This window comes from Citrobacter freundii complex sp. 2025EL-00176 (genome assembly GCF_053309355.1).
In genome coordinates this window covers 230,686-288,356 of record NZ_JBRYHT010000004.1, presented here as the reverse complement: position 1 = coordinate 288,356, position 57,671 = coordinate 230,686, and the positions used below count along the sequence as shown (strand labels likewise).

The following is a 57,671-nucleotide window of genomic DNA, read 5'->3' as shown; positions in this document are numbered from 1 at the left end:
ATCAGGGAAAGTAGGCAGTAAACACAATTCGGGCTACAGCGCGGCAAAATTTGGCGGCGTGGGTTTAACCCAATCGCTGGCGCTGGATCTGGCGGAATACGGTATTACCGTCCATTCGCTGATGCTCGGCAACCTGTTGAAATCACCGATGTTCCAGTCATTATTGCCGCAATATGCGACCAAGTTGGGCCTCAAGCCGGATGAAGTAGAGCAGTATTACATTGATAAGGTTCCGCTCAAGCGCGGCTGCGATTATCAGGACGTGCTGAACATGCTGCTGTTTTATGCCAGTTCGAAAGCGTCTTACTGCACCGGACAATCGATTAACGTCACCGGCGGTCAGGTGATGTTCTAAGAGATATGATTGCCCGGTGGCGCTGCGCGTACCGGGCCTACGAATATTATGTAGGCCGGATTGGGCGCAGCCGCCATCCGGCTAAATCAAAGGAGCGCATTATGGTTTCCGCACTGATTACCGTCGCCGCTATCGCCTGGTGCCTGCAACTGGCGCTCGGCGGCTGGCAGATATCCCGCTTTAACCAGGCGTTTGACAAACTCTGCCAGCGGGGCCGGGTTGGCGTGGGTCGTTCCGGCGGACGGTTTAAACCGCGCGTGGTCGTCGCCATCGCGCTTGATGAGCAACAGCGGGTTACCGATACGTTATTTATGAAAGGTCTTACCGTATTCGCCAGACCAGAAAAAATTGCCACGATAATGGGCAAACATCTTGATGATTTACAGCCTGATGTGATCTTTCCCCATGATCCACTATCGCAGAATGCACTATCATTGGCGCTTAAACTGAAACATGGATAATTTCGTTGTGAATGCTAATAGCTTGCGAAATTATCATTTTGCAACCTATACCCTAAATAATTCGAGTTGCAGGAAGGCGGCGACGCAGCGAATTCCCAGGAGCGTACATAAGTACGTGACTGGGGTGAGCGAGGAAAGCCAACGCACATGCAGCTTGAAGTATGACGGGTAAATATATAAGTCAGGGTAATCACGCCTATGAAACCTCGTCAGCGTCAGGCTGCCATACTGGAGCACCTGCAAAAGCAGGGAAAATGCTCGGTTGAAGAACTGGCCCACTACTTTGACACGACCGGCACAACCATTCGCAAAGATCTGGTCATTCTGGAAAATGCCGGAACCGTTATTCGTACCTATGGCGGCGTAGTGTTGAACAAAGACGAATCCGACCCGCCCATCGATCACAAAACCCTAATTAACACGCATAAAAAAGAGCAGATCGCCGAAGCCGCCGTCCGTTATATCCATGATGGTGATTCCATCATTCTGGATGCGGGCAGCACCGTATTGCAGATGGTGCCGATGCTTACCCGCTTTAGCAACATCACCGTCATGACCAACAGTCTGCACATTGTTAATGCTCTTTCTGAGCTGGACAACGAGCAAACCATCCTGATGCCAGGCGGGACCTTTCGCAAAAAATCTGCGTCATTTCACGGTCAGTTGGCAGAAAACGCCTTTGAGCAGTTCAGCTTTGATAAACTCTTCATGGGTACCGACGGCATTGACCTCAATGCCGGCGTGACCACCTTTAATGAGGTGTTTAGCGTCAGTAAAGCGATGTGCAATGCCGCTCGCGAAGTGATTCTGATGGCCGACTCCTCAAAATTTGGGCGTAAAAGCCCTAACGTTGTGTGCAGTCTGGAAAGCGTCGACAAGCTGATAACCGATGCGGGTATCGACCCTGCATTTCGTCAGGCGCTGGAAGCAAAAGGGATTGAAGTAATCATAACCGGAGAAACCAATGAGTGATGCACTACTGAACGCGGGCCGTCAGACGTTAATGCTGGAACTACAGGAAGCCAGCCGACTGCCAGAGCGACTGGGCGATGATTTTGTCCGCGCCGCCAATACGATCATCCACTGTGAAGGCAAAGTCATTGTCTCCGGGATTGGCAAATCAGGCCATATTGGTAAAAAAATTGCTGCGACCCTCGCCAGTACCGGCACCCCAGCCTTTTTTGTGCATCCCGCTGAAGCCCTGCACGGCGACTTAGGGATGATTGAAAGCCGCGATGTGATGCTGTTTATCTCTTACTCCGGCGGCGCGAAAGAGCTGGATCTCATCATTCCGCGCCTGGAAGACAAATCCGTCGCCCTGCTGGCAATGACCGGAAAACCGACCTCGCCGCTGGGTCTGGCGGCCAAAGCCGTGCTGGATATTTCTGTTGAACGTGAAGCCTGCCCGATGCGCCTGGCGCCGACCTCCAGCACCGTGAACACGCTGATGATGGGCGACGCGCTGGCAATCACCGTGATGCAGGCGCGCGGCTTTAACGAAGAAGATTTTGCCCGCTCGCATCCGGCCGGTGCGCTGGGCGCTCGTCTGTTAAATAAAGTGCATCACCTGATGCGTCGTGACGATGCTATTCCGCAGGTGAAGCTCACCACCAGCGTTATGGACGCGATGCTGGAACTCAGCCGCACGGGCCTTGGTCTGGTGGCAGTTTGTGACGACGCATCGCTGGTGAAAGGCGTCTTTACCGACGGCGACCTGCGCCGCTGGCTGGTTAGCGGCGGCGCGCTCACCACGCAGGTTAGCGAAGCTATGACCCATAATGGTATTACGCTACAGGCGCAGAGCCGCGCGATTGACGCCAAAGAGATCCTGATGAAGCGCAAAATCACTGCCGCACCGGTGGTAGATGAAAACGGTAAACTCACCGGCGCTATCAACCTGCAGGATTTCTATCAGGCCGGTATCATCTAATCCTTCAACCCCAGGCGTTTCGCCAGCCGGTGCAGGTTGGCGACGTCTGTTTCCAGCGCCCGCGCACTTGCCGCCCAATTGTGATTATTTTGCGCCAATGCCCGGCGGATCATCTCCCGCTGAAATGTCTCCGTGGCCTCACGCAAATTGTGATGTTGCGGGATCTCTGCCACGACGTCCGGCTGCGGTACAGGGCTTTCATCCTGCAAAGCAAAATGCTGCGCCTCCAGTACCACTTCATCCCCGGCTCTGGTTGCCCTTGCCAGAACGACTGCCCGGTGAATGGCATGCTCCAGTTCACGCACGTTTCCAGGCCAGCCGTAGTTCAGCAGATGGTTACGCGCACCCGGGCTTAACACTACGCGGGAAAGTCCCAGCCGCAGCCGACATTGCTCGCAAAAATAGCCCGCCAGCAGTACCACATCTTCACCGCGCTCACGCAGGGGCGGCACCGAAAGCGGAAAAACGCTCAGACGATGGAACAGGTCGGCGCGGAAATTCCCGGCCAGCACCTCTTCTCGTAAATCACGATTGGTCGCCGCCAGTACGCGCACGTCAACGCGCAGGCTGCGATCGTCCCCCACACGCTGAATATCGCCATACTGCAATACGCGCAGCAGCTTGGCCTGCAGCGCCAGCGATAGCTCACCAATCTCGTCGAGAAACAGCGTGCCGTTATCCGCCATTTCAAACTTACCGCTACGATTACTGATAGCCCCGGTAAAAGCCCCTTTTACGTGACCAAAAAGTTCGCTTTCCGCCACGCTTTCGGGCAACGCCGCGCAGTTGAGATACACCAGCGGATTTACCGCACGCGGCGAACCTTCATGAATCGCTTTGGCTACCAGCTCCTTCCCGGTCCCGGTTTCGCCGCTGATTAATACGTTGAGATCGGACCCGGCAACAATCTCAATCTCTTTTTTCAACTGCATCATATTGGGCGACAGACCAATCATCTGCGTTTCCGTCACCTGCTCGAAGGCCGTCGACGAACCCGGCAGCATATTCTGGCTTTCCAGTTGTTCAATCAGCAACGCATTACTCAGCGCCCCCGCCGCCAGGGCAGAGATCAGCCTAAGCTCTTCATCGCTGAAGACATCGAACTGATCGGGCTCCATACCATCCAGCGTTAACGCGCCAATCAGGTTTTGTCCGGCAAACAGCGGCAACCCGATGCAGGCATGCACCTTCAGGCTCTCCTGACCCGGGATTAACCCGTCATAAGGATCGGGCAGATCGCTGTCGGCAGGAAAACGTACCACGTCCCCGGCGCGGGCAATCGCCTCCAGCCGCGGATGTCCCTCCAGCGTGAAACGGCGGCCCAACACATCCTGCGCCAGGCCATCGATAGCCAGCGGGATAAACTGTCGTGACTCGTAGCGCAGCAGTGCCGATGCGTCGCACTCCAGCACCTGGCGCAAAGTCGTGATCAGCCGCTGAAAACGGTCCTGATGTCCGATACCGCTTTGTAATTCGATGGCGATACCCGCCAGCACATCTACTGAAAAGCTCATGGCAACCTCATTGTCATTTTGACAATTAATATTGTCATATTGACAATGAAATAAACAGTCATTTTGACTACCACCTTATAGGCAATAAATAATAAACCATTAAAAATCAAATGATTAAAAAGTTGGCACACAACCTGCAATAAGCAAAACATCTTTTTTAGAAAAACGCTGAATTAATTGAGGTTGCTATGTCTATTCTGGTTAAAAATAACATTCATTGGGTTGGCCAACGTGACTGGGAAGTGCGCGATTTCCACGGCACTGAATACAAAACGCTGCGCGGCAGCAGCTACAACAGCTATCTCATCCGTGAAGAAAAAAACGTGCTGATCGATACAGTAGACCACAAGTTTAGCCGTGAATTCGTACAGAACCTGCGCAGCGAAATCGACCTCGCGGATATCGACTACATCATCATTAACCACGCGGAAGAAGACCACGCTGGGGCGCTGACCGAACTGATGTCCTGTATCCCGGACACGCCAATCTACTGCACCGCTAACGCGATTGATTCCATCACCGGCCACCACCATCATCCGGAGTGGAACTTCAACGTGGTGAAAACCGGTGATTCTCTGGACATCGGCAACGGCAAACAGCTGATCTTTGTTGAAACGCCGATGCTACACTGGCCTGACAGCATGATGACCTACATGACCGGCGATGCGGTACTGTTCAGTAACGACGCCTTCGGCCAGCACTACTGCGACGAACGCCTGTTCAACGACGAAGTTGACCAGACCGAACTGTTCGAACAATGCCAACGCTACTATGCCAACATCCTGACCCCGTTCAGCCGTCTGGTCACGCCGAAAATCACTGAAATCCTCGGCTTCAATCTGCCGGTCGATATGATTGCCACCTCCCACGGCGTGGTATGGCGCGAAAACCCAACGCAGATCGTTGAGCTGTACCTGAAATGGGCGGCCGATTATCAGGAAGACCGCATCACCATCTTCTACGACACCATGTCCAACAACACCCGCATGATGGCGGACGCCATTGCTCAGGGCATCAACGAAGTTGACCCGAACGTGGCGGTGAAAATCTTTAACGTCGCCCGTAGCGACAAAAACGAAGTCCTGACCAACGTCTTCCGCTCTAAAGGCGTGCTGGTCGGTACCTCCACCATGAACAACGTGATGATGCCGAAAATCGCCGGACTGGTGGAAGAGATGACCGGCCTGCGTTTTCGTAACAAACGCGCCAGCGCCTTTGGTTCTCACGGCTGGAGCGGCGGCGCAGTAGACCGCCTGTCCACCCGCTTACAGGATGCGGGTTTTGAGATGTCGCTGAGCCTGAAGGCGAAATGGCGTCCGGATCTGGATGCGCTGGAACTGTGTCGTCAGCATGGTCGTGAAATTGCACGTCAGTGGGCGCTTGCTCCGCTGCCGGAAACGGTGGTGAAAGCGGCAACCAAAGAAGAAGAGTGCGCCTGTGCCGCTGCGGCTGCCGCTGACCTTGGCCCAAGCATGCAGTGCAGCGTGTGTCAGTGGATTTACGATCCAGCAAAAGGTGAACCGTTGCAGGATGTCGCGCCAGGTACCCCATGGAGCGACGTGCCGGATAACTTCCTGTGCCCGGAATGTTCATTAGGTAAAGACGTCTTCGACGTACTGGCAACGGAGGCAAAATGAGCCACGGAATTGTCATTATTGGTTCGGGCTTCGCCGCCCGCCAGTTAGTCAAAAATATCCGTAAGCAGGATGCAACTGTTCCGTTGACCCTGATTGCCGCTGACAGCATGGATGAGTACAACAAGCCCGATCTCAGCCACGTTATCAGTCAGGCACAGCGTGCAGACGACCTCACCCGCCAGTCGGCGGGGGAGTTTGCCGAACAGTTTAACTTGCGCCTGTTCCCCTACACCTGGGTGACCGACATCGATGCCGATACCCACATCGTGAAAAGTCAGGACCAACAGTGGCAGTACGACAAGCTGGTGCTGGCGACGGGGGCTTCAGCCTTTGTGCCTCCTGTTACCGGGCGTGAGTTAATGCTCACATTGAACAGCCAACAAGAATACCGCGCCTGTGAAACCCAACTGCGTGATGCCCAGCGGGTACTCATTGTCGGCGGTGGTTTGATTGGCAGTGAGCTGGCGATGGATTTCTGCCGTGCCGGTAAAGCGGTAACGCTTATCGACAACGCCGCCAGCATTCTGGCCTCGCTGATGCCACCGGAAGTCAGCAGTCGCTTACAGCATCGTCTGACCGATATGGGTGTGCATCTGCTACTGAAATCGCAGCTTCAGGGTCTGGAAAAAACTGAATCGGGTATTCGCGCCACGCTCGATCGCAGCCGCAGCGTAGAAGTCGATACGGTGATCGCCGCCACCGGTCTGCGCGCGGAAACAGCGCTGGCGCGTCGCGCCGGATTGAACATCAATCGTGGCGTCTGCGTCGACAGCTATCTGCAAACCAGCCACCCGGACATTTATGCGCTCGGCGACTGTGCGGAAATTAATGGTCAGGTCCTGCCGTTCCTGCAGCCGATTCAACTGAGCGCCATGTATCTGGCGAAAAACCTGCTCGGCGGCAATGCTCCGCTGAAGCTGCCTGCCATGCTGGTAAAAGTTAAAACGCCGGAACTGCCATTGCATCTGGCGGGGGAAACCCAGCGTCGCGATCTGAACTGGCATATTGCTGCTGAAGCGCAAGGTATGGTGGCCAGAGGAATGAACGACGAAGGCCAGCTATGTGCGTTTGTCGTCAGTGAAGACCGTATGAAAGAGGCCTTTACGCTGCTGAAAACGTTGCCCATGTAAGTTTGTGATGCCGGATGGCGGCGCTCCGCGCCTTATCCGGCCTACGAGCAAGCATCTATTTGTAGGCCGGATAAGGCGCAGCCGCCATCCGGCATCTTACCCTTCCGCTTACGCCCGCGCCGCGGCAATCACGCCCTGCCCCAGCGATAATCCCCCGTCGCCCGCCGGTAAACGCTGCGGGAACAGTAAGGTAAAATCAGCCAGATAAAATGCCAGCCGCGATGACAACAAACGGTTATGCATCACGCCGCCGCTGAAAACTAACGTCTTAACGCCACGCGCGTCGGCCTGCTCACGCATCAGCGTGGCAAACCCACACGCCAGCGCATCATGAAACGCCCACGCTCTTGCTGCAGGCGCGCCCTGCCAGTTCAGCCATTGCTGCCAAAAAACAGCCAGGTCAAGTTCATTACCTTGCAAGGGGATTGTTACCGGATGCTCAATGCCTTCACATTGCGATGCCAGCGCCTCCAGCGCGCAGGCGGCCTCGCCTTCATAGCTCAGCGAAGTCGGTGCGCACTGGAGCGCGGCGGCAACGGCATCAAAAAGCCGTCCGCACGATGACGCCAGCGGCGCATTGATCCCCCGCTCAATGGCGCGTGCCAGCACGCCCCAGTTTTGCTGTTGCAGCGCCGATGTTTCCGGGAATCGCTGCCAGTCAGGGACAAAACGCAGACACTGCGCGAGCAGGTTACGCCACGGCTGTTTTGCCGCCAGATCGCCGCCCGCCAGCGCGACCGCGGGTAAGCCGCCGAGGTGTTCGCATTCACGATAGTTGACCCGCAAACACTCTCCGCCCCACAGCGCGCCGTTTTCCCCCATACCGATACCGTCTACCGTCAGAGCAATCACGTCGCCACCGTCCAGCGGCCAGCCGTGCTCGGCCATACACGCAGCGGCATGCGCATGGTGGTGCAGCACCGTTTCGGTCGGCAGATTCATCTCACTGGCCCACTGGCTGGAAACATAGCCGGGGTGCGCGTCATGCACGATACGCTGTGGCGTAAAGTCATAAATATTCTGGATCAGGCGCAGCGCATCACGCCACTGCTGCTGAATGCCGTCATCGCTGAGATCGCCCAAATGCTGGCTGATAACCGCCTGTTCGCCACGCACCAGGCAGAAGGTATTTTTTAGATCCGCACCTAAACACAGCATCGGCGGCACGTCACGAAAACCCGGCGGCAACGCGACCGCATCCGGCACGTAACCTCGCGAGCGACGCAGCATTTCCCCGCTTTCACGCACCACGGAGTCATCCATGCGCTGCACAATTTCACGGTTATGCAGCAGGAAACCGTCGGCAATCTCGCGTAAATCTTCCAGCGCCTGCGCGTTGGTAATCGCTGGCGGTCTGCCGCTGAGGTTGCCGGAGGTCATTACCAGCGGGCAATTCATCTCTTGTAACAGGAGATGCTGCAACGGATTCGCTGGCAGCATGACGCCAACTTCCGTTAACCCTGGCGCAATTCCCTCGCTCAATGCCGTTACACAGTGTTTTTGCACCAGCACGATTGGCGCGGCAGGGGTGGTTAACAAACGACGTGCGGCTTCAGGCAGTCCGTCGTCAGCAGGCAACATCACCGCCAACGGTTTAGCCGGTCGATGTTTACGCAAGCGGAGCAGCGCCACTGCGTCATCATTTCGCGCATCGCAGACCAGATGAAAACCGCCAATACCTTTCACAGCGACAATGCCGCCCGCTTTTAGCAACGCCACCGCCGCCTGCAGCGCCTCTTCTTTTTCCGCTCGCTCACCCGCGCTTAGCCACTCAAGATGTGGGCCACATTGCGGGCAGGCAACAGGTTGGGCGTGAAAGCGACGGTCATAGGGATCGCGATACTCTGTATCGCATTGCGCACAGAGAGGGAAGGACGCCATCACGGTAAACGGACGGTCGTAGGGCATGGCGCGGATAATCGTAAAACGCGGGCCACAATGAGTACAGTTGATAAAGGGGTAGCGATAGCGACGTTCGCCGGGGGTGTTCATTTCAACAAGGCATTCGGGGCAGGTCGCGGCGTCCGGGACAATTTGCGTATTCATCGTACCGCCAGCACTTTGGCGAATCGAGAAATCGGCAGGCTGCTGCGTCCAGGCGAATGGTTCGCTCTCAATGCTATCAATGCGCGCCAGCGGCGGGCAATGTTGATTCAACTGAGCAATAAACTCCGCCGGATCTTCCTGCAAACGCACCACCACACCGTCCCCGTCGTTGCACACGTCGCCATGCAGTTGCAGGCGCTGCGCCAGTTGCCAGACGAAGGGGCGAAACCCGACGCCCTGTACCTTGCCGCGAATACGCAGCTGTACGCCGGAGTGGTTGTTGATTGTCATTATGTCCTTCCCGCAGTCATCTATCCCGGTTTGCCGGATGGCGCTACGCTTATCAGGCCTACGTGGATGCGAACAGTAGGCCGGATAAGGCGAAGCCGTCATCCGGCATAAGTACTACCGTATTTTACGCGGATTTTTAGCGATCAGAACAGCAAAGATGCGGTGGAGTCCAGCGCCGCGCGACGGCGTTTTTCAGCGCTCAGCTGCTCAAGCTTATTGCGATCCACATAAATCAGCGCGTGAGTCGGGCAGACTTCCATACAGGCAGGACCCGCTTCACGGTGGTGGCACAGGTCGCACTTGTTGGCTTCGGCTTTTTCTGCACGAACGTTCAGGCCCGCGCCGCTGTTACGCACAACCGGACGCACAACAACTTCCATTGCACCATAAGGACACGCCACCACGCAGGTTTTACAGCCAATGCAGCGTTCCTGCATCACGTGGACAAAGCCTTTATCACGGCTGATCGCACCGTTCGGACAGACGTTAGCGCACGGCGCGTCTTCACACTGGCGGCACAGCGTCGCCGTGGAGACGTTAACGCCTTTGATGACGTGAATGCGGGGTAAAAAGGTTTCAGGGGTCAGCGATGCGCAGTCCTGGTTATCCTGATGGGATACCACGCAGGCCACTTCACAGGTACGGCAACCAATGCATTTATTGGCGTCTGCAATGATGAAACGGTTCATCAATTTCTCCAGCAATGACAGATTATCTGCCGAAGCATTCACGAATCGTGCCAAATTTTAATATACTGTTATTAAAGGTTTTTTATTTTAATGGATGCGAGAATGGTATGTCATCGTCACTAGTGACGATGACAAATGACAGCCGTCAGCGCGAAACGAACGGCGCAACAGAGTCGCGCTGAATGAGTTCCCCGGTGAAGATTTTTGGCGGTGTAAATGCCCCGTCACCCAGCATAAATATCAGGCGGCCAATCGTTTCCTGGATCATTTCCGTCACCGGAATTTTGACGCTGGAAAGCGCCGGAATAGTGTATGGCGCGAGGGCGATATCATCGAAGCCAATCACCGACACTTGTGCAGGCACGCGGACACCCTGCTCATGCAACTGCTTCATCGCACCTATCGCCATATCGTCATTGCTGGCTACCAGTGCGGTAAAATTGACCTTGCGTGAAAACAGCGTATCAACCCCCGCCGCACCGCAGGCCGGCGTCCACCTTCCATTGACAATCAAATCGTTATTCACTGGGATGCCATGCGCAGCCAGCGCGTCTTTATAGCCTGAGAGTCGTTCCACGCCGGTGGGTGAATCCATCGAGCCGGTAATAAAACCAATCTCCTGGTGCCCGGCGGCAATCAACTGCGCAACGGCGTTAAAGCTGGTTTGTTTTTGATCGCACCAGACGCTGTGGCTACTGTTTTTACGCAGCCGTCGATTAAGCACCATAATCGGCTGGGTGTGAGCATCAATGATCTCGTCTATTTCATCCACGCTGAGAAAACGCGGATAGATCATAATCGCGTCACAGCGCAGGTCGAGTAAGTACTGGATCGCCTGGCGCTCTTCCTCTGCGCTGTGCTTACCATCAGCCAGCAACAACTGCCGCCCCTTATCCTCCGCCATCCGCGCGGTGTGAAACAGCAGCTCGCTGAAATAGACACCATGATAAAGGGTATTGGTCACCACCAGACCCAGCGTCTGCGTGGTCTTCGCTGCCAGGCTGCGCGCCAGTAAATTAGGGCGGTAACCACTCTCTTCAATGGCCTGAAACACGCGGTCTTTAGTCTCCTGGCTAACGTAACCATTCCCGGAAAGCACCCGGGAAACCGTCGCTTTCGACACGCCGGCCCGCTTCGCTACCTCCAGCATCGTGGTCATAGTACTCATCCCTTTTCTCTTAATGTGACGCAGTGTACTGCACCGTTTCGCCGCTGTCCTTGCTGCTAAAACACAGCGCCTGATATCTGGTGATCATCATCACAATTATAAAAACAATGAAAATTAAATCTTGTTCAAAGCACATAAATTAAACATGATTTTGTGGAACCGGTTTCCTATCTGAGTTTCATCAACTCAGAAACGCGACCAACGCAAACGGATAAAACATAACGTACCCTACTGATAAAACAGGATTAAATCCGATGTCCAAGAATTATGCAGCGCTGGCGCGCTCCGTTGTGACGGCTCTGGGAGGCGTCGACAACATCACAGCAGTGACTCACTGCATGACCCGTTTGCGTTTCGTTATCAAAGATGATGCGCAGGTCGATAGCGCAACGCTGAAAACGCTCCCTGGCGTGCTGGGCGTAGTACGTAACGATAATCAGTGTCAGGTGATCATCGGTAACACCGTTTCGCAGGCGTATCGTGAAGTTGTCAGCCTGCTACCTGCCAACATGCAGCCTGCTGAGCCGCAAACCAAACCCCGGCTGACGCTGAAACGGATTGGCGCGGGGATCCTCGATGCGCTGATCGGCACGATGTCACCGCTGATCCCGGCAATTATCGGTGGATCAATGCTCAAGCTGCTGGCAATGGTTCTGGAAATGACCGGCGTACTGGTGAAAGGATCGTCCACACTCACCATTTTGACCGTTATCGGCGACGGCGCATTCTTCTTCCTGCCGCTGATGGTCGCCGCTTCGGCAGCCATTAAATTCAAAACCAACATGTCACTGGCCATCGCCATTGCGGGTGTGCTGGTCCATCCCAGCTTTATCGATCTGATGGCAAAAGCCGCGCAGGGTGAACATGTTGAGTTCGCACTGATCCCGGTGACGGCGGTCAAATATACCTACACGGTGATCCCGGCACTGGTCATGACCTGGTGTCTGTCATACATCGAACGTTGGGTGGATCGTATCACGCCGGCCGTGACCAAAAACTTCCTCAAACCGATGCTGATCGTGCTGATCGCCGCCCCGCTCGCGATCGTTTTAATCGGCCCGATAGGTATCTGGATCGGTAGCGCAATTTCAGCGCTGGTCTATACCATTCACGGCTATCTCGGCTGGCTGTCTGTCGCCATTATGGGCGCATTGTGGCCGCTGTTGGTGATGACGGGTATGCACCGCGTATTTACACCCACCATCATCCAGACCATTGCCGAAACCGGTAAAGAAGGCATGGTGATGCCCTCTGAAATCGGCGCCAATCTGTCGCTGGGCGGTTCATCGCTGGCGGTGGCATGGAAAACCAAAAACCCGGAACTGCGTCAGACGGCCTTAGCGGCCGCCGCGTCAGCCATCATGGCCGGTATTTCCGAACCCGCACTGTACGGCGTGGCGATCCGTCTGAAACGCCCACTGATTGCGAGCTTAATCAGCGGCTTTATCTGCGGCGCCGTGGCCGGCATGGCAGGACTGGCGAGCCACTCCATGGCGGCCCCTGGCCTGTTCACCAGCGTCCAGTTTTTCGATCCGGCTAATCCAATGACCATTGTCTGGGTGTTTGGCGTGATGGCGCTGGCGGTCGTGCTTTCCTTTGTATTAACACTGATTCTCGGCTTTGAAGATATTCCTGTCGAAGATGCTGCCGCGCAGGCCAGAAAAAATCAGGCCGCACAACCGGGCAATATCAATGGAGCCAGCATTTGACTGGCATGAACTGAGGTTAACTATGTCTGTTTTTCCGCAAGGATTTTTATGGGGCGGCGCACTGGCCGCCAACCAGTCTGAAGGGGCATACCGGGAAGGCGGCAAAGGGCTGACCACCGTCGATATGATCCCCCATGGCGAACACCGGATGCCCGTTAAACTGGGTCAGGAGAAGCGCTTTACGCTTCAGGATGATGAATTTTATCCCAGCCATCAGGCGATCGACTTTTATCATCGCTATAAAGAAGATATCGCGCTGATGGCGGAAATGGGGTTTACGGTTTTTCGCACCTCAATAGCCTGGAGTCGTCTCTACCCTAATGGCGACGAACTGGTGCCTAATGAAGAAGGTCTCGCTTTTTACCGGGCCGTTTTTGCCGAGTGTAAAAAATACGCTATTGAGCCGTTAGTCACGCTATGTCACTTCGATGTGCCAATGCACCTGGTTACCGAGTACGGCTCCTGGCGCAACCGCAAAATGGTGGAGTTCTTTACCCGTTACGCCCGTACCTGCTTTGAGGCCTTTGACGGTCTGGTGAAGTACTGGCTAACGTTCAACGAAATCAACATCATGCTGCACAGCCCTTTTTCGGGGGCCGGGCTGGTGTTTGAAGAGGGTGAAAATCAGGATCAGGTGAAATATCAGTCCGCCCACCACGAACTGATTGCCAGTGCCCTGGCGACGAAAATCGCCCATGAAATTAATCCGCAAAACCAGGTCGGCTGCATGCTGGCGGGCGGTAATTTCTATCCTTATTCCTGTAAACCAGAAGATGTGTGGACCGCGCTGGAAAAAGACCGCGAAAACCTGTTCTTTATTGATGTGCAGGCGCGCGGGGCTTATCCCGCCTACTCCGCCCGTGTGTTTCGCGAAAAGGGCGTGGTGATAGACAAAGCCGCGGAAGATGACGACATCCTGAAGAACACCGTCGATTTCGTCTCGTTTAGCTATTACGCCTCGCGCTGCGCCTCCGCTGACATGAACACCGGCAACACCAGCGCAGCCAACGTAGTGAAATCACTGCGTAATCCGTACATTGCCGCCAGCGAATGGGGCTGGGGTATCGATCCGCTTGGCCTGCGCATCACCATGAATATGATGTATGACCGTTATCAGAAGCCGCTGTTTCTGGTGGAAAACGGGCTGGGGGCGAAAGATGAAATGGATGCCAACGGCGAGATCAATGACGACTATCGCATTCGCTATTTACGCGAACACATCCGCGCCATGGCTGACGCCATTGAGGATGGTGTGCCGCTGATGGGGTACACCACCTGGGGTTGTATCGATCTGGTTTCCGCCTCAACCGGCGAGATGAGCAAGCGTTACGGTTTTGTGTATGTGGACCGGGACGATGCGGGCCAAGGCACGCTGGCGCGTACCCGCAAAAAATCATTCTGGTGGTACAAAAAAGTGATCGCCAGTAACGGGGGCGATCTGGCGTAATCCCGCAGCCGGAGGGGTCTGTAATCCTCCGGCAGATCACGTATTTTCATTTCATGAATTGCATTCCAAATGTGGAATCTTCCTTCCAGTTTCCGGTTTGCCCTTGTGCATTTTTACTGGCATTTTATTCAGTAGTTTTTACTTTTATCCGTTCACCACAAGGAAGCGTTCATGTCTGATGAAAATGGCACAACAGCAGTGGTTATCACCAAACCCGTACGCCGTTTGAAAGTGGGCTATGTCAGAAAACGCCATGAAGATCGTAACACGGGTTTCACGCTCCGTATCAGTCAGCATGCCTCGCTAACGCTGAACGGCGACTGGCTGGAACAAGCGGGATTCCCTACCGGGACGGCAGTGAATGTTTCGGTGATGCAGGGGAAGTTAATTATTGAGCAGGCAACGGAAGAACAGAGAGTGTGAGGCTCAAAACAGGCCGGATGCCACGGGCATCCGGCACGGGTAAGGTTACTCTTCCGGCGCTTCTAGCTCGGAAAATCCACCGTGGCCTTCCCACCCGGCTAATCGTTGATAGACGGTCTCAACCGCATCTTTGATCGGCTGCGTCATCGGGTAATAAAAACCGACAATATCCGGCTGAATGCCGAGGAAGATCACCTCGCCAACATCCTCTTTTAGCTGATCAACCAGATAGTTCAGCGGCATGTTGTGGGTGGTCATCATGAACATTTCGGCAATATCATCCGGGTCGATAATGCGGATTTCACCCGGGTTTAACCCCATGTCGGTGGCATCCACAATCAACAGACGCTGCGGGTGCAGTTCACGGATCGCGACGATATCGTTTTCCGGCGCGCTGCCGCCGTCGATGACGACCCAGTTGCCCTGAGGATTGGCAGCGCACATTTCCGCCAGTAGCGGACCCGCGCCGTCATCGCCCATCATGCTGTTGCCGACACAAAGTAAAACGTCAGTCACGGTGTCTCCTCACCATCAGATAGATGGCGCTTTCCTGGTGAATATCATGCAGCATGCTGAGCATCAGCTTGCTCCACTCCTGCTGCTGCGGAGTCTGCACGGCGCGCGCATCATCAAACGCGCGCGCCAGCATTTGCACATGGTTGAAATCGATGACGATCTCGCCATACTTCGGCACGCCCTCCATTTTCCGGCGGGCTTCGCTGCCCTCGGCAAGGGTGGCAATCCACGCCAGATATTCATCCCACGGACAGGTTAACGCCGCTTCCAGGCAATCGATGATCCCAAGGTGGTGACCAATCGCCAGGCTGTAATAGACAACCTGCTGCGCCTCAGCAGGCGTCGCATCGTTCTCATCAATAAACTTACGGCTCAGTTGACTGAACACCACCGTTTCACTCATCGGATACGCGCCTCTTCGACTACATGGTTAAGATGCGTGACGATCTCGGTCAGACGCGGATCGTTTTCCGCTTCCAGCCAGCGCGCCACCTGATGTTCACCCTGCCCTAACTGCGTCATATAGTCATCAGCAATCTGGCGACCGTAGCGGTAACCCGCCAGACGGCGAGCTTCGCGGTCTACCTTGACACGCAGCGGTTGAACCATATCCGGATGCAGAATTTCAGCGGGCTGTTCGTCAAGTTCACCTGGCGCACGCGCATGAATTTTCTGTTCCAGCAGACCCAGCGCCATCGCAAAACCGTACAGCGTTGCCGCAGGCGTCGGCGGACAGCCAGGAATATACACGTCCACCGGTACGATTTTATCCGTGCCGCCCCATACGCAGTATAAGTCGTGGAAGATCCCACCGCTGTTGCCACAAGCGCCGTAAGAGATACAAATTTTCGGATCCGGCGCAGACTGCCAGGCGCGCAGCGCCGGAGAACGCATCGCGCGGGTTACCGCACCGGTAAACAGCAGGATATCCGCATGGCGCGGCGACGGTACCACTTTGATACCAAAGCGTTCGGCATCAAACAGTGGAGAAAGCGTGGCGAAAATTTCGATTTCGCAGCCGTTGCAGCCGCCGCAGTCCACACGATAAACATACGCTGAACGCTTGATGCTTTTCAGCAGCGATGCTTTCATGCTGGCAATGGATTCATCCACCGTCATCGGTACCGGAATACCGTTGGCGTCACGTGGGCCTAATAAATTGCTCATCAGCTGGCCTCTTTCATATGGCGAGTCAGTTCAATACGGTCAGACGGCACCAGACATTTCTGGCGCTTACAATCCGGGCAGGTCTCAAAGCTTTCGCGGTGGTTTTCCGCACGGCTGTCACCGTTGTGCTTGAGCAGCGCAATGGCGTAATCAATCTCTTTTTGTACCGCAAACGGGCGGTTACAGACGCGACAGTTACACAGCGAAAAGCGAGACTGCTGCAGGAAATCTTCTTTCTTCCACACCGCCAGCTCATATTCCTGCGACAGCTTGATCGCCGCCGTCGGGCAGACTTCTTCGCAGCGGGCACAGAAGATGCAGCGACCGAGGTTGAACTGCCACGCCAGCTCATTGGTAGCCAGATCGGTTTCTACCGTCAGCGCGTTCGACGGACACGCATTAACACAGGCCGCGCAGCCAATGCACTGCTGCGGATTGTGTTCCGGCTTACCACGGAAGTTTTTATCGACCGCAATCGGCTCCAGCGGATACGACGACGTCGGCGCCCCGGTTTTGATGACTTTTTTGATAAAGGTAAACATGGCGATTCCTTATTTCAGCGGCGAGTTTTTACGCTCGATGCTGTAGCGCTCAAGTTCTTTGTACGGCACGACTTTGCTCTTCTTCTTACGCACATCGACCACGGTCATACGGTCAGTACAGGAGTAGCAAGGATCGAGGCTACCGATAATCAGCGGGGCATCGGAAACAGTGTTGCCACGCAGCATGTAACGCAGCGTTGGCCAGTTGGCGTAGGTCGCCGCACGGCAGCGCCAGCGATACAGCTTCTGGTTATCGCCGGTCATGCTCCAGTGGATGTCATCCCCGCGCGGCGCTTCGGCAAAGCCCAGCGCGAAGCGGTGAGGAATATAGGTAAAGCCTTCCACCGCCAGCGGGCCGCCCGGCAGGTTGTCCAGACCAAAGTCGATCATGTTCAGTGCGGTATAGACTTCATTGATACGGACTTTAAGACGAGAAATGACGTCGCAACCCTGCTCGCTGTGCACTTCCATCGGCAGCAGACCATAGCCGACAAATGGGTGATCGGCGCGGGTGTCGCGCGCGTGGCCGCTGGCGCGAACCATCGGACCGACGTTACTAAAATCGCGGGCGATTTCCGGATCCAGACGACCAATACCCACGGTACGCTGTTCCATGTTCGGCGTGCTGAGCAGCATATCGACCAGTTCCTGCACGTCACGACGCATCTGCTGCGCCAGTTGACGGGTCTGGATCATATCGTCTTTCAGCAGGTCACGACGGATACCGCCGATCAGGTTCATACCGTAAGTTTTACGCGCCCCGGTGAGGATCTCCGCCATCTTCATCGACGTTTCACGTACGCGGAAGAATTGCATAAAGCCGGAGTCAAAACCGGTGAAGTGACAGGCCAGGCCGAGGTTCAGTAGATGCGAGTGCAAGCGCTCCACTTCCAGCAGAATGGCGCGGATCATCTGCGCGCGTTCCGGCACCACGATACCCATCGCATTCTCAACGGAGGTGGTATAGGCGGTGCTGTGGGCAAAACCGCAGATGCCGCACACGCGGTCCGACAAGAACGTCACTTCGTTGTAACCCATACGGGTTTCCGCCAGTTTCTCCATGCCGCGGTGGACATAGAACAGACGATAGTCGGCGTCGATGATGTTCTCGCCGTCAACAAACAGACGGAAATGACCGGGTTCATCGGAGGTCACGTGCAGCGGGCCAATCGGCACCACGTTATTTTTCTTATCACCCAGTTCGTTGATGAACTCGTAGGTTTCAGCATCCGTCGTCGGCGCCGGGCGTTGACGATAATCCATACTGTCTTTACGCAGCGGATACAGCTCGTCCGGCCAATCATCCGGCAGCACCAGACGACGTTCATCCGGTAAACCGACCGGGATCAAACCGTACATGTCGCGTACTTCACGCTCACCCCAGACGGCAGCCGGAACACGTGGCGTAACGGATGGGAATTCCAGCTTATTGGCATCCACTTCAACGCGGACGGTGATCCAGCACTTGGTGCCCTGCTCCATCGACATCACGTAATAAACGGCGTAATGGCCGCACAGCTGACGTTCGTCGTTGCCAAACAGCACAGACAACCAGCCGCCCTGTTTGTAGTACAGGAACTCAACCACTTCCGGCAGGTAGTTCACCTTGACGGTGATCGTCAGCTGATCTTTAGTCTGCCAGGCTTCATCCAGCACCACGCCCGGAAAGGCCTGGTGCAGAGCGGCGAGATATTGTTGACCTAATTTTTCTTCAGACATGCTCAAACTCTCTTAAATCACGCCACCAGCAAGGAGACGAACGCTAAAAACGCAAACCCAAAACCGGCCCAGGTCACGCGTGAAGTGGCGCAAAAACGCAGACGCGCCATGCTGTTTTCGAACAAAGCGATGACCAGTACGCCGAGGACCAGTTTGACGACGGCAATCACCAGCGCCAGCAGTAGACCACCCGCGGTGAAGGTCTCCATCTGTCCCCACGGCAGGAACACGCCGACGAACATTTGCAGCACAACCAATTGCTTGAGGCTAATGCCCCATTTCAGTACCGCAAAACCACTGCCGCTGTATTCGGTCAATGGACCTTCCTGCAGCTCCTGCTCTGCTTCCGCCAGATCGAACGGCAGTTTGCCCATTTCGATAAAGGTGGCGAAAGCACAGGCGCACAGCGCCAGAATCAGCGGGATGCTGCGCGCAGCAGGCCAGTGATAAACGGTATCGGCGATATTGCTGATATGCGTTGAACCCGCAACCTGCGCCGCTACCCACAGACCCAGCAGCAGAATAGGTTCAACCAGCACGCCGAGCATCGCTTCGCGGCTGGCGCCAATCGCAGTAAACGGGCTACCGGTATCCAGACCCGCGATAGAGAAAAAGAAACGAGCGATGGCGAACAGGTAAATTAAGGTGATCAGATCGCCCAATTGCGGCAGCGGTGAACCAACGGTCACTACCGGCAGCGCGGTGGCAATAGTCAGCATCACGCCTACCATCACAAACGGCGTCAGGCGGAAAACCCAGCTGGAATCCGCAGGCGCAATGCTCTGACGACCCAGCAGTTTGATAATGTCACGGTATTCCTGCAAAACGCCCGGACCGCGACGATTATGCAAACGCGCACGCGCCACGCGGGTCACACCGGACAGCAGCGGCGCAACGGCAAACAGCACCAGCGCCTGAATTAACGGATATAAAACACTCATTTTCAGGCTCCTCGTGAAACCACAATCACCACCAGCACCGCCAGCTCAATCAACGCCAGGCGACGAAACAGTACCGGGGCGGCCGCATTCTGCCAGCCCGGAACCAGTGATACCGGGTTCAGCCATTTACGCAGTTTGAGTACCGGGGCAAAGGCTTCTTTCACCGGCATGGCAAAACCGTGGGCGGTAATGACCATTGACTGCTCGTGATCGTAACCACACACCCATGCCGCACCGCGTGAACGCGACGGCAGACGGTTGCCTTTGAAAATTGCCATGATGATGAACGGCAGCAGCGGACACGCGATCAGCAGCAGCGTAATCATTGGCTGAGAAACGGTGGTGTTCGCGGTTTCCAGCGGCAGTGGAACGGCAGAGGAAATCATCGGCAGCAGCCACGGCGCAGCAACGCCGCCAATCACGCAGCAGATAGCCAGCGCAACCACGCTCACGCCCATCAGGATTGGCGCGCAGGAGGCATTTTCCGCTTCCTTCGTGCGCGGTGCGCCAAGGAACGTAACGCCATACACTTTCGCCATACACATCACCGCCAGCGCGCCGGTAATCGCCAGTCCTACCGCCAGCAACGGCCCTAACAGACGACCGACAAACGCGCCGCTGTTGCCAAGCTTAAAGAAGGACTGATAGATAACCCACTCACCGGCAAAACCGTTCAGCGGCGGCAGTGCGGCCATCGCCATCAGACCAACCAGCATCGCCAGAGAGATAACCGGCATACGTTTACCGATACCGCCCAACTTCTCGATATCACGATGACCGGTACGGAACCAGATGCTGCCAGCCCCGAGGAACAGAACGCTTTTGAACAGGCTGTGGTTGACCAGATGATACAGACCACCGGTCAAACCCAACGCAATCAGCGCCGGTTGATTCAGCGAAATCCCGGTTACGCCAGCGCCCAGACCCAGCAGAATAATGCCGATGTTTTCCAGCGTGTGGTACGCCAGCAGACGCTGGATGTTATGTTCCATCAGCGCATACAGACCGCCGACAAACGCGGTGATCATGCCCAGCACCAACAGCGTAATGCCCCACCACAGCGGCGCGTTACCACCCAGCAGCGACAAGGAGAGAATACCCAGCAGACCGACCTTCATGACCACGGTAGAAAACAGTGCCGCAGCCGGCGCGCTGGCGTTGGCGTGTGCCTGTGGCACCCAACCGTGCAGTGGGATAATCCCGGCCAGCAGGCCAAAACCCGCCACGCCCAGCAGCCAGATGTCAGCCCCAAGCGGCAGCTCCTGGGTGCGCAGGTCAAGCAGGCGCAGCTCCAGCGTGCCGTAACGTTGCCATACCAGGTAGCAGGCAATCGCCAGCAGCAGCGTGCCGATACGGCCCAGCGCAAACCACAGCTTGCCCTCTTTACTGCAACCGGTGAGGAACACCGCGCACAGCGCCATGATTTCCGCCATCACCACCAGCGTACCGAGGTTGCTGGCAACCACCGCACATACCGCTGCAGCCATCAGCAGATTCACCAGCAGGCCGTTAGCTTTCACCTGCGGATGGCGATGCCAGTCAATGTTGTACAGGCTGACAAACAGGCCGCACAGGCCCAGCGTAATCAGCCAGATAGCATTCAGCGGCGTCATTTGCAGAGTGTGGCCGATAAACGGCATCACACCGCTGACCGCAACGGCGCGGGTCAGAACGAGGAACCCCGCAGCCGCCGTACACAGGCTGCCAACCGCACCGCCAACCCCTGCAATCCAGCCGCTCAGCGGTTTATGAAATGAAAACAGAAATGCCAGAACCGCAGCCGCTGTAAACCAGGCCACGCCGCTGTTAATCAGTGAAATTGCGCTCATTTTGCATCTCCACTTTGAGCCTGCTGAAACAAGGTGAGATCGCCGAAGTCGGTATTGAAAGTCAGCTCACGTTTACGTTTACTGGCGCGGGCGATATCCATGTTGCTCACCAGATGCAGGGCTTTGGTCGGGCACATGCGTACGCAGGCCGGACCTTGCTCGTCAAAACTACACAGATCGCATTTCACCGCGATGGCACGGACGCCCGGAACCCAGTCCAGCAGCGTGCTTACGCGAGCTGGAGCGGGCGGAGCCGGCGGCGCTTTTGATGTATTGGCGTTTGCCGGGATATGCAGCGGACGGCTACCGGAAAACTCGATAGCACCGAACGGACAGGCGATACCGCACAGTTTGCAGCTTACGCACAGGCTTTCATTCAGCTGTACGGCACCGTCAACGCGATTAATCGCATTAACCGGACAAACGGTAGCGCAAGGCGCATCTTCACACTGGTGGCAAAGCTGCGGCGCGGATTCTTTTTCATTTAACATCACTTTCAGGCGCGGCATTGACTGCAGGCCATGCTGGCGATGTGTCTCTGAGCAGGCGGCTTCACAGGTGTGGCAGCCAATACAAAGAGTGGAGTCAGCAATTACAAAACGATTCACCAGGCATTCCTCAGGTGATAGTCATTTTTGACGAAAACATGTCAGGCAAATGTCATTTCGACATTTTTCGACATGCCCATTCCCTAAACTGTCGTGACGCAGTAGTAACGCCGCATCATGACAAACGTGGGCAGCACCCGAGGCTTAAGCCGGGCTATGTCCCTCAACCAGCTGGCTTAAATTCACCGGCATATTGTTTTCAACCGCCGTATACAGGCTGTCATAGACGCTGGCGATTTTTTCGAGGTAGTGCTCCAGCACCTGTTCGCGATCGCGGTTGCTGATACGCTCATCAACTTTACCGTCGATGGTCAACTGTGCCTGTGCAATCAGTTGCTTATCATCACCCTCTTTCGTTTCGACGTAATACTCGATGGTGTGACTGTTAAAGCCATCCGCCAGCGTGACGTAGATAACGAAGTGTTCAAAAAGGACAAAGCATAGATCTTTGTCCGGCGCGCAGCTCATCGCATGATGCAAACGCGCTTTCGACAGGGTGATCCCCTGAACCAGCGAGTTGCAGTAAATACGCCACTGGTCCTGTAGGCGACGATGCCGTTCAGCGATGTAATCGGCTTTTTCGCTTATTTCCCAAATAGTCATGTCAGGTTACCCGTTTAGCAGAGATGAACAGCCTTAAGCACGTTTCATGCCAAAATTAATTTCCTTTATTTTCATGGGGATAAAAAATCAACGGCGGGTGACGACGTGTCATTTCGTCATCGTCGTCATTGTCACGACCGAAAAAATTCAACCTGGCATGTTTATTGCTTTTAATACGGCAACTTCACAGGAGGCGGTATGCACGAAATAACCCTCTGCCAACGGGCACTGGAATTGATTGAACAACAGGCCACGCAACATGGTGCAAAGCGAGTAACTGGGGTCTGGCTCAAAATTGGCGCATTTTCTTGCGTAGAAACCAGCGCTCTCGCCTTTTGTTTTGATCTGGTATGCCGCGGGACCCTTGCAGAAGGTTGTAAACTCCACCTCGAAGAACAAGAAGCGGAATGTTGGTGCGAATCTTGTCAGCAATACGTCACGTTACTGACGCAACGCGTGCGTCGGTGTCCGCAATGCAACAGCGATATGCTGAGAATTGTGGCCGATGACGGTCTACAGATTCGGCGAATTGAAATAGACAGTAATTCTGCGCCGGATGGTGACGCGTAAGCGTCTTATCCGGCCTACAGGAATAGCCTGAGTTGTAGGCCGGATAAGGCGAAGCCGCCATCCGGCAACAGATTTACCGCAAGATAGAGATCAGGAGTGAGCGATGTGTACGACATGTGGTTGCGCTGAAGGCAACCTTTATATAGAAGGTGATGAGCATAATCCCCACTCGGCGTTTCGCAGCGCGCCATTTGCCCCGGCGGCTCGCCCGGCGCTGAATATTACCGGTGTGAAAACCTCTAATTTCGCACCGAGCCAGACTGCAGAAGGCGACCTGCACTACGGTCATGGCGAGGCGGGTACCCATGCGCCAGGCATGAGCCAGCGCCGCATGCTGGAAGTCGAAATTGACGTTCTGGACAAAAATAACCGTCTGGCCGAACGTAACCGCGCCCGTTTTGCCGCGCGTCAGCATCTGGTATTAAACCTCGTATCAAGCCCGGGCTCCGGTAAAACGACGCTGCTGACCGAAACGCTGATGAAGCTGAAAGACAGCGTACCGTGCGCGGTGATTGAAGGCGACCAACAGACGGTCAACGATGCCGCCCGTATTCGCGCCACCGGCACCCCCGCCATCCAGGTCAACACCGGTAAAGGTTGCCACCTTGACGCGCAAATGATTGCTGATGCCGCGCCGCGTTTGCCGCTTGATGACAACGGTATTCTGTTTATTGAAAACGTCGGTAACCTGGTCTGCCCGGCCAGCTTCGACCTCGGCGAACGTCATAAAGTGGCGGTGCTTTCCGTCACCGAAGGCGAAGATAAGCCGCTGAAATATCCGCATATGTTTGCCGCCGCATCGCTGATGCTGCTCAATAAAGTGGATCTGCTGCCATACCTCAATTTTGATGTTGAAAAGTGCATTGCCAGCGCCCGGGAAGTGAACCCGGACATTGAGATCATCCTGATTTCCGCCACCAGCGGCGAAGGGATGGACCAATGGCTCTCCTGGCTGGAGACGCAGCGATGTGCATAGGTGTTCCGGGTCAAATCCGCACCATTGACGGCAACCAGGCCAAAGTCGACGTTTGCGGTATTCAGCGCGACGTCGACCTGACATTGGTCGGTAGCTGTGATGAAAATGGTCAGCCGCGTCTGGGTCAGTGGGTACTGGTCCATGTCGGCTTTGCGATGAGCATCATTAATGAAGCAGAAGCGCGCGACACGCTCGACGCGCTGCAAAACATGTTTGACGTTGAGCCGGATGTCGGCGCGTTGCTGTACGGCGAGGAAAAATAAATGCGTTTTGTTGACGAATACCGCGCACCAGAACAGGTGATGCAGTTGATAGAGCACCTGCGTGAACGTGCCGCTCTCCTCTCCTACACCGCCGAACGACCGCTGCGCATCATGGAAGTTTGTGGGGGTCATACCCACGCTATTTTCAAATTCGGACTCGACCAGTTGCTGCCCGAGAACGTGGAGTTCATTCATGGTCCCGGCTGCCCGGTTTGCGTTCTGCCGATGGGCAGAATCGACAGCTGTGTTGAAATCGCCAGCCATCCGGAAGTGATTTTCTGCACCTTTGGCGACGCCATGCGCGTGCCGGGAAAACAAGGCTCATTACTACAGGCCAAAGCGCGCGGCGCGGATATCCGCATTGTCTATTCGCCGATGGATGCGCTGAAGCTGGCGCAGGAAAACCCGACGCGTAAGGTAGTGTTCTTTGGTCTGGGTTTTGAAACCACCATGCCGACCACCGCCATCACCCTGCAGCAGGCAAAACAACGCGATGTGCAGAACTTTTACTTTTTCTGCCAGCATATTACGCTTATCCCCACGCTGCGCAGCCTGCTGGAACAGCCGGACAACGGCATCGATGCCTTTTTAGCACCGGGGCACGTCAGCATGGTGATTGGCACCGACGCCTATAATTTCATTGCCTCAGATTTCCATCGCCCGTTAGTGGTCGCCGGCTTTGAGCCGCTCGACCTGCTGCAAGGCGTGGTGATGCTGATTGAACAGAAAATCGCCGCCCAAAGCCAGGTTGAAAACCAGTACCGCCGCGTAGTACCGGATGCCGGTAACGCATTAGCGCAACAGGCCATCGCTGAAGTATTTTGCGTCAACGGCGACAGCGAATGGCGCGGTCTGGGCGTGATCGAATCGTCTGGCGTTCACCTGACGCCGGACTATCAACGTTTTGATGCCGAAGCGCATTTTCAGCCAGCGCCACAGCAGGTATATGACGATCCGCGCGCGCGTTGCGGAGAGGTGTTGACCGGCAGATGTAAACCGCATCAATGTCCATTATTTGGCAAAACCTGTAATCCGGAGACCGCGTTTGGCGCACTGATGGTCTCCTCAGAAGGCGCATGTGCCGCCTGGTATCAGTATCGTCAGCAGGAGTGTGAAGCATGAACAGCGTACAACTCGCCCACGGTAGCGGCGGTCAGGCTATGCAGCAGTTGATCAACAGTCTGTTTATGGAAGCTTTTGCTAATCCGTGGCTGGCGGAACAGGAAGATCAGGCGCGTCTGGAACTGGCGCAACTGGTTGCAGAGGGCGACCGTCTGGCGTTTTCTACCGACAGCTACGTTATCGACCCGCTATTCTTCCCCGGCGGCAATATCGGCAAACTGGCGATCTGCGGTACGGCGAACGATGTCGCCGTCAGCGGCGCTATTCCGCGTTACCTCTCCTGCGGTTTTATCCTTGAAGAAGGTCTGCCGATGGAGACGCTGAAAACCGTCGTCAACAGTATGGCGGCAACCGCGCGTGAAGCGGGCATTGCCATCGTGACCGGTGATACCAAAGTCGTGCAGCGTGGCGCCGCAGATAAGCTGTTTATCAACACCGCCGGTATGGGGGCGATTCCCGCCGACATTCACTGGGGTGCGCAAACTCTCGGTCCTGGCGATGTATTGCTGGTTAGCGGTACGCTTGGCGACCATGGCGCAACCATTCTTAATCTGCGCGAGCAATTGGGTCTTGATGGCGAACTGATCAGCGACTGTGCGGTGCTCACGCCGCTTATCCAGACGATACGCGATATACCCGGCGTGAAGGCGCTGCGTGACGCCACGCGTGGCGGTGTGAATGCGGTTACGCATGAGTTTGCCGCATCATGCGGATTTGGTATTGAGCTGTCTGAAGCAGCCCTGCCTGTCAAACCCGCGGTACGTGGCGTTTGCGAGCTGCTGGGCCTCGATGCGCTCAACTTTGCCAACGAAGGCAAACTGGTGATTGCCGTTGAGCGTCAGGCAGTTGAAAGCGTACTTGCCGCGCTGCGCGCGCATCCGTTAGGACGCGACGCGGCAATGATTGGTGAAGTGGTTGAACGTAAAGGTGTGCGTCTTGCCGGACTGTACGGCGTGAAACGAACCCTCGATTTACCACACGCTGAACCATTACCTCGTATATGCTAGCAGCCAGTTGGCAGCATACTGTACGCCGGATAAGACGCCCTGGCGTCGACATCCGGCATTCACGCTGCATTATCGCCTGATGGCTTTGTTTATCAGGCCTACGGATTGCTGACCTGCGAGTTTGCGGTCAGCCATCCGGCAATAATTTACGACTTATACCTATAATTCATTTACCGTTTTCGCACCGTATTGCGGTGCTTTCCCTGGAAAAGCAATATGTCGTATACACCGATGAGTGACCTCGGACAGCAAGGACTGTTCGATATTACTCGTACATTATTACAGCAGCCCGATCTTCAGTCTCTCAGCGAGGCGCTTTCACAGCTGGCCAAGCGTTCTGGACTGGCCGACTGCGCGGCTATTGTCTTATGGCAGGCACAAACGCAACGCGCGCGTTATTTTGCGACGCGCGAAAATAGTAAACCTATCGATTATGAAGACGAAACGGTGCTGGCGCATGGGCCGGTACGCCGTATTCTGTCGCGCCCCGACGCGCTGCACTGCAACTATCATGAGTTTACGGAAACCTGGCCACAGCTGGCATCCGGCGGATTGTATTCTGAATTTGGTCATTACTGTCTGCTGCCGCTGGCGGCGGATGGGCGAATCTTTGGCGGTTGCGAATTCATCCGCAACGAAGACCGGCCATGGAGTGAGAAAGAGTACAATCGGCTTCAGACCTTCACCCAGATTGTCGGTGTCGTGGCTGAACAAATTCAAAGCAGAGTCAGCAACAACGTCGATTACGATCTGCTGTGCCGTGAGCGTGACAACTTTCGCATCCTGGTCGCCATCACCAATGCGGTGCTTTCCCGACTGGACATAGATGAACTGGTCAGCGAAGTCGCCAAAGAGATCCACCACTATTTCGACATCGATGCCATCAGCATCGTGTTACGCAGTAGTCGCAAAAATAAACTGAGCATCTACTCCACCCACTATCTGGATGAACATCATCCGGCGCATGAACAGAGCGAAGTGGACGAAGCCGGTACGCTTTCTGAACGGGTATTTCGCAGCAAAGAGATGCTGCTGATTAACCTGAGCGAACGTGACGCCCTTGCTCCTTATGAACGGATGCTGTTCGAAACCTGGGGCAACCAGCTACAGACGCTGTGCCTGCTGCCGCTAATGTCCGGCAATAATATGCTTGGCGTACTTAAGCTGGCGCAGTGTGAAGAGAAAGTCTTCACCACCGCCAACCTCAAACTGCTACGCCAGATTGCCGAACGCGTGGCGATTGCCGTCGATAACGCCCTCGCCTACCAGGAAATTCACCGTCTGAAAGAACGTCTGGTCGATGAAAACCTGGCGCTGACCGAGCAGCTCAACAACGTTGACAGCGAGTTCGGCGAAATCATTGGCCGCAGCGAAGCAATGTACAGTGTGCTCAAACAGGTTGAGATGGTGGCGCAAAGCGACAGCACCGTATTGATTCTCGGCGAGACCGGAACAGGCAAGGAGCTGATCGCCAGAGCAATTCATAACCTGAGCGGCCGCAACGCCCGCCGGATGGTGAAGATGAACTGCGCGGCAATGCCTGCCGGATTGCTGGAGAGCGACCTGTTTGGTCATGAGCGCGGCGCGTTTACCGGGGCCAGCACGCAACGTATTGGGCGTTTCGAACTGGCGGACAAAAGCTCACTGTTCCTTGATGAAGTGGGCGATATGCCGCTTGAGCTTCAGCCTAAGCTATTGCGCGTTTTGCAGGAACAGGAGTTTGAGCGTCTGGGCAGCAATAAGCTGATCCAGACCGATGTCCGGTTGATCGCCGCCACCAACCGCGATCTGAAAAAGATGGTCGCCGATCGCGAGTTTCGCAATGATCTCTACTATCGACTGAACGTCTTCCCGATCCATCTGCCGCCGCTGCGCGAACGCCCGGAAGATATTCCGCTATTGGTAAAAGCTTTCACCTTTAAAATTGCCCGCCGAATGGGACGCAATATCGACAGTATTCCCGCCGAAGCGCTGCGTACGCTGAGCAGTATGGAATGGCCGGGTAACGTGCGTGAACTGGAAAATGTGGTAGAACGCGCGGTGCTGCTCACAAGGGGCAATGTACTGCAACTGTCTCTGCCGGATGTCGTCGCTTTGACGCCTTCCACGCCGCCGGTGGCGACCGAAGTCGCTCAAGATGGCGAAGATGAATACCAGCTGATTATGCGCGTGCTGAAAGAAACTAACGGCGTTGTTGCCGGTCCCAAAGGCGCGGCGCAACGACTGGGACTGAAGCGCACGACGTTACTTTCACGCATGAAGCGCCTGGGTATTGATAAGGATGCGCTGGTTTAACGGTTCGCCCGATGGCGCTTTGCTTATCGGGCCTACCCGCTTGGTGCGTTTGTATTTGTAGGCCGGATAAGGCGGGCAAAGAATTGCTACTTACTTCTTCCGCTGGTACTTCTCAGGCAATTCCGGAACGGGCCGTTTGTCATCAATCAGATGACGTACGGTCAGGATCGGATGACGCCAGAGCATTCTTGGCCCAGCCCAGCGCATAATCTGCTTCATCTCTTCACGTTTGGCGGGTTGATAACAGTGTACCGGGCACTGTTTGCAGGCCGGTTTGTCCTCACCAAATACGCATTTATCGAGGCGCTTTTGCGCATAGGCAAACAACGCATCGTAATGCCCCGGCTCGTCTACTGCGTGCGGACACTGGCTCTCGTACAGCGAGATCATTCTCTGGATCGTCATTTTTTCTCGTGCAATACGTTTGCCAGACATGGTGCCTCCCTAACTAAGTTGCATAAATAATACACCTTAATAGTGAAGGCAACCATGACCTGCGAACAATTCCCTGAGAGAATAGTTAAATTGCCCTGCGTTTATAAGGACGGTAGTGCGGTAGCCAAAAGTTATCTTTAATGCTTCGCAACAGCGCATCGTCGCTCATTTTTTCCGCCACACCTGACTGCTGCGCCGCCTTACCCACCTCAAACGCAATGTTGCGAGTCACATCGCATATTGTTCCAATCTCTGGTAATAGCGCGCCTTCACCGTCACGCACTAGCGGAGAAGCTTCAGCCAGCGCACGGCTTGCAGCCATCAACATTGCCTCTGTTATCCGCGTTGCGCCGCTGGCGATAGCTCCCAGACCGATCGCCGGGAAAACATACACGTTATTACACTGTGAAACAGGAATGACACGTCCATAAATCTCTACCGGCTCGCACGGGCTACCGGTTGCGATAATGGCCTGTCCCTCGGTCCAGTGAAGAATATCTTCTGGCCGTGCTTCCATTTTTGAGGTGGGATTCGACAATGGCATCACAACAGGACGATTGCAGTATTGGTACATCGTGCTAATCACCTCCTGCGAGAACAATCCAGCCTGGCCCGAAACACCCAACATTACCGCGGGTTTGGCATTACGGATCACTTCCAGAAGTGACGGTGCCTGCCCCTCAAACTGCCAGTCAGAAACGTCCTCGGGCGACTGCGCCAATGGTTGCTGGAAATCAGCTAAGGCATTATTGGTGGTCATTACCAGACCGTCGCGATCCACCATAAAAATGGTCCGTCGGGCTTCCGTCTGCCCCATGCCTTCGGACATACGACAAGCAACAATATGCCGGGCGATCCCACATCCCGCGGCCCCCGCCCCCACAATCACGATGGATTGCTGATGGAAGTCACGGCCGCTGCCGCGGCAGGCCGCGAGTATGGTTGCCAGGGCCACCGACGCCGTGCCCTGGATATCATCATTAAAACAGCACAGTTCATCGCGATAACGTTCCAGCAAAGGCACGGCCGTATGCTGGGCGAAATCTTCAAACTGCAGCAGAACGTTAGGCCAGCGCCGTTTTACGGCAGCAATAAACATTCCAATAAACGCGAAGTAATCTTCGCCAGTTATACGCGGATGACGCCAGCCGATATAGCGCGGATCGTCCAGCAGTCGCGTATTGTTCGTGCCGACATCCAGTAGAATGGGCAGCGTATTCGCCGGATTAACCCCGCCACACACGGTATAGAGCGAAAGTTTCCCGATAGGAATTCCCATGCCGCCAACACCCTGGTCGCCCAATCCCAGAATACGCTCGCCATCGGTGACGACGATGACCTTGATATCGTGCCGTGGAATATCATGCAATATATCGTCAATACGTTCGCGATCGGGCCAGGAAATAAAGACGCCACGCGCGCGACGATATATCCAGGAGAATTTTTCACAGGCGGCCCCAACCACTGGGGTATAAACGATTGGCAGCATCTCCGGCAGATGCTTTTTCAGCAGGTAATAAAATAACGTTTCGTTGGTATCCTGAATATTACGCAGATAAATATGCCGAGCATTATGGGATTCTGCTTCGAGGTACTGTTGATAAGCTCGCTCGGCTTGCTCATCAATATTCTCAATGGCGCATGGCAGTAAACCGCCAAGGTTAAAGTCATGCCTTTCTTGCTGCGTGAAGCTGCTTCCCTTGTTTAATAACGGAGACTCAAGCAGTAACTTTCCCGTAAACGGGACGTATAAAACATCGTTTGTCACGTTGTCATCCATAAATTGCAACCAGATAAAAAATAAGAGCCTGTGTTACCAGGCTCTCGGTATTCAAATCAGGACATAGTTGGCTATCAGCATCGCTGCGATACCTGCCAGCGCAGGAAGCAGGGTTCTTCTGACGATCATAAATGGTGAACATTCACCCGCTTTACTCACCGCAATAATGATGCCAGCCACTGGAGACATAGAGCGCCCCATACCCGCCATCAGTTGCATAGGCAGAATCATATTGACGGCGCTTTCACCAAATTTTGCCGCAATTGAAGGCGCCAGTCCGGAGAAAGAGAAAAAGGCTGCAACGCCAGATCCGGTCAGCACAGCGGTGATCCCCACCAGGGCGGTCATCACCAGCGTCATGCTGGTAAAGCCCAGACCGGCGTTTTGTACGGACTGCAACAGATAATCTACCGCACCAATTTTCTGCAGCCCCTGAGCATAAATATCTGCACATACCAGCAAAGAAACGATGCTGGTAAACATACTGCCCATGCCTTTGAAAAAGACCTGTATCCCTTTACAGCAGCTTTTGAAATCACGCGTAGTCGCCAGTTCGAAGAAAAAAGCGACAACTGCGCCAAGAATCATCGCAGTAACCACATCAATTTTGATAGATTTGATCACCAGCGGGCTAAAGACCAACACCAGTACCACAGGCAGAACCGGCAACAGCGCGTAAATAGCAGGAACCTTACGCCCTTCTTCTTCAGCCTCAACCACGCTTTGCGCGCCGGGTACGAAGCCATCTTTTTTGTCGAAATACTTCGCGGTGAAGTAAATCACCACCGCCACAGCCAGCATCACCACCACCGCCACCGGCATCTGATAATGGGCAAAGTAGATAGCACTTTCCATTCCGGCATGCTTCGCCGCCAGATTGGCCGTACCTACCGCGGGTCCTAAGTCCATAAACGCGCAGAGACCAATCATCGCGGCCGCGGAGGCTTTACTCACCCCAAGGCGAACCAGAACCGGGAAGAATGTCACCAGTAGCAGCATCGCCAGGCCCGCTGCACTTGAAATTGCCACATGCAGAAGCTGGGCACAGATATACCCTAACGCAAGGATTAAGTAAGGCGCTTTAATCACCTGCAGCGGCCGAATACACATATTGACCATCGCATTCGACGCTTTAATGTGATCCATATAGCTGGCGAATCCACCCGCAGCCATAATGATGAGACCAATACCCGCAATTTGTGTGGTAAGCGATTCTTTTGCAAAGCTAAAGATATCCAGCCAGGTTGACCCCGTGGATTTCGCTTTATCATACAGAATACTGTTTTCTGGATAAAACAGTACGGTAATGGTCAATAATGCCAGTCCAGCGAGTAATAAAACAGTTTGCGGCTGATAATTTTTCACAATTAACCATGCAGCAATAACTGTTATCACTATTGCTATAATAAACGCCGTCATAATAACAATTCCTATGCCATATAAATCGGGTAGGGTTACCTGTCATATCATCATAACTTATGTAGGATAGTAAAGAATCACCCCTATATATAAGCAGCTATAATATGTACGTAAATTTATCGTATTACCTACTCAAATATTGAGTTTTAATTGTAATGGGTTGTGTGGTTGTAAAATACGGGAAAGGTGTTTTCCCACCCCTTTTTGTGAGTAAGATCGCAACTCATCTGAATGCAGTCACCTTCCCCAGAAAAGGCTGGATGCGGGTATCCAACATATTCATTCTATGATTGACGTCGAAAGCGTATTATCCTATAACAACGTTGATATACAACAGCCATCGGGTGTTATCCATGTACAAGAAAAACACATTAAGTCTGGATGAGTATAACTCACTCACTCTTAATATGGGTGATCTAACTGAATCTGAGTGCCGACTTAATGAGTACATTAATAAACACTTTAATGAACTCCCCTATCATGGCATTGTGGACCTTTCACAAAATGCGATGGTAAGCAAAGCGACCATTGGCCGATTCTTAAATAAAATTGGTTTTACAGGTTACGCTGCTTTCCGTAAAGCATTAGACATTACATTATCAAAAAATAAAATTTCTGCACCTTTTGAGAAAAATACGAAACTGCGTAACAACCCCAGCATTACCACAGAAAGTATCGTTACTGATTTCACATGTAAAGTATCAGAATTATTTAATCAATTTAAAAATAATATCGATATTGAAAGCCTGAATGCTTTTATCGATCTGGTACTGAACAATCAACGGCATATTTATGTTGTCGGCCCTTCATCTTCTCATGCAATGGCGACACATTTTTGTACCCTGCTAAAATACTTTCGCAGCGATATCACACTGTTACCGACAGACATCAGCGAACTTCCCAAATGTCTTATCAATATTGAGGAGAAGGACGTACTGATTGTCTTCTCCTACTATCGATTTAATCGGGTCGCCCTTAATATTGCAAAGTGGTTCAGAAAAAAGAATGCCGTCGTGGTACTGGTTACCAATTCAGAAGCGAACCCTTACGGTAAATTCTGCGATCTGCAGTTTGTTCTTCCCAGTGACGTGCAATCCATTTTCCAAAGCCGTATTCTCGGCTTCTTTTTTATCGAACTCATTTTGCATCTGGCTTATGAGAAAGGTGATAACGAGGGGAATTTTGCCCAACTGGAGGAGTTATTCGTCTTTTTTGAAACTTTTTCGGCATCAGCCCATAACACTTAGCGCCGCCAGGAGAGTACCCCTCCCGGCAGCATGGCAAATCAGGCAATCTCTACCGTTTTCACGCGTTCGAACTCAGCTATCGTTTCAGCAATTAGCGCATCATTAGCCCCAATATATGATAGCGGTTCGCAGGCGGCGGTAATTTCCGCCACAGACAGAGACGTGCGGATTTCCGGGCTTGCCAGCACAACCTCCATGAAGTTCTGCTCACCAGTTGCATTCTTCAGAAGTTTTTTCAGTAAGTTATAGGCTGACTCTCTGCCAATTTTGGCGGCAAGTTTCATCGTCAGCGATTCCGACATAATAAAGTGTTTCGAGCAGTCAAAATTAGCACGCATCTTCTCTTCATTAATGATGAGGTGCGAAAGCAGATTTTTTGCACGTGTCAGGCTGGTCGATAAGGCATTCGATGCCTCCGGAAGGATCGTCCAGTTCAGAACCCTCATAGAGGCGGCTCGCACATCCTGTTGATCCAACATGGCCGGCGCACCGGAAGCATACATCCAGCCCATTCTGGCCAGCGTTTGCATCATGTTACTGGCGCGTGGATTGACTTTGTGCGGCATCGTACTTGACCCGCCACCGCCTTCGCCTTCAAACACTTCAGCGATCGGCGTGCGCCCCATGGTTTCAACATCGTTAGCCAGTCGACACAGCGTGCCATGAACAAGCGCAAAAAACTGTACAACTTCAACAACCGCGTCCTGACTGGCATTATTAATACCGCAGGGCACGTTCAGACCCAGCGCCAGCATCAGTCGTTCACGGGTTTCCATACCCTGCTCACCCACGGAAGCCAGATTGCCTACCGCACCACCAAAGAGTCCGGTCACCGCGCGTGGATACAACTGCTGGAGTCTTGCCAGGTGGCGGTTAATCTCTGTCAGATAACTGCACACATGAAGCCCCCAGGTTGTCGCAGAGGCATCCACCGAATTGGTGCGCGCAACCATTACCGTACGGGTGTGACGTATCGCCATCGCTTTCATCGCTTCCCCGACATCAAGCAATTGCTGGCGCAGCAGTTGCAGCGTTTGCTGCAATCTCATCGCCATACCTGAATCCAGCAAGTCCTGAGTGGTGCACCCCCAATGCAGGAACTGGCTTACCAACGGCGTACCGAAGGCAGAGATCTGATCGATTAACGGTTTTATCGCCATACCAACCGTTTGTGTTTCCTTTGCCAGAGTCGGCCAGTCTATCTGTATTTCCTGGCAGGCTTGCGCAATTTCAGTTGCCGCCCTCTCGGGGATAATCCCTAACTCACTTTGAATGCGTGCAACAGTGACCTCAAAACGCAGCCAACAACGCAGCAGATTGTCGTCAGACCATATTTCCCGCATCCGCTCGTGGGTGAACAATGATGAATAAAGATCAGAATCAAATACCGTTGTTTGCTTACCGAACATACAGCGCCTCTCCGGCCAATGAATGCGTTATAATCGAAAATGTGATTAATCAATTTTGCGGGATCTGTCTTCCAAATTGTAGGGGAAAATAGGATTCCCACAGCAAAAGCAGCCATGAGAATGCAATATTCCCATTTTCAGTTTTTCCACCCAGTAGAAATGGGATGTACTTCACAGTAATTTTTACATTCCAGCAAAACCATGCTTAATACTCGCTAAAAATTGGCCATTAAATATTAGAACCATTAATACAACAGAGAAAAAACGATATTTATGCGTGAATAATCACATTTAATTACGAGAAAAATCCTTTCCCATATCGCCGACATTCCTTTTTAACAAACAATAATCCTGCTGTGAACTTTATTTTTATGGTCAGGAAACTAATTCTGGTTGAGGGATGACATGAAGCTAAGAAATTATTCACTAATATTACTAATGGGTATGAGTTCCTCGGCGTTCGCCTTAAATGTCTATAATAAAGATGGAAATACTCTGGATATCTATGGACGTGTTGAGGGTAAAATTGCGAGTGGTCAGAATTCATTTGCCGGCAGTGAAAGCCGAAGCGATTTGGGTGGACGTGTAGGTATTTATCTCACCCGAGATCTGGATCTTCTGCCAGATACCAAAATCGTCGGGCGTCTGGAATGGCAAGTGCGCACAGAAAAAAATGATAACAATACCGGTGAAAGCGATATGGAAGCCCGCTATTCCTATGTCGGTCTGTCGAATAAAACATGGGGTGAATTGATCACCGGGAGAACCAAAAACCCGTTGTATCAGGTTATGAAAATGACCGATAAATACAAAAACTTTACGCCTAATATCTACAGCTATGGCATTACAACCATTGATGATTCGTACCAGTTCAACCGACAGGACGGCACCGTACAGTGGAACGCCAAATTTGCCGGTAACGAAATTCAGCTGGCATGGGTCTCCGGTAATGGCAACAGCGATAACGAAGCCCTCGATTATGGCGCGATGGCCAGCTATCGTAAATCGTTCAAATTTGGCGACTTTAGAATTATACCGGCGATTGCGGCCAGTCGTTACAAACGACAGGATGGCGTAGTGACCACCGATGGGCGTAATCAAAACGATCAAATTATGGGAGGGTTACAACTCAACTATAAAGCCTATGAAGTCGCGGTAACCGCGTTACGTACTTCTATTTCTCGTGATAACAAAAGCGATAATAATTATAAAGGGATGGACTCACTTATTTCCTACAACTTTGGCACCGTCAAGGTTCTCACTGGATATAGTTTTTTAAATGAAGATGGTAAAGATATCGCAGAAAAAGAAGACTGGCGTGCTGAAGCGCAATTAACATTGGCTGAGGATACGTGGTTATCATTTACTTACGATAAAGAATTCGCCAGTAAGAACAAAAAAACCAATGATGATGCACTCATCGTTGGACTCCGTTATGATTTCTAAGAGATAACCAATGAAAAAGATAACTTTGCTTACCGCTGCAATGGCCCTTGCACTGAGCAGTATCTGCGCTCATGCGGATACGTTATTAGCGCCTTCCGCTCATGCCAAAATGGATGGCGAGAATAAAATCGTCGCGCTTTATGGTAACTCGTTCACGTTCTATAACAATAATATCAACACCCGATTACGGGATTTGACGCAGTCTTTACTGCCTGACCATGCCAAAGGCTATAAGTATCGGGGGATCACGATTTCCAGCGGTCATTTAGGCTGGCAAATTGAGAATATGCGCTATCAGAACACGCTACAGAAATGGGATGTGGTGGTATTGCAGGGGAACTCCACTGAAACGATCTCAAAGAAAGAAAGTACCCGACAAAACTTCGTTGACTCAGCAACCCAAATGGCCGAAATGGCGCATAAAGCAGGTGCAAAAGTCGTCTATTTCATGACCTGGGCGAAGAAAGCTAAACCCGAAGATAGCCAAAAACTGGCGGATGCTTATATCTCCATTGCGCAAAAAACGGGAGGATATGTCGCTCCGGTAGGTCTGGCTTTCGAGAAAGCGCGCAAAACTCATCCTGAAATAAACCTGTATTATCATGATGGTGTACACCCTTCGATTTCTGGAACGTATCTCGCAGCCTGCGTATTTTTCGCTACCCTGTATAACCAGTCTCCGGTCGGCGGCGCGCTTCCGGTCGATACGGACATGACCCCTGCCACCGCCAAAGCGTTACAGCAGGTGGCATGGGAAACCGTCACTGAGTTTCAGAAGCCGTAATCACCAAGGTATTCGTTCCCTACACGCCGGCAATTCTGTCGGCGTGAAACGCATTATCCCCGTCTATTCCTTAGCGCCCTACGCAAATAAGAATTATTTTCATTTGTTTATACCTTGTGCTATATAACATAGCAAAGGCTATATTCGATGAGAAATTAACCACCTTATTGTGAGGGATACTATGCCGCAGCTGCCCCATCTGAAGTCATTTCTCCTTGCCAGCGCGTTGACGGCACTGACGCTGTCACCCGCATGGGCACAAGAAAAGTTTAAAGTAATAACCACCTTTACGGTGATTGCGGACATGGCAAGCAACGTAGCAGGTGACGCCGCGGACGTCAGATCTATCACCAAACCTGGGGCAGAAATTCACGAATATCAACCCACGCCGGGCGATATTAAGCGGGCGCAAGGCGCACAGCTTATCCTCTCGAACGGACTCAACCTCGAGCTGTGGTTTGCCCGTTTCTACCAACATTTATCCGGCGTACCAGAAGTAATGGTATCCAACGGCATTCAGCCGATGAGCATCAGCGAAGGGCCGTACAATGGCAAACCCAATCCGCATGCCTGGATGTCGGCAGAAAATGCGCTGATCTACGTAGATAATATTCTCGACGCGCTGATGAAATACGATCCGCAGAATGCCGCAACCTACCAAAAAAATGCGGAAAGTTATAAGGCCAAAATCCAGCAGACGCTGGCGCCACTGCATGCTGAACTGGCAAAGCTCCCTGCCGATAAACGCTGGCTGGTCACCAGTGAAGGTGCATTTTCTTATCTGGCACGCGATAACGGCCTGAAAGAGTTGTATCTGTGGCCAATCAATGCCGATCAGCAAGGCACCCCCAAACAGGTACGTAAAGTGATCGACACGATCAGGGAGCAGCGGATCCCAACGGTATTTAGCGAAAGCACTGTCTCCGATAAGCCCGCGCGTCAGGTCGCCCGTGAGTCCGGTGCGCATTACGGCGGCGTACTGTATGTCGATTCGCTTAGCGCTGCCGACGGTCCGGTACCGACTTATCTGGATTTACTGCGCGTTACCACGCAAACCATTGTTAACGGCATCAACGAAGGTCTGGAGAGCCAACCATGAGTCACTCTGCGATTACCGTAAATCAGGTTACGGTGACGTATCGCAACGGTCACACCGCATTGCGGGACGCCACTTTTCAGGTTCCGGGCGGCTCAATTGCCGCTCTGGTTGGCGTAAACGGTTCGGGAAAATCAACGCTTTTTAAAGCGCTGATGGGTTTTGTTCGCCTGGCTCAGGGGGAAATATCTATTCTGCAACAGCCAGTCAGCAAGGCGTTAAAACAGAATCTGCTTGCCTATGTCCCTCAGTCGGAAGAGGTGGACTGGTCGTTTCCGGTACTGGTGGAGGATGTGGTAATGATGGGGCGCTTTGGCCATATGGGCTGGCTGCGTCGTCCAAAACCGATCGACCACGCCAGTGTTGATGCGGCGCTGGCACGGGTCGATATGCTGGATTATCGCCATCGCCAGATAGGTGAACTGTCTGGCGGGCAGAAAAAACGCGTTTTTCTGGCAAGAGCCATCGCACAAGATGGACAGGTGATTTTGCTGGATGAACCCTTCACCGGCGTGGATGTGAAAACCGAGGCGCGCATCATCGATCTGCTACGCGAACTGCGCGATGAGGGGCGGACCATGCTGGTCTCGACCCATAATCTGGGATCCGTTACCGAGTTTTGTGATTACACGGTAATGATTAAAGGTACGGTGCTGGCAAGCGGCCCGACCGAAACCACCTTTACCACTGAGAATCTCGAGCAGGCATTCAGCGGCGTTCTGCGCCATGTGGCGCTGAGCGGCGGTGAGCAACATGTGATTACCGATGATGAACGCCCGTTTATTTCGCGACGCGCGGCCAACGAGGGGGAATAATCATGAACTGGCTGACAGAACCGTTTGGTTACCAGTACATGCTCAACGCGATGTGGGTGTCGGCAATGGTCGGCGGCCTGTGTGCGTTTCTCTCCTGCTATCTGATGCTCAAAGGTTGGTCGCTGATTGGCGATGCGCTGTCGCACTCTATCGTTCCGGGCGTTGCTGGCGCTTATATGTTAGGGCTTCCCTTCGCGCTTGGCGCATTTCTTTCCGGTGGACTGGCAGCGGGCAGCATGCTGTTTCTCAATCAGCGTTCGCGCCTGAAGGAAGATGCGATAATCGGACTGATTTTTTCCTCTTTTTTCGGTATCGGACTGTTTATGGTGTCGCTCAATCCGATGTCGGTAAACATCCAGACCATTATTCTGGGCAACGTGCTGGCGATTGCACCGGAAGACATTGTGCAACTGGCTATCATCGGCGTTATTTCGCTGACTATTCTGTTGTTGAAGTGGAAAGATTTGATGGTGGTTTTTTTTGATGAAAACCACGCCCGCTCCATCGGTCTGAATCCTGGGCGGCTAAAGCTGTTATTTTTTACGCTGCTCTCCGTTTCCACGGTTGCCGCTCTGCAAACAGTCGGCGCATTTCTGGTGATTTGTCTGGTGGTCACACCCGGTGCCACCGCCTGGCTGCTGACCGATCGTTTTCCGCGTCTACTCGCTATCGCCGTCGCTATCGGCAGCCTGACCAGCTTTTTTGGCGCCTGGCTGAGCTATTGGCTGGACGGCGCAACCGGCGGAATCATTGTGGTTCTGCAAACGCTGCTGTTCCTGCTGGCATTTGTCTTTGCGCCAAAACACGGCCTGCTGGCGAATCGCCGCCGCGCCCGCCAGGTGAACAAGGAGTCCGTATGATCTTCACAACGCTGCTGGAACCCTTTCAGTTCAGTTTTATGGTCAATGCGCTGGTCATCTCTACCATTGTCGCCGTTCCCTGCGCATTGCTGTCTGTTTTTTTGGTGCTTAAAGGCTGGGCGCTGATGGGCGATGCCATGAGCCACGCGGTATTTCCCGGAATCGTGCTGGCATGGATGGCGGGTCTTCCACTGGCGATTGGCGCGTTTATCGCCGGACTGTTTTGCGCGGTGGCGACGGGCTATCTCGACGACAATAGCCGGATTAAGCGTGATACCCTGATGGGGATCGTCTTTTCCGGTATGTTTGGCGCGGGCCTGGTGCTGTACGTTTCGATCCAGTCGGAGGTCCATCTCGATCATATTCTGTTCGGTGATATGCTGGGCGTATCGTTTAGTGATATTGTGCAAACCTCGGTTATCACGCTGGGGATTGCGCTTATCATCGGGCTCAAGTGGAAAGATCTGCTACTGCACGCCTTCGATCCGCATCAGGCAAAGGCCAGCGGTCTTAACACGACGCTGCTGCATTATGGTCTGTTGTGTATGATTGCCCTGACGATCGTCGCCACGCTGAAATCGGTAGGCATTATTTTGTCGATTTCCTTGCTAATTGCACCTGGCGCCATCGCGATATTAATGACACGGAAATTTTTCCATGCCTTATTGTTGGCGGTAGTCATCTCGGCCATAACCTCATTTCTGGGCGTGTATCTGTCATTTTTCATCGACAGCGCGCCGGCTCCCACCATCGTCGTATTATTTTCGCTGCTGTTTGTGATTACCTTTATTTATTCAACGCTGCGCGATCGTCGTTTAGAGAAACAGCTGCTGCGGCATGATATATAAATAACGCTTAATAGTATGCTCGCTAATATTATGACATCGACAGATATCCCAGCCATGAATATAGCCTCCCGCAGGAGGCTATATTCTCCGTAAACTACAACATTGTGATAATGCGATTTAATAAACGGATCCGCGGTTCAATTGATGCAATATCAAGCCACTCATCGGCACTGTGAAAACCTGCACCGACAGGTCCCAGCCCGTCCAGCGTTGGAATACCTAACGCCGCCGTCAGGTTGGCATCGCTGCCACCACCCACGGCCTGCCAGGTAACCGAAATGCCCTCTTCTTTCCCGGCCCGTTCAACCAGCGCCATCAGGCGTTGTGTCTCTTCACTCGCCGCCATCGCGGGTTTATGACTTACACGGGTCAGCGTGGTGGTTACGCCATCAAGGAAACCTTGCTGACACAGAGATTGTAGCGACTTGTGCACGCGCTCATACTCTTCGTTTTCCCAAAAACGCACATCCAGTTCCGCGTGTAGCTTTGCAGCCACGACGTTCGCCGCACTGCCCCCCTGCACCACACCGACGTTTAGCGTGGTTCCGCGGGTCATATCGGTCAATGCGTTAATGGCCAGCACACTGTTGGCAAAAGCGGTAATGGCAGAACGCCCTTTTTCTGGTTCATTCCCGGCATGCGCCGCCACGCCGTCAAACGTCAATTGATAGCCGCCGACCCCTTTTCGCGCTTTCACCAGCGAGCCGTCAGCCCGGGCAGCTTCACAAACCAGCACACAACGCGACCGCTTCGCCAGTTCGCTAATCCACATACTGGAGTGAACGCTGCCGGTCTCTTCATCCGGATTCATCGCCACCGCGATAGATAAACGTTGTAAATGCTCCACTGGCAATGTGCGCATCGCCCAGAGGATATTCAATAAACCGCTTTTCATATCGGAAACGCCCGGCCCGTAAAGACGGTTTTCATCACGGCTCATTGGACGTTCAGCCACGGTTCCCGCCGGGAAAACGGTATCCAGATGGCCTACCAGCAGTACATCATACTGCGTCGCCTGGGGCTTATTGGTCACCAGCAAGGCCGGGCCCACCGCACTGCCTAAATCAACCAGCTCCGTTTGCCAGCCTTCCTGCTGCCAGAGTTCACGTACCACCGCGGCAACCTGGGCAACCCCCGCGACCGTTTGTGTTCCACAGTCGACGTTGACCAGCGTTTGCAGTTCAGCAATGTATTTTTCCAAATCCATGGTATTTCCTTATCAGAGAATAATGCGCATCAGCAGCATCGCTAAAAAAGCGTTTAAAACGGAGATAACAATCATCAGGGGAATACGTTTGGCGCTGGTGCCAATAACCCCCAGAATACGTCCCAGGTATTGCACCTGGGAGCCCATCAGATAAATGGCCGGCGCCAGAATAGCCAGGTGTTCACCGGTCAGAATGCCTTTATCAAACAGACCAATCGCAACGCCAATACCTCCGCCCATCGACATCCAGCCGCCAATCAGTACCGCTGCGGCTTCACCTGGCAGGCCAAAAAGTCCCATCAGCGGAGCGAATACCATACCAAGCCCTTTCAACGCCCCGGTGATCTCCAGCGCTTTGATGATGATAAAGGCCATCACCACGTTTGGCAGCGTGCTGGTGGTGGCGATGTTCCAGCCTTTACGCGCACCTTCAACAAATACATCGGTAATAACAGGATTAGAGGTTGGCGCACTCATGATGCTTCTCCCGGAACAGTGGATTGGGCTTTTTTAGTGGTGAAAGTCAGGATCAGGCGCATCATGTTGGCGCCAACAATTTTCATGATGAACATCACGGCCACGCACGCGCCAATGGATGCGGGTACCGCCGGGGTACCATCCACGGCCATCAGGGTGAACAGGATTGCGCCGGAAGAGAAAAAGTTAGTAATCATGGCCCCGGCAGAAAACTGGAACATGGCAAAAATGTCCTTTTCATTTTCTGTAATTTCACCTTCATCGGCCAGGTTACGGGTGAGCGATGCGCCAACGTCCGTACTCTGCAAGCTGCCAATCAACGCCAGACCGGTATTTCCAGGAATTCCCATCAGCGGACGTAATAACGGCGTCAACAGGCGACGCGCCGCACGCAGCGCGCCGTAGTGTTCCAGCACGTTAATCATGCCCAAGGCAAACATTACTGCGGGGATTAATCCCAACGCGAAAAGAAAGCCATCCATAGCACCATGACCGCCGGTACCACGAAAGGCGCTGGTTGCTGTCGTCAAGGTATCGCCTTCAAGACTTGCTTTACTGACAACCCTGCCAAAAGCGCCATTCAGCGTAGTGAAATCAAATACACCGTACCATTCTTTGCCGCCGAGTAATCCAGAGAAAAATACTGCGGCGAATGCCAGAGCAAAATAAGCCCCGGGTCCTACCTTATTATCCTGGGAGGGTAAACTCATATCCATTTCCTTGTTAACGTGGAGAATCACCCGGACATTTTGAATAAACAAAGAATAAATAAAGTGATTTAAATCATTTCCACGGCGCGAACCAAATGGAAATATTTAAAAATGTGACGCGCCTGCGCTTGCTATTTAATTAAAGCCATCATGCTGACATTTAAATTAATCATTACTTATGTAATGAAGCGTAAATATCACAACAGGAAGGTGAGCGGCATTAAAAAAGATAAACAAAAACATTTACAGCTAAAATATTTCATGCCGCTGAGAAATAGGTTTACAACACAATTAGCCTACCGCCAGCTCAGCAATGGACTGAACGCGTCACGGCCCACCAGCGCACGTAGCGCAGGCAAATGGCAGTTACGCGCCAGAAGCGGTGGTACGGCAAAAATGGTATCACTGGGTAAGTTCACATTCTCCAACTGTCCCCACAGGTACCAGCCGGTCTCAACCCCGCTATCCGGGACAAACAAATGCAAATGTCTGCCCTGTCGCGGCTCATCGTCAATACCCAACCACTGGCTAAAACGCGGGATATCCGCCGCAACCTGCGTCACCAGCGAACAGCGCCCAACCTGGTTTGCCGGAATATAAAAATTGAGCGTCCCGAGGGTAATACGCACCGCAGCCAGATTAATGAGAGTCGGCATAACCGCTAGTCTCCTGATAACGCGCAAAAACCAGATTCAGATCGAGCAGCGTGAACCAGGTTTCCGCCACGTTAACCACACCCACGGCGATAGTCTGCAGCGCCGGAGGCAGCGAGTCTCCCGGCAAGTGGATCTGGCTTTCGGCGACTTCCAGCACATCAATCAGTTTGTCGATCAGGATCCCGCTTTGCATTTTCTCGGCGCAACCAATCAGGATAGTACGTTTACCCGCCGGGTTAACGGCTGGTTTGTCGATCAGACTATCCAGCCTCATCACTGACTCTACGCGTCCACGGTAGTTGATGACGCCTTCAAGCATTGGCGCACAGCAGGGAACCCAGGATATAGGACGCTCCGCGAGGATCTCTTTTATCTGCGCCCCATAGAACGCAAAATTCTTCCCCGCCAGTTGAAAAAGCACCAGCGTTCGCCGCGGCTCATCAACGTTTTCGCACTCTGGCTTTTCACCGTGATTTAGCGCGAGAATTTGCTCCAGCTGTTGGCTCATGATTTCTCCTTTTACTCGGCAATGCAGAAGGTGTTACGGCCATTTTGCTTCGCGGCATACAGCGCCTGATCGGCGCGTTCGCGCAGCGTTTCAACACGATCGCCAAACTGCCACTGTGCGATGCCTGCGCTAAAGGTACTGTGAAAACTGGCGTCATTGACGACGAAGGTGACCTGTTCATAGCCCCTGCGCAATCGTTCGACCACCCGTGCTGCCTTTTCGCTACTGGTATTGGGCATAATGATGACAAACTCTTCGCCACCGTAACGCCCCACGATATCGGTGCTGCGTAAGCGATGAGAAAACAATTGTGAAATGCCAACAATAACCTGGTCGCCAACCGCGTGACCGTAGGTGTCGTTAATACTTTTGAAATGATCCAGATCCACCATCACCATGCAGAACGGATTACCGCTGTAATTCGACTCGGCAATCGCGCTTTTCAGAAAATGGGTCGTCGTTGAGTGGTTATATAACCCACTCAGACTGTCCTGCGACATACGCGCACGCAGGGCGCGCATTCTTTCGGCACGGATAGACACCGCACGGATGAGTTCCTCAGGATCGGCCTGTTTGAGAATAAAATCCTCCGCACCAATGCTCATTGCCCCAAGCTGCGCATGCTTGTTGGTCTCGCTGGAGAGATAGGCGATCGGCAGGCCAATATGCTGTGGTATTTGACGAATAAGCTTCGTTAACTCCTCACCGCTAAATTCCGGCATATGGTAGTCCATCAGCACCAGATCGATAGGTTGCGCGTTCAGCACATGCAGTAAATAGTGAGGTTTCTCCAGCACATGTACCTCCATGCCCGCCATGCGCAGCCTTTCAGCGTTGTATTCCGCCACCGCTGGCTCATCATCGATCAACAGCACCTGATACGGTTTTTTCAGCGAAGGCTGCGTCAGGCGGTGTAGTTCCTGTACTAAATCGGTGATAGAAGCCGGTTTCACGTAGTAGCCATCGCAGCCGGATTTAATGGCGTTGATACGGGCGTTAAAATCGCTGTGGCAGGAGAGAAACAGTACCGGGAAAGGTTTGCCCACTTTCTGCTTCAGATCCGCCATCGTCAACGGTCCACCGTAGGCGTTGTCCGGGAAGCTGACATCCATGATAACAACGGCTGGCGGCTGTGCCAGTACGGCGTGTGTAAAATCCTCAGTATTGGCAAACACATGACAGGTAAAGCCGAAACAGCGCAACTGGGTAGCGAGCAACTCAACCTGGTCGACGTCATCATCACACAGGTAGATAGGCTTGCTGGCCCGCCGGACATATCCCTCTTCCGGGCGCTGCGAGGAGACAGGCAATGTGAACTCCGTATCGCTAATACGATGCTCAAGATTGAGCTGCTCCTGGGTGAGGGTATATAACCAGCGAATAATTCGCCGCAACTCATCATAATGCAGTATGCTTTGTGCTGATTCCGATTCGGTTAGTAAACGCTCACCTTCTGCTGAGGCATTCGCCAGCAGGCTAAAACCAAACGATCCCGCCGAACCGTGAATACTGTGCAGCAGAATATGCAGTTGTTTACGACAGGTTTCGCTGGGTTCAGCAACCAATTGAACCAGCAACCTTTCTGCCTGTGCCAGCATATCGGGGATGCGACGTAAAAATCCCTGCCGCAGACGCGCTATTTTTTCCTGCGCTGCCGCCATCGCTATGTGCTTATTTTCTTGTTTCATTAAACGCCCAGGCTTATTCAGTCACGACGGACGGTTGCAAAAGCGCATTTACTGCCGCCCCCAGATTTTCCGCCAGGTTTTCATCTTTTTTCACCCAACGGTCGTAAAGAACATCGCTGGTCGTCACTTCATTTGCACTCAGTAAAATGAATGGCTTAGACCAAGCCTGAGCGCGCAACAGCGCCAACAAATCCAGACCACTGATCTCAGGCATATGTAGATCGCTAATCACCAGGTCGATGTTTTTATCCGAATCCAGACATGCCAGGGCAGAAATAGCGCTTTCCACAATCACCACATCGTAGCCATCCATCTGCAAAAAAATAGAGGCCAGCTCAGCCGCAAAAAGATCATCATCAACTAATAAAATTCGCATCTTCTCTCTCGATTTTGCGCCATCAGCACAAAAGCATTTTTAATGTTTTTATTAAACTGTCCTGCTCGAAATCGCCTTTGGCGATGTAGGCGTCAGCCCCTACCTGAATCCCCCGTCGTCGGTCTTCTTCCTTCGCGCGGGACGTCACGATGATGATTGGCGTGTGCTGGTAGTTTTTCTCTGCGCGCAACGATTTGGTGAAGGTAAAACCATCCATAAACGGCATTTCGACATCCGTCAGTACGGCATCAAACTGGGTCAGTTTCGCTTTTTGCAGCCCTGAGAGCCCATCTTCAGCCAACGTGACCTGATAGCCATGCGCCTCCAGCACATTTTTTTCTATCTCGCGGGTATTGAGGGAATCATCGACCACCAGCACATGCCAGGCATCTTGCGCCACGCTCGCCGCTGGCGCCGGGGCGCTGGTTTGCCGTGACTGCTGCGCCATCGCCATCAGCGCAGGCACTTGCAGGATGCTGACCAGTTGGTTATCCGGCGTCTGTACCATCCCGGAGACCAGCGACTGCTGCTGCATATGTTTTGGTAAGGGTTTGATCATCATCTTGCGTTCATCAAGCAGCTTATCCACTCGCAGCGCCATTTTGCTGTACTGGTTCTGCACGATGATTAACCGCTGTCCCGCCGATGAGAGATTGCCCTGGCGATCGTGAATGCCCAGCAGAGCGCCTGCGCAAACCACAGGAATAAACTCGTTATGCAAAATAATGGCCGGTCGTCCGGCGATATCGCTAATCCCCTGCGCAGTACACTCCACCACCTCAACCACATACTGCGCAGCCAGCCCGAACAGGTGTCCCTGTTCTTCAAATTGCATAATTCGCATCATCGTGAGCGAGACAGGTAGACGCAGGCTAAAGCTGGTTCCAACCCCCTGGCGGCTATAAACCTGCAAATCACCTTGCAGGTCGGTTACCACCGTTTTGCGTACCACATCGAGCCCCACGCCGCGCCCTGAAAGCTCAGAGACTATCTTGCTGGTGGAAAAGCCGGGATGAAAAATCAGCTCATTACACTCCTGCTCAGAGAGTTGCCCGGCCATTGATGCGGGAACCAGGCCTTTACTGACCGCCTTCGCGCTGATGGCCTCATAGTTCAGACCGCGACCGTCATCTTCGATGCGCAGTAATATTCCGCTGCCGTCCTGCTGAGTAGTGATGGTAATGGTGCCGCGGGTCGATTTACCCAGCGCCAGGCGTTCGTCGATCTCGCCAATACCGTGATCGACCGCGTTACGCAGCAAATGCGTCAGGGATTCCGATAACCTGTCAATAAGCTGGCGGTCGATTTCCACTTCACCGCCGACGAAGCGACACACCACCTGTTTGTTCAGCGTGGACGCCAGTTCACTGACCTGTAGTGAGATCGGCTCAAACAGCGTCGATAGCGGCAGCATGCGGATCCGTGCCGCCACATCGTACAGTTCAAACATCTGCAAATGCTGGAGCTGAACGCTTTCTTTTAGCTGAGCGCTGAAATCATGGATCTGCTGGCGAAGCTGCTCGGCGCTCAGGCCCGGTAGCCGCGGTACCAACTGACTCAGGTTTTGGATCTGCTGTTCAAGGCGATCATGCCCGGCGAGCACTTCGCCCAGGATGTCGATCAGGCCGTCCAGCTTGTTCAGCTTTACTCGTACGAAATCGGCCTGCTTGATACCGGAGTCCAGGGAAGGGGCTGCCGCAGAAGCTGAAACGCCAGGTTTGTCCGCAGCCGCTGTCGACTCCAGCGCCGGAGTAACCGTCTCTCCCCGGCTGGCGGATGCCAGGCGTTCGCACAGCCCGGCATCCGCCGGCGGCAACTGATTATCACCTTCGCTGACAAAAAGCTGGGTCAACTGGCCTGAGAGATACTCCACAGACTCATGAATCAAATTACCCAGCGCCCTGTCTGGCGTCAGTTTGTTATCACGTAGCTCACTCAGTACATCTTCAAGATGATGAGTGACATCAGCGATACTTTGCAGCTTCAGCATCCGCGCGCCCCCTTTCAGCGTATGCGCGGCGCGAAACATCTCACCTATCCAGGCTTCAGTATGTTCATCAGCGGAGAGGAGAAACGCCCCTTCGCTGATCGTCTGCAAATGACCTCTCCCTTCATCAATAAAGCGCAGAACGAATTTTTTCAGATCGATAGCCATAATCGCTCTTATTAGCCACTTCGGTGGGCAAATTGCGCCAGTTGATGTTCACAAAGAAAACGAAACGTATTACCGGGAAACACCATCGGCAAACGCAGGCGACAAACCGCAGAAGGGTTGTTCATTTCGTCGTTCAGTAATTGCATCACCACGCGATACGTACGCTGCGCAGGTTGGCGTAACTCGCTTTGACGATACATTTCGGCCAGATAATAGTGCGCCGGCCAGTAACCAGGCTCCTGATAAACCACCTGTTTAAACCAGGCGATAGCCTGCTGCGTCTGGCGCTGCCACATCATCGCCAGGCCGAGCAGCATTTTGGCCTCTGCCGACCACTCATCCTGCGCGAGGATCTTCTGCGCGTTTCCGGCGGTCTGAGAAAACTCACGTTGTTCAAGGGCAATGACGCCCTGAATCAGCAGCGCATCCGGGTTACGGGGATCGTCGCGTAGTACGTGGGCGATGCACGTTTCGGCTTCAGAAAAACATTTTTCATCGAGACAGATACGCGCCTTTTTTAGCCAGTCATCATTTTGCTGTGCCGTGGGCGTGGAAGGTGGATACTCCACTACCGCTCTCGTCTGCGGAGCGCGTACCGCTACCTTGGGTACTGGTGCGATTCTTGGCGTTTCACGATGATGGCAAAAATAAAAAATGCCCTCTTCCTGCTCCAGCTTCAGGATATCGAAATTGTTGGCCAACGTTTCCGCGTTGCCAAAAAATAAGGCCCCCTGAGGTTGTAGCATTTTCGACAAATTACCGTGCAGTTCACGACGCGTTGGCGTGTCGAAATAGATAGACACGTTGCGCAGCAAAATGATGTCTACTTCCGGCAACAACTGCTCTTTTATAATATTGGTGCGGTGAAATGAGACTTTCTCACGGATTGCGTCATGCAATCGGTAGAGGTTTCCCGAATGGGTAAAATAGCGCTGCAGAATGCTTGGGTCGACGCCGCGAAACGAGTAGCTTGAATAGCTGGCGTTTCTGGCTTTTGCCAGGATTACCGGGTCAATATCGCAACCGTATATTTCAATCTGCTGCGCCATTGCGCCCTGGTATTTCTCATGCAGCTTGATCGCCAGCGAGTAGGCCTCTTCTCCGGAGGAGCATCCGGCGCTGAGAATACGCACCGGGCCGCTGCGCTGTTGCAGCAGACGCGGGACCCACTTATCGCAGATCAAATCCAGCGTGTCGTTTTCGCGGAAAAAATAGGTTTCGTTAATAGTAATTAGCGTAATGAAGTTATCGAACTCGTCCTGAGAAATACGCAGTTGCTCATAATATTCATAACAATCAATGATATTCCGTTCAGCCATACGCCGACTCAGCGCCGATTTCAGCAACGCTTCCATGGCATTATCAAAATGCAAACCCACCCGATCTTTGATCAGGCGGGCGTAATCAGAAAGATTGGGGATCATGGCAATTTACTCTCAAAATGCCCGTGAAAGGCCATCGATAGCAGTACTTTCGCGAGACCGTCCAGAGGGATCGTGCGGTGTATCAGTTGCCTGTCGATCGCGTTCTTATTCATACCGAATACCACCGAGCTTTCTTCATCCTGCGCCAGCGTTCTTCCTCCCCGGCGGAAAATGAGTTCAATGCCGCGACAACCATCGCTCCCCATGCCCGTCATAATCAGGCCGACGGCCTTTTCGCGAAACACCTCCGCCACCGACTCCAGCAACAAATTGCAACTGGGATGATAAACATCGCTTTCCTGTCTGGGGATTGCTGCCAGGCGTTGGTTGCTTTTGACGATCAGGTGCTGCTCCGGCGGTAAAATATAGACGTACCCCGCTTCGACCCGATCGTCTTCCTGCGCCAGTCGCACCTTCAGTTCGGTCACACTGTCCAGCCAGTGCACCATGTTTTTTGCGAAGCCATCGGCAATATGTTGGGCAATGAGCACCGGGCACGGAAACGTACCGGGGAGATCCTGTAATAGCTTACTCAGCGCCTGCGGCCCGCCCGTCGAACAGGCAATCGCCAGCACAAAAGGCCAGTCCTGCGTCGTCTTTATGGCGTCCATCGTCGAACACAAAGCGGACACTACCGGTTCGGTTGGGTGGCGTAGTCCCTTGATATGACGAATCACTTTCACGCCGACCAACAATTCCACTTTGCGATGCAAAGCATCGGTTGAGAGCGGGAAATCGCTGCTATGGTGCAGCACCGCCAGAGCGCCACGGGAAATGTAATCATCATCCCATTGTTTTTCTGGGCAAAACCGCATCACAAGGATGGGAATAGCGCTGGTCGCCATGATCGTTTCCACAACCTCGACGTTATCGGGGCTTGAGGTATCCAGCGTCAGAATCAGCAGATCGGGCATCAGCTGTTGTAATAATCTCATCGCTTGTCTGCGATGGGCGGCTTGCCCTACCACCTTAATGTGCGGGTGATCTTCCAGTTGCCTGACCAGTTCATTACGCGATGCGCTGTCCAGGTCAAGGATCAGCACCCGTATATTGCCGCTGTTCATGCATCCGCTTCCGTCAAGGTGAATGACGTCGACGCCTCTTTCAGCGCTTTCGACAGTTGCGTCATATCCTGACTGACAACCAGAATGTCTTTGATCGATTGTGAGGTATAGTTACTGGCCACGACAATCTCGCGCAGCGCCATTACCACCTGATTACTCGCCGTTTTCTGCTGCTGGGTGGATAGTGAAATTTGTAGCGCCGCCGTAGAGGTTTGCTCGGCGGTAACGACGATGTCGTTCAGATGTTCAGCGCTGACTTTACAGGCTCTGGCTCCCGCCTTAATGCTCTCGCCGCCTTTCTCCGCGTTCAGCACCAGACGATTGATCGCGTTTTGGATCTCGCTGATCTTATTCTCGATCTCAACCGTCGATTCCGTTACTGAATCGGCAAGACGACGAATTTCAGCCGCTACCACCGAGAAACGCTTACCGGCTTCTCCGGCGCTGGCAGCCTCCAGCGCGGCGTTAAAGGCGATAAGTTTCGTTTGATCGGCAACGCTATTGATGATCACCATCACGCGACTGATTTCCGTCGACTTATTGCCGAGCATCATAATTTCACGCATGTTTTGCTGATTATCGGTATCAATATCCGTCATCCGCATCAGCAATTGTGACATTGACTCTGAACCTTTATTGCAATCCTCAAGCGTCTGGTTGGCAATATCCACCACCGCTCGCGAGTGCTCAGCAATCTGTGTCGATGAAGCTGACAACTCTTCCATCGTGGAGGTAATCTCGGCCACCGAGGATGACGTTTCTACGCTGGTTGACGCCTGACCGTCTACCGCTTCGGTGATATGCAGTGATGCCTGGTGTACTGAATCCGCATGAGAAACCATACCGCCGACCAGCAAGTGCAGGCGCTGACGCATCATCTCTACCGCACTCAGGAGTTCACCAATTTCATCATGATGATCGATCTCAACGTCAACCGTTAAATCTCCTTTTGCGATGGTCTGCGCAATCCCCAGAACACGGTTTAAACGGCGTGATATCAAATAACGGCTGGCAACGGCAATCAGCAGCAAAATGACGGGTAACAAGAAAACGGTGAACAGCAACAAGCCATTGCGTACCAGGTTACTGCTCCTGGAGACATCATCAACGTAGCTGGTCGTGGCAATGATCCAGTCGATTCCGTCGATATATTCATAGACGGCAACCTTGGTCCTCGGCGGCGTACCATAACGACTCACCCAGTTGTAGTAGGTGATACCATTTTTATGTTCGAGGATATCGGCAAACAGCTTATAGCCATTGGCATCGGTGATATTAATCGCCTGTTGATTGCTCAACGAGGGGTGGACCAACATGCGACCCGGTTCGAATCCGGCATCCAGCACGTAGGCGTAACCCTCTTTACCAATATGCACATTCAACAAACGCTGAATGATCGGTTGCAGACTCTGTTTAACATCGAATCCCACCGCAACCGCACCAACGACCTGACCATATTTATCGGCTATCGGTTCATAGTGGCTAATAAACTGCTTACCAAACAGCGTGACCACGCCCGAAAAAGGCTTATTTTTCAACAGCAGTGGCAATGCCGGGTTGTCATGCCCCAACGCGGTTGCGGTGGCCGTATTACCCGAACTCGCCAGTAACGTGCTGCTAACGCGCACAAACTGCTCGCCTTGCAGAATAAATGTGCTGGCAAATACGCTGGTTAACTCGGTGAAATGTGCGTTGGTGTTAGGTTTACTCAGCACCGCTTTTAATTCGGTTGCATCCATATAGCGCAGCGGCTTATCAGCAACGTTTTGATAATTATTAATATAAACATTGCTGTAATGTTCAGCATCGCGGGTTACGCGCTGGAATTCACTGGAAATACTATTATGAAAAATACGGGTGTTGGTTTTAATCATCTCCAGAGAATTTGCCTGCAATTCTCGGGAAAGATAAGACGATAATATAAAAGAGGCACCAATCAGCAGCGTTGCAATACAGATAACCAGAATCATGCCGAGCTTCATCGCCACACCGGGATGGATATTGTGCAGCCAGGATAATAGTCGAGCACGCGGTCCCTCACCGGTTGCCCCCGCCGTTCGATTCTTCACTTTAATAATGTCACTCATGATTTTTATTCTCTACCTGAGAAGAAATTACTCTTTTTTGGTCATAAGGCGTTAGCGCCCTGCTATTCCAACGTGAGCAATGGCGTAGGTTTGCCAATGTGATAGCCTTGTAACCACCCAACATTCATCTTTTCCAGGCAGTCCTGAATATTGGCATTTTCGACAAATTCAGCAACGACCTGCATATTTTTCATTTCAGCGACACGGCAGAATGACTCGACGATGTAGTAGCTGATCTCGCTTTCGGTGATCCGTCGAATAAAAGAGCCATCTATTTTCAGGATATCGGCTTCGATATTCATCAAGCGCGCATGGCTGGCAAATCCGGTACCAAAATCATCGATCGCCACGCGACATCCCAACTGGCGTATTAAGCTCAGGGTTTCCACGGTTTGCTCTTTGTCTGATAACGTATCGGCTTCTGTTATCTCAAAAATAATGCGCTGCGGTTCCACAGCGTAATCGTGCAGAAGCTGAGTGATTCTGGACACAATATTTGAACGACACACCGTGACTGGCGCCAGGTTAATGGCAAAACAGCGCTGCGGATGGGTGCGCATGAACTTCAGGGTATTTTCGATAACCCACAGATCGATATCCGGCGCCAGCCCCGCATCATGGGCAACCGGCAGAAAGCTGTTTGGTGGAATAAATTCCCCTCGGTCGTTGAGCATACGGATCAATATTTCATGATACGGCGCTTCACCACGGGTACTGACAATCGGCTGGGCCATCAGAACGAAGGCATTATTATCCAGCGCATTTTGCAACGCGGTACGGATTTCAGTTTTATCAACGATGTGGTTGCCGAGGACCCGGCTATGCTGCGCTTCGAGGTTTTCCGGCCTGCCGTTGGTCAGGGATAAACCGGCGACCATGCCGAGCTTACCCACCAGTTGGTAGATATCTACGCTATGATCGTTAATCAGGCAGTAACCCAACCCACTGCGAAAACCCAGCCGCTGATTGTTGTAAAAGAGGCGAAAGCTGTTGGCGGCCTGGTACAGATCGCATAACCGCTCGCAGGACCCATTTTCCAGGCGGATAAGCAGATCATAACCCGCATGGTAATAGACCTTTTCACTTTTGATCAGACGACTTCTGAGATGTTCGGCAAGGATCTTTTGGTAGCGGGCGCGGAAATGAAAACCATAGCGACGCGAAAAGAGCTCCAGCTCGGGGATCTGTATCAGGCATACCGTCGCCCCCTCAGTGGTAAACAGCTCCGTCTTCAGCGCACGCAGGTTCGCCATGCCCGTCATCGGATCGGTCAGCCCCAACAGCAGAACCTGGTTAAACCGCTGGCGGGTAAACTTTGCCAGCGCCCCCATGATCACAATGGTGAGCGAAAAAACAAAGATAAGTGTTGAAACCAGCGCCTGATGCAGCATGAAATTAATATCGCTGGCGATATAGCTGTCGTTATGTTTGCCTAAAATAATCAGTACGATTGTCCACACCAGCATAGTGAACGAGTGACCAATCTTAATCGCTCCCCACAACATCAATGGAAATAACAGGATCAGGCTATAGAAAGAGAAAAAGATGTTCGAAATGTGCGGCGACATCAAACATAACATCAATAAAATCAGCAAAATAAACCAAAAGCTGACGCCGAAGGCGGTGATATTACCTTTACACTGAAAGACAATCGCTCTGATAAAGGTAAACAGGTAAGACGGTCGACGAATAATGCGATAAATTTTGTAGAAAAAGGGGATGCCCGTCAGACAGCCGTTGATGATCCCCTGAATACGCACCAGCATCTCCAGGCTCACAACCGGAATATTGTCCACATCCGGGCGATGACTGTGGGTCACGAACACGGCAAATATCCTGCTGAATAACAGATAGAGCAGGATGTTGAAGCCGCATAACCAAATCAGGCGATTCAGGCTGATTTTTATACGGCCAAAACTGGCACAACTGCGTCTGCCCGTAACGTTGCGGTAAACGGCATAGCTAAGGGTCGAGGCCATAATCAGGCACAGCGCATCCATCCGCCCGCTTTGCGGCCCCAGCACAAACATAAACGCGAGAAACAGAATAAATCCTGACAATGCCCGAAAACCAAACAGAACCAATGCGGCGGAAAATACGGCGAGTTTGAGATCGTAAACTGTTAAAATATTATTATTGAGAAGACAATAACCGTTAAGATATTGTGCCAGTGGATATAAAAGGCCAGGCAACACCAGTGGCAGGCACCATTCTTGAATGCTTTTTGCAGCGTTTGTATTTATTATCGCGTCCAAATCAATTTATCCGCTATGCACTATACCAATAGGACTTTAATCCAGACTCGAATGTCACAAACAAATCCTTTTGGGTCAGTCGCTGAACCATAGCAAAATTGTCAACATTGACCGCGCACTGAGAAAATAAAGTTAGGCTCTATATTGAAGCGAGCATCTTATTCATATCAAATCAGGAAATAAACATTCATTAATAGACAAAAATGGACATTCCGGCGGGATGAGGCTACGGCACAACCACTTAACCACACAGCTAATTCGTTGATGCAAAGTATAAAAAAACAATTTATTGCCGACTTCACCGCGCCTCCAACCCGTACAAACAAAAAACACTCCTCGTCGTTTTAATGTCAACATTAATATCCTGGCAGAGGCATGATGAAAAATGTATTTTTATGAACACTTTTGCCTGTTGACGAAAACCACAGCGTTATCTATATTCGCATTCCGTTATTGTTGTCATTACTCATCCCGGTTCAATGTTAGCTATTTGTTACGTCGTTGCGTTTCACATCTTTCATCTACTTATTTGCAACAATAATATTCCATTAAGTAATACCAGAAATTAAATTCAGCATCGCATAATCAATTCAGGAATTAACATAATCCGTGGCAAAGTCTCTGTTTTCCCTTAAAGCAATAAAAGGGTGGCAACATTCCATCACTGGCAAAATAACGCAATTCTTGCTGGTGGGTATCGTTATTGCTTTTAGCGCTGGTGCCTTTACCAACTGGAGCCTGATAGACAACTTTTCTTATCAACAGTGGGTGCAGCGCGCTGAGGCGAATGCCCAGATCATGACCTATATCATCCGCAGCGTGTATACCACCGTTTCGGTTGAAACCAGCGATGCCGGGCAGATCTCCCGCATCGTCTCCGACAGACAACTTGGCGACACCGACTCCATTCTGCAAACCGGTTATAACCCGGTAGACGTCCTGGCGTTGGCATCAGTGCAGACGCACAGCCCCACCTGGCTGTTTCTCTATACGCCGGAAAAAGGGTATGTTGGGATTAACAACAAGTCTGAAAATGGCGAAGGAATTATCTCCTTCTCTGGTCGTCTGCCGCGCGATGTGCTGGTCAATTACTATGTTGGCTTCGCCCAGATTAATGGCGAAGAGTGTTTTATCAGCGCCGTCCCGATTTTGACGCCTTCCGGTGAGATCCTCGGTAGCCTGATAAGCAGCATCGGTAAAAAAAGCGATTTATACGCCACCTACGATGCGATGCTGAAAAAGAGCTGCATCATTTTCATCCTGATTATGCTGGTGACGTTGGCGCTGGTAACGATGTTTATGCGTCGTTTATTCCGTCCGGTTCCGCTACTGATCAACTCCCTCACCCGCATTGCCCATGAAGAGACCGACTGCATTACCCCCTATCTTGATCAGGACGATGAGATTGGGCATCTGGCTGGAGCGATTGAGAAATTGCGTGTCGCCATGAAAGAGCGCGGTTATCTGCAACGCATGCATGAAATGTCGCAAAAGATGGAGCATATGGCCCATCATGATTCGCTGACCGGCTTACCCAACCGCGTTTCGTTTGGCCAGGCGTTAGATAAGCGCGTCAGTGAAATTCATCTGGATGAAAAACCGTTCAACCTGCTGTTGATTGACCTCGACAATTTCAAACCGGTCAACGACACCTTCGGCCATAAAGCCGGGGATGAACTGTTAATTAGCGTGGCCCAGCGCCTGCAATTGCTGCTCGGTCCCGACGATATCGCGGCGCGCCTGGGCGGTGATGAGTTCGCCATCCTGCAACAGGTCGACGACAATGCCATCAAAGAAGCAAATCGTCTGGCAAAACGCATTATTCGTGCGCTGAGTACCCCATTCACCTGGAGCACGCATACATTTTCCATCAGCTGTAGCATCGGTATCACCACCGCGCCTTATCAGGGCAACAATACCTCGACGTTGATGATCAATGCCGACCTTGCGATGTATGCCTCAAAGCA

Annotated in this window: 52 protein-coding genes (2 of these 52 only partly in view); 23 read left to right on the top strand and 29 right to left on the bottom strand. The window is 52.7% G+C overall.

The genetic code is table 11. The annotated features are described in order from the left end of the window. From srlD to gutQ, 4 genes are all read left to right on the top strand, one after another. A protein-coding gene (gene srlD / locus ACVXHP_RS11930) for a sorbitol-6-phosphate dehydrogenase (RefSeq protein WP_447571518.1) crosses the window boundary here: on the top strand, positions 1-355 show its 3' end. Its footprint begins 425 nt before the window's first position; 355 of the gene's 780 nt are visible here — the last part of the coding sequence; its start codon lies beyond the left edge, outside the window; its stop codon occupies positions 353-355. Between the two features lie 101 nt (positions 356-456). Continuing rightward, positions 457-816, top strand: coding sequence for a transcriptional regulator GutM (gene gutM, locus ACVXHP_RS11925; protein WP_447571517.1), 360 nt, complete (start codon positions 457-459; stop codon positions 814-816). Positions 817-1,014: 198 nt separating this feature from the next. Then, positions 1,015-1,788, top strand: coding sequence for a glucitol operon DNA-binding transcriptional repressor SrlR (gene srlR / locus ACVXHP_RS11920; RefSeq protein WP_006687181.1), 774 nt, complete (start codon positions 1,015-1,017; stop codon positions 1,786-1,788). Beyond that, a complete protein-coding gene (gene gutQ / locus ACVXHP_RS11915; protein WP_447571516.1) occupies positions 1,781-2,746 on the top strand; it encodes an arabinose-5-phosphate isomerase GutQ in 966 nt (321 codons plus the stop codon). The genes srlR and gutQ overlap by 8 nt, the downstream gene beginning before the upstream one ends. On the opposite strand, the gene norR is transcribed toward gutQ, so the two are convergent. Beyond that, positions 2,743-4,260: a nitric oxide reductase transcriptional regulator NorR gene (gene norR / locus ACVXHP_RS11910; protein ID WP_200009233.1), complete on the bottom strand. Its 1,518-nt coding sequence runs from the start codon at positions 4,258-4,260 to the stop codon at positions 2,743-2,745. The genes gutQ and norR overlap by 4 nt on opposite strands. A 188-nt stretch (positions 4,261-4,448) precedes the next feature. On the opposite strand from norR, the gene norV reads away from it, so the two are divergent. Continuing rightward, the gene (gene norV / locus ACVXHP_RS11905; protein ID WP_137365356.1) at positions 4,449-5,897 is read left to right on the top strand and encodes an anaerobic nitric oxide reductase flavorubredoxin; all 1,449 of its coding nucleotides are present in this window, start codon (positions 4,449-4,451) and stop codon (positions 5,895-5,897) included. Beyond that, the gene (norW, locus tag ACVXHP_RS11900; protein WP_447571515.1) at positions 5,894-7,027 is read left to right on the top strand and encodes an NADH:flavorubredoxin reductase NorW; all 1,134 of its coding nucleotides are present in this window, start codon (positions 5,894-5,896) and stop codon (positions 7,025-7,027) included. The genes norV and norW overlap by 4 nt, the downstream gene beginning before the upstream one ends. 108 nt (positions 7,028-7,135) lie before the next feature. Here the strand turns inward: norW and hypF are convergent, their stop codons facing one another. The 3 genes from hypF to ACVXHP_RS11885 form a co-directional block, all read right to left on the bottom strand. Then, entirely contained in the window at positions 7,136-9,364 is a 2,229-nt protein-coding gene (gene hypF, locus ACVXHP_RS11895; RefSeq protein WP_447571514.1) for a carbamoyltransferase HypF, read from the bottom strand. A 143-nt stretch (positions 9,365-9,507) separates the two neighbouring features. Further along, complete coding sequence (gene hydN / locus ACVXHP_RS11890) at positions 9,508-10,053, bottom strand: electron transport protein HydN (protein WP_003037366.1); 546 nt, start codon at positions 10,051-10,053, stop codon at positions 9,508-9,510. 145 nt (positions 10,054-10,198) lie between these two features. After that, the gene (locus ACVXHP_RS11885; RefSeq protein WP_447571525.1) at positions 10,199-11,212 is read right to left on the bottom strand and encodes a LacI family DNA-binding transcriptional regulator; all 1,014 of its coding nucleotides are present in this window, start codon (positions 11,210-11,212) and stop codon (positions 10,199-10,201) included. Between the two features lie 263 nt (positions 11,213-11,475). On the opposite strand from ACVXHP_RS11885, the gene ascF reads away from it, so the two are divergent. The 3 genes from ascF to ACVXHP_RS11870 all read left to right on the top strand — a co-directional run bounded on the left by ascF (position 11,476) and on the right by ACVXHP_RS11870 (position 14,800). Then, on the top strand, positions 11,476-12,930 hold the full coding sequence (ascF, locus tag ACVXHP_RS11880; protein ID WP_137371073.1) for a PTS cellobiose/arbutin/salicin transporter subunit IIBC: 1,455 nt from the start codon (positions 11,476-11,478) through the stop codon (positions 12,928-12,930). Positions 12,931-12,952: 22 nt separating this feature from the next. Next, positions 12,953-14,377, top strand: a complete 1,425-nt coding sequence (locus tag ACVXHP_RS11875; RefSeq protein WP_447571513.1) for a 6-phospho-beta-glucosidase — start codon at positions 12,953-12,955, stop codon at positions 14,375-14,377. A gap of 171 nt (positions 14,378-14,548) precedes the next feature. Continuing rightward, the gene (locus tag ACVXHP_RS11870) at positions 14,549-14,800 is read left to right on the top strand and encodes a SymE family type I addiction module toxin (RefSeq protein ID WP_200009237.1); all 252 of its coding nucleotides are present in this window, start codon (positions 14,549-14,551) and stop codon (positions 14,798-14,800) included. 45 nt (positions 14,801-14,845) lie between these two features. Here ACVXHP_RS11870 and hycI read toward each other — a convergent pair whose 3' ends face one another. The 9 genes from hycI to hycA all read right to left on the bottom strand — a co-directional run bounded on the left by hycI (position 14,846) and on the right by hycA (position 22,725). Next, positions 14,846-15,316, bottom strand: coding sequence for a hydrogenase maturation peptidase HycI (gene hycI / locus ACVXHP_RS11865; protein WP_200009238.1), 471 nt, complete (start codon positions 15,314-15,316; stop codon positions 14,846-14,848). Further along, positions 15,309-15,719 carry a formate hydrogenlyase maturation HycH family protein gene (locus ACVXHP_RS11860; protein WP_003037385.1) on the bottom strand — a complete coding sequence of 137 codons (411 nt, stop codon included), beginning with the start codon at positions 15,717-15,719 and terminating at the stop codon, positions 15,309-15,311. Before ACVXHP_RS11860 ends, hycI begins: the two co-directional genes overlap by 8 nt. Further along, complete coding sequence (gene hycG / locus ACVXHP_RS11855) at positions 15,716-16,483, bottom strand: formate hydrogenlyase subunit HycG (protein ID WP_003037388.1); 768 nt, start codon at positions 16,481-16,483, stop codon at positions 15,716-15,718. Before hycG ends, ACVXHP_RS11860 begins: the two co-directional genes overlap by 4 nt. Beyond that, positions 16,483-17,025, bottom strand: coding sequence for a formate hydrogenlyase subunit HycF (gene hycF, locus ACVXHP_RS11850; RefSeq protein WP_061382331.1), 543 nt, complete (start codon positions 17,023-17,025; stop codon positions 16,483-16,485). The genes hycG and hycF overlap by 1 nt, the downstream gene beginning before the upstream one ends. A gap of 9 nt (positions 17,026-17,034) precedes the next feature. Beyond that, complete coding sequence (hycE, locus tag ACVXHP_RS11845) at positions 17,035-18,744, bottom strand: formate hydrogenlyase subunit HycE (protein ID WP_304701437.1); 1,710 nt, start codon at positions 18,742-18,744, stop codon at positions 17,035-17,037. A 17-nt stretch (positions 18,745-18,761) separates the two neighbouring features. After that, positions 18,762-19,685, bottom strand: coding sequence for a respiratory chain complex I subunit 1 family protein (locus ACVXHP_RS11840; protein ID WP_042310580.1), 924 nt, complete (start codon positions 19,683-19,685; stop codon positions 18,762-18,764). 2 nt (positions 19,686-19,687) lie between these two features. After that, complete coding sequence (gene hycC, locus ACVXHP_RS11835) at positions 19,688-21,514, bottom strand: formate hydrogenlyase subunit 3 (protein ID WP_447571512.1); 1,827 nt, start codon at positions 21,512-21,514, stop codon at positions 19,688-19,690. After that, positions 21,511-22,122, bottom strand: coding sequence for a formate hydrogenlyase subunit HycB (hycB, locus tag ACVXHP_RS11830; protein ID WP_032940517.1), 612 nt, complete (start codon positions 22,120-22,122; stop codon positions 21,511-21,513). The genes hycC and hycB overlap by 4 nt, the downstream gene beginning before the upstream one ends. Positions 22,123-22,266: 144 nt before the next feature. Then, positions 22,267-22,725 (bottom strand): formate hydrogenlyase regulator HycA, encoded by a 459-nt coding sequence (hycA, locus tag ACVXHP_RS11825; RefSeq protein ID WP_200009241.1) that lies wholly within the window; start codon positions 22,723-22,725, stop codon positions 22,267-22,269. A gap of 198 nt (positions 22,726-22,923) precedes the next feature. Between hycA and hypA the strand changes: the two genes are divergently transcribed. From hypA to flhA, 6 genes are all read left to right on the top strand, one after another. Beyond that, entirely contained in the window at positions 22,924-23,295 is a 372-nt protein-coding gene (gene hypA / locus ACVXHP_RS11820; protein WP_200009242.1) for a hydrogenase maturation nickel metallochaperone HypA, read from the top strand. A 103-nt stretch (positions 23,296-23,398) separates the two neighbouring features. Further along, a complete protein-coding gene (gene hypB / locus ACVXHP_RS11815) occupies positions 23,399-24,271 on the top strand; it encodes a hydrogenase nickel incorporation protein HypB (protein WP_006687162.1) in 873 nt (290 codons plus the stop codon). Then, entirely contained in the window at positions 24,262-24,534 is a 273-nt protein-coding gene (gene hypC, locus ACVXHP_RS11810) for a hydrogenase 3 maturation protein HypC (RefSeq protein WP_038633103.1), read from the top strand. Before hypB ends, hypC begins: the two co-directional genes overlap by 10 nt. Next, complete coding sequence (hypD, locus tag ACVXHP_RS11805; RefSeq protein ID WP_200009243.1) at positions 24,535-25,656, top strand: hydrogenase formation protein HypD; 1,122 nt, start codon at positions 24,535-24,537, stop codon at positions 25,654-25,656. It abuts the gene before it with no gap. Further along, positions 25,653-26,663: a hydrogenase expression/formation protein HypE gene (gene hypE / locus ACVXHP_RS11800; RefSeq protein ID WP_447571511.1), complete on the top strand. Its 1,011-nt coding sequence runs from the start codon at positions 25,653-25,655 to the stop codon at positions 26,661-26,663. Before hypD ends, hypE begins: the two co-directional genes overlap by 4 nt. Positions 26,664-26,879: 216 nt before the next feature. Further along, positions 26,880-28,958, top strand: a complete 2,079-nt coding sequence (gene flhA, locus ACVXHP_RS11795) for a formate hydrogenlyase transcriptional activator FlhA (RefSeq protein ID WP_304701447.1) — start codon at positions 26,880-26,882, stop codon at positions 28,956-28,958. A gap of 90 nt (positions 28,959-29,048) precedes the next feature. On the opposite strand, the gene ACVXHP_RS11790 is transcribed toward flhA, so the two are convergent. The 3 genes from ACVXHP_RS11790 to dcuC all read right to left on the bottom strand — a co-directional run bounded on the left by ACVXHP_RS11790 (position 29,049) and on the right by dcuC (position 32,592). Further along, entirely contained in the window at positions 29,049-29,393 is a 345-nt protein-coding gene (locus tag ACVXHP_RS11790) for a nitrous oxide-stimulated promoter family protein (protein ID WP_304701449.1), read from the bottom strand. Between the two features lie 85 nt (positions 29,394-29,478). Continuing rightward, the gene (locus tag ACVXHP_RS11785) at positions 29,479-31,173 is read right to left on the bottom strand and encodes an NAD-dependent malic enzyme (protein WP_316128742.1); all 1,695 of its coding nucleotides are present in this window, start codon (positions 31,171-31,173) and stop codon (positions 29,479-29,481) included. A gap of 51 nt (positions 31,174-31,224) precedes the next feature. Then, positions 31,225-32,592, bottom strand: coding sequence for a C4-dicarboxylate transporter DcuC (gene dcuC, locus ACVXHP_RS11780; protein WP_042310602.1), 1,368 nt, complete (start codon positions 32,590-32,592; stop codon positions 31,225-31,227). 353 nt (positions 32,593-32,945) lie between these two features. Here dcuC and ACVXHP_RS11775 point away from each other — a divergent pair, with 353 nt between their 5' ends. Further along, positions 32,946-33,839: a MurR/RpiR family transcriptional regulator gene (locus tag ACVXHP_RS11775; protein ID WP_137371070.1), complete on the top strand. Its 894-nt coding sequence runs from the start codon at positions 32,946-32,948 to the stop codon at positions 33,837-33,839. A gap of 38 nt (positions 33,840-33,877) precedes the next feature. Here the strand turns inward: ACVXHP_RS11775 and ACVXHP_RS11770 are convergent, their stop codons facing one another. Beyond that, positions 33,878-35,248: a class-II fumarase/aspartase family protein gene (locus ACVXHP_RS11770; RefSeq protein ID WP_304701454.1), complete on the bottom strand. Its 1,371-nt coding sequence runs from the start codon at positions 35,246-35,248 to the stop codon at positions 33,878-33,880. Between the two features lie 405 nt (positions 35,249-35,653). Here ACVXHP_RS11770 and ACVXHP_RS11765 point away from each other — a divergent pair, with 405 nt between their 5' ends. The 6 genes from ACVXHP_RS11765 (at position 35,654) to sitD (ending at position 41,097) form a co-directional block, all read left to right on the top strand. Then, positions 35,654-36,694, top strand: a complete 1,041-nt coding sequence (locus tag ACVXHP_RS11765; protein WP_200009248.1) for a porin — start codon at positions 35,654-35,656, stop codon at positions 36,692-36,694. 10 nt (positions 36,695-36,704) lie between these two features. Beyond that, the gene (locus ACVXHP_RS11760) at positions 36,705-37,478 is read left to right on the top strand and encodes a DUF4886 domain-containing protein (RefSeq protein ID WP_200009249.1); all 774 of its coding nucleotides are present in this window, start codon (positions 36,705-36,707) and stop codon (positions 37,476-37,478) included. 181 nt (positions 37,479-37,659) lie between these two features. Continuing rightward, positions 37,660-38,577 carry a metal ABC transporter substrate-binding protein gene (locus ACVXHP_RS11755; protein WP_447571510.1) on the top strand — a complete coding sequence of 306 codons (918 nt, stop codon included), beginning with the start codon at positions 37,660-37,662 and terminating at the stop codon, positions 38,575-38,577. Then, on the top strand, positions 38,574-39,389 hold the full coding sequence (gene sitB, locus ACVXHP_RS11750; protein WP_447571509.1) for an iron/manganese ABC transporter ATP-binding protein SitB: 816 nt from the start codon (positions 38,574-38,576) through the stop codon (positions 39,387-39,389). Before ACVXHP_RS11755 ends, sitB begins: the two co-directional genes overlap by 4 nt. A 2-nt stretch (positions 39,390-39,391) precedes the next feature. Next, on the top strand, positions 39,392-40,249 hold the full coding sequence (sitC, locus tag ACVXHP_RS11745) for an iron/manganese ABC transporter permease subunit SitC (RefSeq protein ID WP_200009252.1): 858 nt from the start codon (positions 39,392-39,394) through the stop codon (positions 40,247-40,249). After that, positions 40,246-41,097, top strand: a complete 852-nt coding sequence (gene sitD, locus ACVXHP_RS11740; RefSeq protein WP_447571508.1) for an iron/manganese ABC transporter permease subunit SitD — start codon at positions 40,246-40,248, stop codon at positions 41,095-41,097. Before sitC ends, sitD begins: the two co-directional genes overlap by 4 nt. 94 nt (positions 41,098-41,191) lie before the next feature. Here the strand turns inward: sitD and ACVXHP_RS11735 are convergent, their stop codons facing one another. The 12 genes from ACVXHP_RS11735 to ACVXHP_RS11680 all read right to left on the bottom strand — a co-directional run bounded on the left by ACVXHP_RS11735 (position 41,192) and on the right by ACVXHP_RS11680 (position 55,644). Beyond that, complete coding sequence (locus ACVXHP_RS11735; RefSeq protein ID WP_316128740.1) at positions 41,192-42,304, bottom strand: M20 family metallopeptidase; 1,113 nt, start codon at positions 42,302-42,304, stop codon at positions 41,192-41,194. Positions 42,305-42,316: 12 nt separating this feature from the next. Beyond that, complete coding sequence (locus ACVXHP_RS11730; protein WP_135324532.1) at positions 42,317-42,781, bottom strand: YjiG family protein; 465 nt, start codon at positions 42,779-42,781, stop codon at positions 42,317-42,319. Beyond that, entirely contained in the window at positions 42,778-43,497 is a 720-nt protein-coding gene (locus ACVXHP_RS11725; protein ID WP_200009255.1) for a nucleoside recognition domain-containing protein, read from the bottom strand. Before ACVXHP_RS11725 ends, ACVXHP_RS11730 begins: the two co-directional genes overlap by 4 nt. A gap of 290 nt (positions 43,498-43,787) precedes the next feature. Further along, positions 43,788-44,147 carry a hypothetical protein gene (locus ACVXHP_RS11720; RefSeq protein ID WP_447571507.1) on the bottom strand — a complete coding sequence of 120 codons (360 nt, stop codon included), beginning with the start codon at positions 44,145-44,147 and terminating at the stop codon, positions 43,788-43,790. Further along, positions 44,131-44,655: a chemotaxis protein CheW gene (locus ACVXHP_RS11715; RefSeq protein WP_316128738.1), complete on the bottom strand. Its 525-nt coding sequence runs from the start codon at positions 44,653-44,655 to the stop codon at positions 44,131-44,133. The genes ACVXHP_RS11720 and ACVXHP_RS11715 overlap by 17 nt, the downstream gene beginning before the upstream one ends. 11 nt (positions 44,656-44,666) lie before the next feature. After that, positions 44,667-46,343 (bottom strand): diguanylate cyclase, encoded by a 1,677-nt coding sequence (locus ACVXHP_RS11710; RefSeq protein ID WP_316128737.1) that lies wholly within the window; start codon positions 46,341-46,343, stop codon positions 44,667-44,669. 13 nt (positions 46,344-46,356) lie between these two features. Continuing rightward, positions 46,357-46,719, bottom strand: a complete 363-nt coding sequence (locus tag ACVXHP_RS11705) for a response regulator (RefSeq protein ID WP_447571506.1) — start codon at positions 46,717-46,719, stop codon at positions 46,357-46,359. Between the two features lie 22 nt (positions 46,720-46,741). After that, positions 46,742-48,874, bottom strand: a complete 2,133-nt coding sequence (locus ACVXHP_RS11700) for a hybrid sensor histidine kinase/response regulator (protein WP_447571505.1) — start codon at positions 48,872-48,874, stop codon at positions 46,742-46,744. 11 nt (positions 48,875-48,885) lie between these two features. Further along, complete coding sequence (locus ACVXHP_RS11695; RefSeq protein WP_447571504.1) at positions 48,886-50,298, bottom strand: CheR family methyltransferase; 1,413 nt, start codon at positions 50,296-50,298, stop codon at positions 48,886-48,888. Beyond that, complete coding sequence (locus ACVXHP_RS11690; RefSeq protein ID WP_200009262.1) at positions 50,295-51,362, bottom strand: chemotaxis protein CheB; 1,068 nt, start codon at positions 51,360-51,362, stop codon at positions 50,295-50,297. The genes ACVXHP_RS11695 and ACVXHP_RS11690 overlap by 4 nt, the downstream gene beginning before the upstream one ends. Further along, a complete protein-coding gene (locus ACVXHP_RS11685; protein ID WP_200009263.1) occupies positions 51,359-53,449 on the bottom strand; it encodes a methyl-accepting chemotaxis protein in 2,091 nt (696 codons plus the stop codon). The genes ACVXHP_RS11690 and ACVXHP_RS11685 overlap by 4 nt, the downstream gene beginning before the upstream one ends. 62 nt (positions 53,450-53,511) lie before the next feature. Next, entirely contained in the window at positions 53,512-55,644 is a 2,133-nt protein-coding gene (locus ACVXHP_RS11680) for a sensor domain-containing phosphodiesterase (RefSeq protein WP_304701482.1), read from the bottom strand. A gap of 669 nt (positions 55,645-56,313) precedes the next feature. On the opposite strand from ACVXHP_RS11680, the gene ACVXHP_RS11675 reads away from it, so the two are divergent. Further along, positions 56,314-57,671 carry the 5' portion of a putative bifunctional diguanylate cyclase/phosphodiesterase gene (locus ACVXHP_RS11675; protein WP_316128733.1) on the top strand. Its footprint extends 835 nt past the window's final position, so only the first 1,358 of its 2,193 coding nucleotides appear in the window; the start codon lies at positions 56,314-56,316; the stop codon falls past the right edge of the window.

Excerpts from the sequence above, each read along its gene's own strand:
- gutM (WP_447571517.1), top strand. The coding sequence starts at position 457 with ATGGTTTCCGCACTGATTACCGTCGCCGCTATCGCCTGGTGCCTGCAA.
- srlR (WP_006687181.1), top strand. The coding sequence starts at position 1,015 with ATGAAACCTCGTCAGCGTCAGGCTGCCATACTGGAGCACCTGCAAAAG.
- gutQ (WP_447571516.1), top strand. The coding sequence starts at position 1,781 with ATGAGTGATGCACTACTGAACGCGGGCCGTCAGACGTTAATGCTGGAA.
- norR (WP_200009233.1), bottom strand. The coding sequence starts at position 4,260 with ATGAGCTTTTCAGTAGATGTGCTGGCGGGTATCGCCATCGAATTACAA.
- norV (WP_137365356.1), top strand. The coding sequence starts at position 4,449 with ATGTCTATTCTGGTTAAAAATAACATTCATTGGGTTGGCCAACGTGAC.
- norW (WP_447571515.1), top strand. The coding sequence starts at position 5,894 with ATGAGCCACGGAATTGTCATTATTGGTTCGGGCTTCGCCGCCCGCCAG.
- hypF (WP_447571514.1), bottom strand. The coding sequence starts at position 9,364 with ATGACAATCAACAACCACTCCGGCGTACAGCTGCGTATTCGCGGCAAG.
- hydN (WP_003037366.1), bottom strand. The coding sequence starts at position 10,053 with ATGAACCGTTTCATCATTGCAGACGCCAATAAATGCATTGGTTGCCGT.
- ACVXHP_RS11885 (WP_447571525.1), bottom strand. The coding sequence starts at position 11,212 with ATGACCACGATGCTGGAGGTAGCGAAGCGGGCCGGCGTGTCGAAAGCG.
- ascF (WP_137371073.1), top strand. The coding sequence starts at position 11,476 with ATGTCCAAGAATTATGCAGCGCTGGCGCGCTCCGTTGTGACGGCTCTG.
- ACVXHP_RS11875 (WP_447571513.1), top strand. The coding sequence starts at position 12,953 with ATGTCTGTTTTTCCGCAAGGATTTTTATGGGGCGGCGCACTGGCCGCC.
- ACVXHP_RS11870 (WP_200009237.1), top strand. The coding sequence starts at position 14,549 with ATGTCTGATGAAAATGGCACAACAGCAGTGGTTATCACCAAACCCGTA.
- ACVXHP_RS11860 (WP_003037385.1), bottom strand. The coding sequence starts at position 15,719 with ATGAGTGAAACGGTGGTGTTCAGTCAACTGAGCCGTAAGTTTATTGAT.
- hycG (WP_003037388.1), bottom strand. The coding sequence starts at position 16,483 with ATGAGCAATTTATTAGGCCCACGTGACGCCAACGGTATTCCGGTACCG.
- hycF (WP_061382331.1), bottom strand. The coding sequence starts at position 17,025 with ATGTTTACCTTTATCAAAAAAGTCATCAAAACCGGGGCGCCGACGTCG.
- hycE (WP_304701437.1), bottom strand. The coding sequence starts at position 18,744 with ATGTCTGAAGAAAAATTAGGTCAACAATATCTCGCCGCTCTGCACCAG.
- ACVXHP_RS11840 (WP_042310580.1), bottom strand. The coding sequence starts at position 19,685 with ATGAGTGTTTTATATCCGTTAATTCAGGCGCTGGTGCTGTTTGCCGTT.
- hycC (WP_447571512.1), bottom strand. The coding sequence starts at position 21,514 with ATGAGCGCAATTTCACTGATTAACAGCGGCGTGGCCTGGTTTACAGCG.
- hycA (WP_200009241.1), bottom strand. The coding sequence starts at position 22,725 with ATGACTATTTGGGAAATAAGCGAAAAAGCCGATTACATCGCTGAACGG.
- hypA (WP_200009242.1), top strand. The coding sequence starts at position 22,924 with ATGCACGAAATAACCCTCTGCCAACGGGCACTGGAATTGATTGAACAA.
- hypB (WP_006687162.1), top strand. The coding sequence starts at position 23,399 with ATGTGTACGACATGTGGTTGCGCTGAAGGCAACCTTTATATAGAAGGT.
- hypC (WP_038633103.1), top strand. The coding sequence starts at position 24,262 with ATGTGCATAGGTGTTCCGGGTCAAATCCGCACCATTGACGGCAACCAG.
- hypD (WP_200009243.1), top strand. The coding sequence starts at position 24,535 with ATGCGTTTTGTTGACGAATACCGCGCACCAGAACAGGTGATGCAGTTG.
- hypE (WP_447571511.1), top strand. The coding sequence starts at position 25,653 with ATGAACAGCGTACAACTCGCCCACGGTAGCGGCGGTCAGGCTATGCAG.
- flhA (WP_304701447.1), top strand. The coding sequence starts at position 26,880 with ATGTCGTATACACCGATGAGTGACCTCGGACAGCAAGGACTGTTCGAT.
- ACVXHP_RS11790 (WP_304701449.1), bottom strand. The coding sequence starts at position 29,393 with ATGTCTGGCAAACGTATTGCACGAGAAAAAATGACGATCCAGAGAATG.
- ACVXHP_RS11785 (WP_316128742.1), bottom strand. The coding sequence starts at position 31,173 with ATGGATGACAACGTGACAAACGATGTTTTATACGTCCCGTTTACGGGA.
- dcuC (WP_042310602.1), bottom strand. The coding sequence starts at position 32,592 with ATGACGGCGTTTATTATAGCAATAGTGATAACAGTTATTGCTGCATGG.
- ACVXHP_RS11775 (WP_137371070.1), top strand. The coding sequence starts at position 32,946 with ATGTACAAGAAAAACACATTAAGTCTGGATGAGTATAACTCACTCACT.
- ACVXHP_RS11770 (WP_304701454.1), bottom strand. The coding sequence starts at position 35,248 with ATGTTCGGTAAGCAAACAACGGTATTTGATTCTGATCTTTATTCATCA.
- ACVXHP_RS11765 (WP_200009248.1), top strand. The coding sequence starts at position 35,654 with ATGAAGCTAAGAAATTATTCACTAATATTACTAATGGGTATGAGTTCC.
- ACVXHP_RS11760 (WP_200009249.1), top strand. The coding sequence starts at position 36,705 with ATGAAAAAGATAACTTTGCTTACCGCTGCAATGGCCCTTGCACTGAGC.
- ACVXHP_RS11755 (WP_447571510.1), top strand. The coding sequence starts at position 37,660 with ATGCCGCAGCTGCCCCATCTGAAGTCATTTCTCCTTGCCAGCGCGTTG.
- sitB (WP_447571509.1), top strand. The coding sequence starts at position 38,574 with ATGAGTCACTCTGCGATTACCGTAAATCAGGTTACGGTGACGTATCGC.
- sitC (WP_200009252.1), top strand. The coding sequence starts at position 39,392 with ATGAACTGGCTGACAGAACCGTTTGGTTACCAGTACATGCTCAACGCG.
- sitD (WP_447571508.1), top strand. The coding sequence starts at position 40,246 with ATGATCTTCACAACGCTGCTGGAACCCTTTCAGTTCAGTTTTATGGTC.
- ACVXHP_RS11735 (WP_316128740.1), bottom strand. The coding sequence starts at position 42,304 with ATGGATTTGGAAAAATACATTGCTGAACTGCAAACGCTGGTCAACGTC.
- ACVXHP_RS11730 (WP_135324532.1), bottom strand. The coding sequence starts at position 42,781 with ATGAGTGCGCCAACCTCTAATCCTGTTATTACCGATGTATTTGTTGAA.
- ACVXHP_RS11725 (WP_200009255.1), bottom strand. The coding sequence starts at position 43,497 with ATGGATATGAGTTTACCCTCCCAGGATAATAAGGTAGGACCCGGGGCT.
- ACVXHP_RS11720 (WP_447571507.1), bottom strand. The coding sequence starts at position 44,147 with ATGCCGACTCTCATTAATCTGGCTGCGGTGCGTATTACCCTCGGGACG.
- ACVXHP_RS11715 (WP_316128738.1), bottom strand. The coding sequence starts at position 44,655 with ATGAGCCAACAGCTGGAGCAAATTCTCGCGCTAAATCACGGTGAAAAG.
- ACVXHP_RS11710 (WP_316128737.1), bottom strand. The coding sequence starts at position 46,343 with ATGAAACAAGAAAATAAGCACATAGCGATGGCGGCAGCGCAGGAAAAA.
- ACVXHP_RS11705 (WP_447571506.1), bottom strand. The coding sequence starts at position 46,719 with ATGCGAATTTTATTAGTTGATGATGATCTTTTTGCGGCTGAGCTGGCC.
- ACVXHP_RS11700 (WP_447571505.1), bottom strand. The coding sequence starts at position 48,874 with ATGGCTATCGATCTGAAAAAATTCGTTCTGCGCTTTATTGATGAAGGG.
- ACVXHP_RS11695 (WP_447571504.1), bottom strand. The coding sequence starts at position 50,298 with ATGATCCCCAATCTTTCTGATTACGCCCGCCTGATCAAAGATCGGGTG.
- ACVXHP_RS11690 (WP_200009262.1), bottom strand. The coding sequence starts at position 51,362 with ATGAACAGCGGCAATATACGGGTGCTGATCCTTGACCTGGACAGCGCA.
- ACVXHP_RS11685 (WP_200009263.1), bottom strand. The coding sequence starts at position 53,449 with ATGAGTGACATTATTAAAGTGAAGAATCGAACGGCGGGGGCAACCGGT.